36 protein-coding genes and 1 pseudogene are annotated in these 53429 nt (G+C 71.5%); 14 read left to right on the top strand and 23 right to left on the bottom strand.

Annotation, left to right across the window (positions count from 1 at the left end):
- Positions 1 to 102: 102 nt before the first annotated feature.
- Positions 103 to 1752, bottom strand: a complete 1650-nt coding sequence (locus KVT45_RS45615) for a hypothetical protein (RefSeq protein ID WP_308311063.1) — start codon at positions 1750 to 1752, stop codon at positions 103 to 105.
- 292 nt (positions 1753 to 2044) lie between these two features.
- Here KVT45_RS45615 and KVT45_RS45620 point away from each other — a divergent pair, with 292 nt between their 5' ends.
- The gene (locus tag KVT45_RS45620) at positions 2045 to 3715 is read left to right on the top strand and encodes a phospholipid carrier-dependent glycosyltransferase (protein WP_308311064.1); all 1671 of its coding nucleotides are present in this window, start codon (positions 2045 to 2047) and stop codon (positions 3713 to 3715) included.
- Between the two features lie 25 nt (positions 3716 to 3740).
- Here the strand turns inward: KVT45_RS45620 and KVT45_RS45625 are convergent, their stop codons facing one another.
- Both KVT45_RS45625 and KVT45_RS45630 read right to left on the bottom strand, forming a co-directional pair.
- Positions 3741 to 4352 (bottom strand): DJ-1/PfpI family protein, encoded by a 612-nt coding sequence (locus KVT45_RS45625; protein ID WP_217555732.1) that lies wholly within the window; start codon positions 4350 to 4352, stop codon positions 3741 to 3743.
- Positions 4353 to 4418: 66 nt separating this feature from the next.
- Positions 4419 to 5744, bottom strand: coding sequence for an esterase family protein (locus tag KVT45_RS45630; protein WP_217555734.1), 1326 nt, complete (start codon positions 5742 to 5744; stop codon positions 4419 to 4421).
- A gap of 195 nt (positions 5745 to 5939) precedes the next feature.
- Between KVT45_RS45630 and KVT45_RS45635 the strand changes: the two genes are divergently transcribed.
- Both KVT45_RS45635 and KVT45_RS45640 read left to right on the top strand, forming a co-directional pair.
- Entirely contained in the window at positions 5940 to 8915 is a 2976-nt protein-coding gene (locus KVT45_RS45635; protein ID WP_217555736.1) for a LuxR family transcriptional regulator, read from the top strand.
- A gap of 139 nt (positions 8916 to 9054) precedes the next feature.
- On the top strand, positions 9055 to 10680 hold the full coding sequence (locus KVT45_RS45640) for a protease pro-enzyme activation domain-containing protein (protein WP_217555738.1): 1626 nt from the start codon (positions 9055 to 9057) through the stop codon (positions 10678 to 10680).
- Positions 10681 to 10816: 136 nt separating this feature from the next.
- Here KVT45_RS45640 and KVT45_RS45645 read toward each other — a convergent pair whose 3' ends face one another.
- The gene (locus KVT45_RS45645; protein ID WP_217555740.1) at positions 10817 to 11617 is read right to left on the bottom strand and encodes a hypothetical protein; all 801 of its coding nucleotides are present in this window, start codon (positions 11615 to 11617) and stop codon (positions 10817 to 10819) included.
- A gap of 154 nt (positions 11618 to 11771) precedes the next feature.
- Positions 11772 to 13658: a hypothetical protein gene (locus tag KVT45_RS45650; RefSeq protein WP_217555741.1), complete on the bottom strand. Its 1887-nt coding sequence runs from the start codon at positions 13656 to 13658 to the stop codon at positions 11772 to 11774.
- 380 nt (positions 13659 to 14038) lie between these two features.
- Between KVT45_RS45650 and KVT45_RS45655 the strand changes: the two genes are divergently transcribed.
- The 6 genes from KVT45_RS45655 to KVT45_RS57880 all read left to right on the top strand — a co-directional run bounded on the left by KVT45_RS45655 (position 14039) and on the right by KVT45_RS57880 (position 20531).
- Positions 14039 to 14518 (top strand): hypothetical protein, encoded by a 480-nt coding sequence (locus tag KVT45_RS45655; protein ID WP_217555743.1) that lies wholly within the window; start codon positions 14039 to 14041, stop codon positions 14516 to 14518.
- A complete protein-coding gene (locus KVT45_RS45660; protein WP_217555745.1) occupies positions 14505 to 17306 on the top strand; it encodes a tetratricopeptide repeat protein in 2802 nt (933 codons plus the stop codon). Before KVT45_RS45655 ends, KVT45_RS45660 begins: the two co-directional genes overlap by 14 nt.
- Before the next feature lie 213 nt (positions 17307 to 17519).
- Positions 17520 to 18866 (top strand): GH25 family lysozyme, encoded by a 1347-nt coding sequence (locus KVT45_RS45665; protein WP_217555747.1) that lies wholly within the window; start codon positions 17520 to 17522, stop codon positions 18864 to 18866.
- Positions 18867 to 18903: 37 nt separating this feature from the next.
- Positions 18904 to 19290 carry a hypothetical protein gene (locus tag KVT45_RS45670; protein ID WP_217555749.1) on the top strand — a complete coding sequence of 129 codons (387 nt, stop codon included), beginning with the start codon at positions 18904 to 18906 and terminating at the stop codon, positions 19288 to 19290.
- 26 nt (positions 19291 to 19316) lie between these two features.
- Entirely contained in the window at positions 19317 to 19736 is a 420-nt protein-coding gene (locus tag KVT45_RS45675; RefSeq protein WP_217555751.1) for a hypothetical protein, read from the top strand.
- Positions 19737 to 19781: 45 nt separating this feature from the next.
- Positions 19782 to 20531, top strand: coding sequence for a D-Ala-D-Ala carboxypeptidase family metallohydrolase (locus tag KVT45_RS57880; protein ID WP_217555753.1), 750 nt, complete (start codon positions 19782 to 19784; stop codon positions 20529 to 20531).
- A gap of 66 nt (positions 20532 to 20597) precedes the next feature.
- Here KVT45_RS57880 and KVT45_RS45685 read toward each other — a convergent pair whose 3' ends face one another.
- The 4 genes from KVT45_RS45685 to KVT45_RS45700 all read right to left on the bottom strand — a co-directional run bounded on the left by KVT45_RS45685 (position 20598) and on the right by KVT45_RS45700 (position 30848).
- A complete protein-coding gene (locus tag KVT45_RS45685; protein WP_217555754.1) occupies positions 20598 to 21638 on the bottom strand; it encodes a helix-turn-helix domain-containing protein in 1041 nt (346 codons plus the stop codon).
- Between the two features lie 156 nt (positions 21639 to 21794).
- Positions 21795 to 22766, bottom strand: coding sequence for a chlorophyllase (locus tag KVT45_RS45690; protein ID WP_217555756.1), 972 nt, complete (start codon positions 22764 to 22766; stop codon positions 21795 to 21797).
- A 146-nt stretch (positions 22767 to 22912) separates the two neighbouring features.
- A complete protein-coding gene (locus tag KVT45_RS45695) occupies positions 22913 to 23635 on the bottom strand; it encodes a hypothetical protein (protein ID WP_217555758.1) in 723 nt (240 codons plus the stop codon).
- 28 nt (positions 23636 to 23663) lie between these two features.
- A complete protein-coding gene (locus tag KVT45_RS45700; RefSeq protein ID WP_254648328.1) occupies positions 23664 to 30848 on the bottom strand; it encodes a ricin-type beta-trefoil lectin domain protein in 7185 nt (2394 codons plus the stop codon).
- A gap of 305 nt (positions 30849 to 31153) precedes the next feature.
- On the opposite strand from KVT45_RS45700, the gene KVT45_RS45705 reads away from it, so the two are divergent.
- Positions 31154 to 34621, top strand: a complete 3468-nt coding sequence (locus tag KVT45_RS45705) for a DNRLRE domain-containing protein (protein WP_217555761.1) — start codon at positions 31154 to 31156, stop codon at positions 34619 to 34621.
- Positions 34622 to 34775: 154 nt separating this feature from the next.
- Here KVT45_RS45705 and KVT45_RS45710 read toward each other — a convergent pair whose 3' ends face one another.
- Positions 34776 to 35678, bottom strand: a complete 903-nt coding sequence (locus KVT45_RS45710; protein ID WP_217555763.1) for a helix-turn-helix transcriptional regulator — start codon at positions 35676 to 35678, stop codon at positions 34776 to 34778.
- 21 nt (positions 35679 to 35699) lie between these two features.
- Here KVT45_RS45710 and KVT45_RS45715 point away from each other — a divergent pair, with 21 nt between their 5' ends.
- Together KVT45_RS45715 and KVT45_RS45720 are read left to right on the top strand one after the other, a co-directional pair.
- A complete protein-coding gene (locus KVT45_RS45715) occupies positions 35700 to 35963 on the top strand; it encodes a hypothetical protein (protein ID WP_217555765.1) in 264 nt (87 codons plus the stop codon).
- Between the two features lie 152 nt (positions 35964 to 36115).
- Entirely contained in the window at positions 36116 to 37150 is a 1035-nt protein-coding gene (locus KVT45_RS45720) for an alcohol dehydrogenase catalytic domain-containing protein (protein WP_217555767.1), read from the top strand.
- A gap of 10 nt (positions 37151 to 37160) precedes the next feature.
- On the opposite strand, the gene KVT45_RS45725 is transcribed toward KVT45_RS45720, so the two are convergent.
- The 13 genes and pseudogenes from KVT45_RS45725 to KVT45_RS45785 all read right to left on the bottom strand — a co-directional run bounded on the left by KVT45_RS45725 (position 37161) and on the right by KVT45_RS45785 (position 50869).
- Complete coding sequence (locus KVT45_RS45725; RefSeq protein ID WP_217555769.1) at positions 37161 to 38057, bottom strand: helix-turn-helix transcriptional regulator; 897 nt, start codon at positions 38055 to 38057, stop codon at positions 37161 to 37163.
- Between the two features lie 130 nt (positions 38058 to 38187).
- Positions 38188 to 38706 carry an adenylate kinase gene (locus tag KVT45_RS45730; protein ID WP_217555771.1) on the bottom strand — a complete coding sequence of 173 codons (519 nt, stop codon included), beginning with the start codon at positions 38704 to 38706 and terminating at the stop codon, positions 38188 to 38190.
- Between the two features lie 549 nt (positions 38707 to 39255).
- The gene (locus KVT45_RS45735) at positions 39256 to 40146 is read right to left on the bottom strand and encodes a hypothetical protein (RefSeq protein WP_217555772.1); all 891 of its coding nucleotides are present in this window, start codon (positions 40144 to 40146) and stop codon (positions 39256 to 39258) included.
- A 193-nt stretch (positions 40147 to 40339) separates the two neighbouring features.
- A complete protein-coding gene (locus tag KVT45_RS45740) occupies positions 40340 to 41431 on the bottom strand; it encodes a HAMP domain-containing sensor histidine kinase (protein ID WP_308311062.1) in 1092 nt (363 codons plus the stop codon).
- Entirely contained in the window at positions 41428 to 42156 is a 729-nt protein-coding gene (locus KVT45_RS45745) for a response regulator transcription factor (protein ID WP_217555774.1), read from the bottom strand. The genes KVT45_RS45740 and KVT45_RS45745 overlap by 4 nt, the downstream gene beginning before the upstream one ends.
- Entirely contained in the window at positions 42153 to 43184 is a 1032-nt protein-coding gene (locus KVT45_RS45750) for a DMT family transporter (protein ID WP_217555776.1), read from the bottom strand. The genes KVT45_RS45745 and KVT45_RS45750 overlap by 4 nt, the downstream gene beginning before the upstream one ends.
- A gap of 505 nt (positions 43185 to 43689) precedes the next feature.
- On the bottom strand, positions 43690 to 44382 hold the full coding sequence (locus KVT45_RS45755; protein WP_217555778.1) for a hypothetical protein: 693 nt from the start codon (positions 44380 to 44382) through the stop codon (positions 43690 to 43692).
- Positions 44379 to 45866, bottom strand: a complete 1488-nt coding sequence (locus KVT45_RS45760; protein WP_217555780.1) for a xylulokinase — start codon at positions 45864 to 45866, stop codon at positions 44379 to 44381. The genes KVT45_RS45755 and KVT45_RS45760 overlap by 4 nt, the downstream gene beginning before the upstream one ends.
- A gap of 498 nt (positions 45867 to 46364) precedes the next feature.
- Positions 46365 to 47402 (bottom strand): ATP-binding cassette domain-containing protein, encoded by a 1038-nt coding sequence (locus KVT45_RS58255; RefSeq protein WP_308311065.1) that lies wholly within the window; start codon positions 47400 to 47402, stop codon positions 46365 to 46367.
- Between the two features lie 78 nt (positions 47403 to 47480).
- Positions 47481 to 47987: pseudogene (locus KVT45_RS57050) on the bottom strand (ATP-binding cassette domain-containing protein); the annotation flags it as partial.
- Positions 47988 to 48030: 43 nt separating this feature from the next.
- On the bottom strand, positions 48031 to 49026 hold the full coding sequence (locus KVT45_RS45775; RefSeq protein ID WP_217555785.1) for a substrate-binding domain-containing protein: 996 nt from the start codon (positions 49024 to 49026) through the stop codon (positions 48031 to 48033).
- 115 nt (positions 49027 to 49141) lie between these two features.
- Entirely contained in the window at positions 49142 to 50146 is a 1005-nt protein-coding gene (locus tag KVT45_RS45780; RefSeq protein WP_217555787.1) for an ABC transporter permease, read from the bottom strand.
- A gap of 69 nt (positions 50147 to 50215) precedes the next feature.
- Positions 50216 to 50869, bottom strand: a complete 654-nt coding sequence (locus KVT45_RS45785) for an SIS domain-containing protein (RefSeq protein ID WP_217555789.1) — start codon at positions 50867 to 50869, stop codon at positions 50216 to 50218.
- 246 nt (positions 50870 to 51115) lie between these two features.
- Between KVT45_RS45785 and KVT45_RS45790 the strand changes: the two genes are divergently transcribed.
- Complete coding sequence (locus tag KVT45_RS45790) at positions 51116 to 52060, top strand: sugar-binding transcriptional regulator (RefSeq protein ID WP_217555791.1); 945 nt, start codon at positions 51116 to 51118, stop codon at positions 52058 to 52060.
- Positions 52061 to 52383: 323 nt separating this feature from the next.
- The coding region (locus KVT45_RS45795) for an alkaline phosphatase family protein (protein ID WP_254648322.1) at positions 52384 to 53429 on the top strand (1046 nt) is incomplete at its 3' end.

Raw genomic sequence — 53429 nt, forward strand, 5'->3', positions numbered from 1 at the left:
GGCGGATGTCGGGCAGCGGCTGCCCGGTGCCGCGGTAGATCCACCAACTGCGGCTGACCGGACCGCCGTTGCGGCTGCCGTCCACCGGATGCTGGGCGCGGCTCATGAGGTCCCCTCGTCGTTGTGTCCGCCGCGCACGCTCCCGGGATCCGACGCCGGGTGCTCGGACCAGTCCACCATCCGGTTCGGGTTGTCGAGGAGCACCGCGAGGTGACGTCCTGAGTGCGCATCGCGTTGCGCCGCGGCGGCGGTGGCCGCTTCGGTCCGCAACTGCCGGACGCGCTCAGGCAGTTCGGCGGCCGTTCCCTTCAGCAGCTTGTCGACCCGTTTCCTGAAGTCCCCCGCGGGTGTGAGCCGACGGTCCCAGACGGCCAGCGGCACACCGGCCCGCAGCGCGGCTTCGAGCGTTTCCTGGCGGCCCTCGGGTCCGGTCAGCGGAGGCGCGTTGAGCGCGACCGACACCAGCCGCTCGTCGGCGGCGAGGGTGCTGTTCCACCGCACGGGGTCGTGGCCGCGCTCGCCCGTCGTGTCCCAGTGGCACAGGATCCGGGGGCCGGCCGTCATCTGCTGCCAGCGGTTGCGCCAGCGCCGGTGGTACCGCCGGGCCCGCATCCGCTCCAGGCTGCGCAGCGCCACCGGGAAGTCCAGGCACAGCGCGGTGGCGGAGGACGAGTGCGAGGCCATCGGCAGCCATTCCACGGGGTGGTTCAGCAGTTGCAGCGGCAGCACGAACTCGAGTACCGGCCTGCCGGGGTGCTCGCCCCAGTCCTCCTCGACGCTCTCGACCAACTGCTCCACCGCGGCCTCGACTTCGCCCAAGGCCACGATCCGGTCCTCTCCTCGCTCCGGCCGCCACGAGCCCGGACGCCGCTGCCGCCAGTGGGACAGCAGATACTCGTCCGGGCTCATCCCGTGCTTGCTCAACTGGACAACGAGACAGGCGGGAGCCGGTTCCGCCGCCGCGCCCCGAGTGATCTGCGAGCGGAGGGTCTCGAGAGGTTCCACCAGGCCAAGTCGCGTGCCCTGCTCGTCGTTCCAGCTGCGCAGGCCGTCGACGACCTGCCGGTCGACGCCGGACGCCGCGCCCGCCGCGATCGCGTGCTCCACAAGGACCAGCACGGGAAGCAGGCCGTCGGGGCGGGCGTTGGCGTCGGCCAGGAAGTCGAAGGCCTCCTGGAGGGTGGAGACCGGGCGGGCCGGGAGCGGCAGGTCACCGGCCGCCGCGTACAGCAGGCCCTGTGCGTCGGGATGCGGGAAGCGGCCCAGCAGCGAGCGGGCTCTGCGGAATTCGGCCTCTGGCAGGACCGCCAGAACCGGCGAGGCGGAGACGAGCTCGACGATCCTCAGGACCGGAATCGAGCCGGGGTCGTACTCCTGGAGGGTGTCCACCAGTACGGAAAGTCCGGAGGGCTTCCGCCAGCAGGCTTGGAAGATCTCCAGTATGTCGTGCCGCTTCCGGCTGTGTCGCCGGACGTTGGCCAACTCGGGTAACCGGCCCGCCAGCATGTCGATCAAGAGATCGCGCCCTCCCGGTGCATCGAGTCCCGACACCGCGCACATCTGCTCTATCAGCTCATGCTCGAATCCCGCCGCATGGCCGCCGTTTCTCCCACTCAACAAGCTTCCCCCCGTCACGGCTCCGGCGCCCCTCAACTCCCTCCCGTTACAGGGCAGTCCGGGTGCCGCAGCCCTGTGTCCAGGGTATGGCCCAGGCCTTACACGTGGCCACCCCGGAGCGGCAATCACCGGCATCCGCCAGGCGGTCACACGGGCGTGCACCAAGGGCGCGGCCAGCACGCTCCCGTCGACGGTCAGCAGGGCCGATCCGGCCGTGCCGTCCCGCTTTGGGAGGTCCGCGCAGAGGCCGTGTCCCTCGGTTCCGAATCCTCCAGGGCGGCCGGGAACTCCTCGAGGCCTGCCGGGTCCCGGCCGGCACCGTAGGACTGCCGCTTCGCGGTCGGGCGGGGGCACCGCCTAAGGTCGTCCGGTGACGAACAGCAGCGCGACGCGTTCCCACGACCTCGACGGCATACGTCCGGCGCCGGTGTCCCCCGGGTGGCCGGGCAGGCTGCGCCGGTCCGGTTACGCCGGGGCCCCGCCGCACACCGGCGTCCGGGAACGCCTGGTCCCGCCCTTCCCCGAGCCCGCCACCCGCCTCTGGCGACTGCTGGGCCTCGGCCCGGCCCGGGCACAGCGCCTCGCGAAGGCGACGGAGTGGCTGGGCCCGCTGCTCGTCACCGCGCTGGCCGGTGCGCTCCGCTTCTGGCGCCTCGGCCGGCCGCGCGACCTCATCTTCGACGAGACGTACTACGCCAAGGACGCCTGGGCGCTGCTGCACCTCGGGTACGAGGGCACCTGGCCGGACCGCAAGATCGCCGACCCGGAGATCCTGGCGCACCCCCAGGTGATCCCGCTCTCCGACACCGGCTCCTTCGTCGCGCACCCGCCGACGGGCAAGTGGGTGATCTCCGCCGGCGAGTGGCTGTTCGGCCTCGACCCCGTCGGCTGGCGCTTCATGACGGCGTTGCTGGGCACCCTGTCGGTGTTCATGCTGTGCCGCATCGGCCGCCGCCTGTTCCGTTCGACGTTCCTGGGGTGTCTGGCCGGGGCGCTGATGGCGGTGGACGGCCTGCACCTGGTGATGAGCCGCACCGCGCTGCTCGACCTCGTCGTCATGTTCTTCGTGCTGGCGGCGTTCGGCTGCCTGCTGATCGACCGGGACCGGTCCCGGGCCCGGCTCGCGGCGGCCCTGCCGACCGACTCGGAGGGCCGGGTGCGGCCGGACGCCGACACCGGTGACCGGGCCGGAACGGGCCCGCGGCCCTGGCGCCTCGCGGCCGGCGTCCTCCTCGGCCTGGCCGCCTCGACCAAGTGGAACGGCCTGTACGTGCTGGTCTTCTTCGTGGTCCTGACGCTGCTGTGGGACGTCGGCGCCCGCCGCGTCGCCGGGGCCCGCCATCCGTACCGGGCGGTGCTGCGCCGGGATCTCGCCGGGTCGGTCCTCGCCCTCGTGCCGACCGCCGTGGCGACCTACCTGGTGACCTGGACCGGCTGGTTCCTGTCCGACGACGGCTGGGGCCGGCACTGGGCGGACGGCCGCGGCGGCACCTGGTCGTGGATACCGGCCCCGCTGCGCAGCTTCTGGCACTACGAGTACCTGGTGTACCAGTTCAACGTGGGCCTGCACACGCCGCACAAGTACCAGTCGAACCCCTGGAGCTGGCTGGTCCTCGGCCGTCCCGTGCTGTTCGCCTACGATTCCCCGGAGCCCGGCCAGGACGGCTGCTCCACGGCGTCCGCCTGCACCCGCACGGTCCTCGCCCTGGGCACACCGCTGCTGTGGTGGTCGGCCTGCCTCGCCCTCGGCTACCTCCTCTACCGCTGGGCCCTGCGCCGCGACTGGCGGGCCGGCGCGATCCTCTGCGCGGTGGCGGCCGGTTACCTGCCCTGGTTCCTCTACCAGGACCGCACGGTCTTCTCCTTCTACGCCGTGGTCTTCGTGCCCTACCTGTGCCTGGCCGTCGCGATGATGCTGGGTGCCGTGCTGGGCCCGACGGGCGCGGACCGCCGGCGCCGCACCCGGGGCGCGGTGGCCGCGGGCGTGCTGGTGCTCCTCATCGCCTGGAACTTCGTCTACTTCTACCCGATCTACACCGGGCAGACGATTCCCTACAGCGGCTGGCAGTCCAGGATGTGGCTCGACACCTGGATCTGAGTTCCGGCGCGGTACGGCGCCCGGCTCAGCGCAGTGCGGCGGCCTCGCCCGTGCGGACGGCGCGCAGGACGCGGTCGACGGTCTCCCGCTGCTCGCCCACGGGTGCCGTGTAGCCGATGACATCGCGCACGGCGTCGTCGCCGAGCGTCCGGGAGATCACCCAGGCGCCGAGGTACTGCGAGGCCATGCAGCCGCCGGCCGTGGCGATGTTCCCCTCGCTGTGGAACGGCGCGTCCAGCACGGTGACACCGCGGGCCTCGACGAAGGGCCGGCTGACCGGGTCCGTGCACGCGGGCCGGCCGTCCAGCAGGCCGAGCCGGGCCAGCACGAGGGCACCGGAGCACTGCGAGCCGATCAGCTGGCGCCCGGGGTCGAGCGGCAGCCGGGAGACCAGGTGGTCGTCGGCGACGACGTCCCGGGTCCGCACCCCGCTGCCGATCAGCACGGCGCCGGCCTCGGCCACGAACTCCAGCGGCCGCTGCCCGGTCACCTCGACGCCGTTCATGGACGTGACGACCGGCGTGGGCGTCGTGATGAACGCCTCAAGGCCGTCCTTGCGGCACCGGTTGACCAGCGCGGCGGCGATGAAGGAGTCGAGCTCGTTGAACCCGTCGAAGGTGACCACGGCTACCTGCATCGCAACTCCCCGGTCGGGCGGTGGACGTCCACTCTACGGTCACCGCACGGTGCGACGGCCGGCGCCTCAGCGGTGTGCCGTGGCCGTGGGGCTGGGCACCGGGCCCTCCGCGCGTACCGAGCCGTGGCCGTGGCGGGGGTGGGGGGTGGGGCTGGGGCTGGGCCTGCCCGCCGCCTCGGTCGTCGTCTTCTTGGCGTGGTGCCGGGGCACGACGTCCTGGGGGAAGGTCAGCTGGTCGTTCATCCACTTCAGGGCGGCGGGCATCTCCCGTACCCAGGTGGGGAAGTTGTGGCTGCCGTTCTCGGGGAGGATGGAGACGACCCGCATGGGCGCCCTGACGGCCTTGATGAAGGCCTCGGTCTCCGCATACCCCTTCTCACCGTGCTTGCTGTTGGCGACCAGCACCGAGACCTGGGGCACGGGCAGGTGCTTCAGCCGCCACATCAGGTCGTGAGCGTCGATCCGGGCCTGGCGGCCGGGACCGCTGCCGAAGAGGTTGCCGGTGGTGGGGTCGTCCTTGACCCGGTAGTCGGGCGACAGGGCGGCGGCCGTGGTGTAGACGCCGGGGTCGCGCATCGTGAGCTGGAGGGCGCAGCTGCCGCCCGAGGAGTACCCCATGACGCCCCAGGAGTTCGCGTCGTGGCCGGCCCGGTAGACGGACTTGATCGCCTCCGGGAGGTCCTTGGCCAGGAACGTCTCGGTCTGCGGTCCGCCGGGGACGTCCACGCACTCGGTGTCGCGCGGCGGGGCGATGGTGGGCCGGATCATCACCATGATCGTCGGCTGCATCTGGCCCTTGCTCTGGAGCTCGCCGGCGGTCTGCGAGACCCGCAGGTGCTGGGCGAGGTTGAAGATGCTGCCCGGGTAGCCGCTGAGCGCGACGATCACCGGGAAGCGCATGCGGTGGTACGCCTTCTGGAAGTACTGCGGCGGCAGATAGACGAAGGCCGGGTCGACCACGCCGGTGCGCCGGCCGATGATCTTCACCGACTCCACCCGGCCGACGGCCGCGGCGGGCCCGCTCGGCAGCCCGCTGACCCGGCTCAACTGCTGGTCACCCGCGGGCTGCACGAGCGACGCCCCGCGGACGCTGCTTATGCCGTTCACCGAGCCGCCGCCGTTCCCGCCGGCCGCCTGCGTCACACCGACCGGAGCGGTGTCGACGTTGCCGAACAGCTCGTTCCAGGAGCCGAAGAACTGGTACGACGAGTTCACCGCGCACGCGAACGCCGCGACGATCGTCACCTGTGTCACCACGATGGCCCCGAGCCGCCCCAGCACGTGCAACGGTCCCGGCTTGGCGAACCGCGGCCACAGCCAGACCAGCAGCGCCACACACAGGGCGGCCAGCGCCGCCAGCGCGTATACGGTCGTTCGACTGGTCAAACCCATGTCACTCAGTCCCTGTTTTCCCTGCCCGTGCCTCGTTGCTTCCGCACAGGAGGAGGGCGGAAGAGCCTTCCGCGTTCCGTAACGAGGGATTCAGGAGGAAGACATGACCTGTTACGCCATGTCGGGCTGGGGGCCGCCGTCGAGAGGTGACGGACGTCATTGACACACCGGATCACCGGAGGTTGTCATGAACACATGCAACTGACCGGGCGCCGAGCGCTTCTCGACGCCGCCCGGGTCCAGGCGGCGGCCCGCCCCGGACTGCTCCTCCACGGTCCCGCCGGCATCGGCAAGTCCACGCTCGTGACAGCCCTCGCGGCGGACCCGGGCGCCGGCACCGTACTGCACTGCTCGCCCGCCGAGGAGGACGCCCGGCTGCCCTTCGCGGGGCTCGTCGACCTGTTCGCACGGGTCCCGGAGAACTGCCTGGAGACCCTGCCGCCGCAGCCCCGGGCGGCACTGCGGACAGCCCTGTTGCGCGGCGGCGGACCGGCGGACGGCCGCGGCCTGCTCGCCGTACGCGTCGCCGTCCTCGACGCGCTGCGCGCCCTGGCCGCCGGCGGTCCCGTCCTGCTGGTCGTCGACGGCCTGCAGTGGCTCGACGAACCGACCGCCGAGGTCCTCGCCTTCGCCGTACGCAGGCTCGACGGCCCCGGCATACGGATGCTCGCCGCCGAGCGGGTGGCGGACGGCGGCCAGCCCGAGCGGCTGCGCTGCTGCCCGCCGGGCACCGTCGAACTCCCCGTGCCGCCCCTGACGGACGGCGAGACGGCCCACCTGGTCCGCGCCGACCTCGGCGCCGACCTGCCCCCGGCCGTGCTGCGGGCGATCCAGCGGACCGCCGCCGGAAATCCGTACTACGCAAGGGAGTTGGGCCGCGCCGCACTGCGCGCCCCGGTGCCCGCCGGGTCCGGCACGCTGCCGCCGGTGCCCCCGGGACTGCGCACCCTCCTGCTGGAGCAGGCCCGTTCACTGCCGGAGCCGGTGCGGCGCACCCTCCTCGTGGCGAGCGCCGCCGACCGGCCCAGCCTCACCCTGCTGCGCGCCGCCGGGCTCCCGGACCCGGCCGCGGCCCTCGCGGAGGCGGAACGGCTCGGCATCGCGGCGGCCGACGCCGACGGGGTCGTACGCTTCCGGCACCCCGTGCTCCGGGCCGCCGTGCACGCCGACGCCTCCGAGCACGGCCGGCGGCAGGCGCACGCGCTGCTGGCCCGCGCGGTGACCGAACCCGTGGAGCGGGCCCGTCATCTCGCGCTCTCCCACCCGTACGAGGACGAGGCCACGGCCCGCACCCTGATGTCGGCGGCCGGGTCCGCGCGCCTCGACGGCGACCCCGGCACCGCCTTCGAACTGGCCGTGCTCGCCGCCCGCCGCACCCCGGCAGGCCATCCGGGGGACCGCGCCGAACGGCTTCTGGCCGCCGCCGAGTACGCCTGCGACGCCGGACGCACCGAGGAGGCGGGCGAGGCCGCCGGGGCCGTGCTCGCCCGGTCGGGCTCGGCGGCGCAGCGGGTGCGGGCCCGCCTGGTCCTGCTGCGCGGCGCCGGACAGGCGCTGGAAGGCGCCGAGGACCTGATCGCGGACGGTCTGCGGGACGCGGACGGCGATCCGCGCTCCGAGGCCCGGCTGCACCACTGGGCCGCCGTACGGGGCCTGCTGTGCGGGGAGTTGACCGAGGCGGCCGGGCACGCCCGGCGGGCCGCACGGCAGGCGGGCGCGGCCGGCGACACCGGGACCAGGATCGACGCGCTCGCCACCCTGGCCCGGGTGCGGTCCCTGGCCGGGGACCCGGTCGCCGCCGACGCCGCACTGGCGGAGGCACTGACCCTGGCAGCGCCCCATAGGGGCGCGAGGAACTGCGCGACCAGCCACAACGGCGCCGCACTCGACACACGGCATCTCGCGGCACCCCCAGATATCGCGGCACCCCCAGCGGAGCGCCCCGGCGGCCCGGAGAGCCGGCGGCTGATCCGGATGCGGGCGATCCTCGCCCTGGACTCCGACCGGGTGACCGAGGCCCGCGACCAGGTCGTCCCGCTGCTCGCGGCGACCGGTGAGCCCGCGGGGGCCGAGGAGACCGTCGCGACCCTGGTGGCGCTGACCCGCATCCAGGTACGCGCCGGGCACTGCCGGGAGGCGCTGCGCACCGCGGCCCGTTGCTCCCGCGCCCTGGCCCAGGCGGCTCCGGCCCTGTACGCGGCGGCACTCGCCGCGACCGCCGGCGCCACCGCCGACGAGGCCCGGCGGCTGGCCGCACAGGCGGTCCGCGCCTCGGAGGCGGACGGCGACCGGCTGTTCCTGCTGCGCGCGCTCGCGGTCCTCGGGCAGGCCGAACTGCTCGGCGGCGATCCGCGCGGGGCGGCCGCCGCCGTCGAGGCGCTGCAACGCGTCAGGGAACTCGGCGAGGCCATGTGCGCCGCCGACCCGCCGCTGCTGCACTGGTACGGCGACCTGGCCGAGGCCCTGGTCGCGCTGGGCGAGACGGACGCGGCCGGGGCGGTGCTCCGCGACGCCCGGGCGCGCGTGCCGCACGGCGCGCCCGGCAGCGTACTGGCGGCGCTGGAACGGGCCGAGGGGCTGTGCGAGGCGGGCCTCGGCCGGGCGCGGGAAGGAGCGGTACGGCTGCGCACCGCCGTCGAGCGGCTGCGCCGGCTGCCGCTCCCCGTCGACCTCGTACGGACCCTGATCGCACTCGGCGCGGTCGAGCGCCGCGCCCGCCGCCGGAACGCCGCCCGGGAGGCGCTCGCCGAGGCCCTGGAGACGGCGACCCGGATCGGCGCGGCCCCGCTCGCGGCCCGGGCCAGGGACGAACTGGCCCGGCTGGCGGCCGGGGAGCGCGGCGGCGAGACGGGCCCGGGCGGACCCGAACTCACGCCCACGGAGGCGCGGATCGCCGAGCTGGTCGGCGGCGGGGCGACCAACAGGGAGGTCGCCGCGGAGCTGTTCATCAGCGTCAAGACGGTGGAGGGGGCGCTGTCCCGGGTCTACCGCAAGTTCGGCGTCCGCTCGCGCACCGCGCTCGCGCACGCGATGGCGGTCGCCGTCATCGCCGCCGGCGCGGCGGTGGTGGACACCGGCGACGACGACCGGCCCGGGCCCGCCGCCCAGACGGTGGCGGTGAGTCAGGCGGCGCGTGCCCGTCTCCCCCGCCCGCTCGACACACGCCGTTGACGTGACATCCGCAGTTAACACGTAACGCAAGGGTTCCCCCGCTTACGGGGGTGGGGCCGGAGTTCCTACGGTGATCACGTTCCGTTTCCGGGACGGCTCAACTCCCCACCCCCCACTCTCCACTCCTCGGAGGACCCCAGTGAAGTCACGCCTGAAGCTGCTCGGCCTGGTCGCCGCGCCGGCCCTGGTCACGGCGGTCGTCCCCGCCGCCTTCGCGGCCGACGCCCCGCAGACCGCCCGGGCCGCCGTCGCCGGCGACGTCCTGCCCGGCCTGAAGCACGACGCCGCCCGCACCGGCAAGGTGGCGTCCGGCAAGCGGATATCCGTGGCGATCAGCCTGGCTCCCCGGGGCGGTACGGCGCTCGACACCTTCGTGGCGAAGGTCAGCGACCCCCACTCGGCCTCCTACGGGCACTACCTGACGAAGAGCCAGTTCGCGGCCCGCTTCGGCCGGACCGACGCCGAGGTCAAGAAGCTGAAGGACTACCTGCGTTCGCAGGGCGTCACCGTCGGCAAGGTGCACTCCGGCAACCTGCTGGTCGACGCCAGCGGCACCGCCGCCCAGCTCCAGAAGGCCTTCGGCACCCAGCTGTCGACCTGGAAGGACGCCGCCTCGGGCCGCTCCTTCTACGCCAACGACAGCGCGCCGACGCTCCCGTCCTCCCTCGCCTCCATCGTCAGCGACGTGGCGGGCCTCAACAACCGCGTCCAGCTGCACCACCAGGCGACCCCGCACACCGTCTCCCCGCACGACGGCCCCGGCGGCGGCTACACCCCGGCCCAGCTCAAGGGCGGCTACAGCGTCTCCAGCACGTACACCGGCAGCGGCCAGAAGATCGCGCTCCTCGAGTTCGACGGCTTCCAGCAGTCCAACATCACCAAGTACGACACCAACTACAGCCTGGGTTCGCCCACCCCGACCGTGTCCAAGGTGGACGGCGGCTCCGGCTCGCTCGGTGACGGCCAGGTCGAGGTCGAGCTGGACATCGAGGTCCTGCACGCGATCGCCCCGAAGGCGAACGTGACGGTCTTCGAGGGCCCCAACTCCGACGCCGGCGAGGTCGACACGTACCAGGCCATCGTCGACAGCGGCATCCCGACCACCTCGATCAGCTGGGGCGCCGCGGAGTCGGCCCGCACCACCTCCAACATCAACGCCGTGGACGCGGTCTTCAAGACGGGCGCCGCCGAGGGCCTCGGCTTCTACGCGGCCTCCGGTGACGACGGCTCCGACGACGCGGGCGACGGCGGCACCTCCGTCGACTACCCGGCCAGCGACCCGTACGTCACGGGCGTCGGCGGCACCAAGCTGACCGTCACCTCGGCCAACGCCTTCAGCAAGGAGGTGGCCTGGTCCGGCGGCGGTGGCGGCAAGTCCACCGTCTTCAAGATCCCGAGCTGGCAGACGGCCGTCCAGAAGAGCGCGGGCGGCGGCTACCGCCAGGTCCCGGACGTCTCGGCGCACGCCAACCCGAGCCCCGGTGTCTCCATCTACTCGCAGGGCTCCTGGTCCTCGGTCGGCGGCACCAGCGCGGCGGCCCCCGAGTGGGCGGCGTTCGCGGCCCTCTACAACCAGCAGGCCGCGGCGAAGGGCAAGGCCAACCTCGGCTTCGCCAACCCCGCCCTCTACGCGGCGAGCGGCACCGGCTTCCACGACATCACCAGCGGCAGCAACGGCGCCTACTCCGCGGCCACCGGCTGGGACTTCACCACCGGCTGGGGCTCCTACAACGCCACGACCCTGGCGACGAAGCTCCTCGGCTGACCCCGCCCCCTGAACCACCCGCCCCCGCGCGTACCGGGAACCGTCCCGGCCCGCGCGGGGGCGGTCTCGTTCTCACCTGACGTCGTTCTCACCTGACCTCGTTCTCACCTGACCTCGTTCTCACCTGACGTCGCTCTCACCTGACGTCGACGAAGTCGCCGGCCGCCGTGGCCGGGCCGGTGGTGGCGGTGCCGGCGAAGACGAAGCGGAAGTAGCCGTCGGCCTTGGCCTTGGTGGTGGTCCGCAGCGTGCCGCTGTCGCCGCTGGTGACGGTCTTCAGGGTGGTGTAGGTGCTGCTGCCCTTCTTGCGGAACTGCAGCCTGACCGCCTGTCCCTGGTAGCCGGTGTAGCTGCCGCTCGACCAGTTGGCGCGGGTCAGCCTGCCGGTGACCGTGACGGTCCTGCCCTTCTTCACCGGCTCCGGCGAGGCGTTCACCGTGACCTTGGCCAGCCGCTTGACCGAGGCGGTGCCCGCGACGTCGATCTCCGTCCAGTCGTCGGTGCGGTCCTGGGCCCCGGCGAGCACGTTCCAGGTACCGGCGAGGCCGTTGTGGTCGAGGTCCCGGGCGGCGTCGACGGCGATGCTCACCTTGCAGTCGGCGGTGGTGGGGTTGGCGATGGCCGGCACCTCGCACGTACCCGCCGGGTACGCCCCCAGGGTGCCGTCCTCGTCGTCGGTGTTCGGGCCGTGCCACAGGTAGGCCCAGGACGCGACGACGCCGTCCGGGTCCGTGGCCGTCCAGGTGATCGTGACGGTCTTCTTCGTGGTCAGGCCGAGCACGATGTCCTTGCCGCCGTTGACGACGACGTGCGAGAACACCGTGTCGGCGGCCGCGGCCCGGTCCGCCGCCTGGGCGGCTGTCGGAAGCACCGACGCGGACAGGGCGGAAAGGCCGGTGGCAAGGGATACGGCGGCGACGGCCGGGCGGATGCGCATGGAGTCCCCTTTCGGGATCGACGGCCCGCCGCCTCCGTACGGCGAGTCCTGATGCTGCGTCACACCGCCTAGACATGTGGGGGACCGTCACGGTTGCCCCATTGTTCCGACTGTATTCACCGGGACCGGCCGGGTCCCGCCGCTCAGCCCCGGATCAGGATCTGCGCAGCACCCGGTTGGCTCCCGCCACGATCGTGGTCGCGAGGACCCAGCCCACGCTGACCAGGGCGACCACCACCCACTGCATGTCGCCATGGGAGCTGTACGAGCGCTCCTGCCCGAAGTCGACCACCGGCAGCAGCAGGTCGAGGGTGTACACGGCCGGCTGGAAGTCCGGCGGCGTGCCGTCGCCGTAGGGCACCGGCGGCCAGGTCGCGAACAGCACGGTGCCGACGGTGAAGAAGACCGCGAGCAGCAGCACCGCGCGCAGCGGCCGGTACCCGTAGCCGACGGTGAGGTCCTGCAGGAGGCTCCAGATCCGGGCGGGCCAGGCCAGGGTGGCCCGCCTGCGGCGCTGTTTGGCGAGCAGGACGCGGCGTGCGTCGGCGTCGCGGCCGTGGCGCCGGTAGTTGGCGGCCAGTTGCTCGTAGGGCTGCGGTGCGAAGCCGGCCGGGTCGCGGTCGAGCCAGGTCAGCCGCTGCCGGCCGGGCAGCGCGGGCTGGGCGCTGTCGTAGGCGAGGCCCTCCAGGACCAGCGAGCCGGGCCAGCCGGCCGGGTCGTCGCGCAGCACGCCCACCCGTGTGTGGCTGAGGTCGACGATGCCGCGCGGCGCCTCGCGGGGCTTCAGCGTCAGGTCGGCGGCCGCGGACCGCCGGCAGATCAGGGCGCGCTCCCCCGCGGGGACGTCGAGTACGGCGTTCTCGAAACAGAGCTTGGCCCGTACGGTGATGCTGCTGAGGGAGATCCGGCCGTGCGCGGTCAGCCCGTCGCAGCAGTTGAACTCCGCCCCCACCTCTATGCCGTTGGCCCGCAGCGCGGCGGCTCCGGCGCGGCCGGTCAGCTCGGCGCCCTCGAAGAGGGCCGAGCCGCCGACCCGGGCGTCGCAGAGGTCCACCGTGCCCTGCGAGACGAAGCCGGCCCGGCAGTCGAGGTCGCCGCCGACATGCAGGCGGTGGGCCCTGAGCGCGGTGCCGTCCGGATGGTGCAGCCGGGCCCTCCGCAGCACGACGCTGCCCCGCACCGAGGTGTCCCGCATGTCGACGCTCCCCCGCACGGTGAGCCCCGAGCCGGCCTGTATGTCGCCGCCGACCGAGGCGCAGAGCAGCTGCAGAGCGGGGTCACCGCCTGGTGCGTCCGGGCCGGTCAGGGTGGCGTCCTCCAGGTACAGCGAACCGCCTATCGAGGCGCCGTAGAGGTTGATCGCCCCGTCGCTGGAGAACCCCCGGTCGAGGTAGAGGCCGCCGCCCACGGTCAGTTCGGGAGCCTGGAGGCAGGCCCGGTCCCCCTGGAGCCGGGCACCGCGGAAGCCGAGCGTGTCCTGCACCCGGGAGCTCATGAGCCGGATCGGCCCGGTGCACACCAGTCCGGTCGCCGAGAGGTGCTCCTCGACGGCGAGCGACTGCGCGTCGACGGCCACCGTGCCGTCGGGCGCGTGCACCGTCGAGCGGTCGAGCAGCAGATGCGTACCGACGGTCAGGGAGCGGAGGTTCAGGGTGCCGTCGAGGGTGCACCCCACGATCTCGCACTCCTGGCCCACCCGCGCCCCGACCGCGCTCAGCCCCGGCAGGGCACAGTCCTTCAGCTGGAGCACACCGAACTGCCCGCCGTCGAAGCACGGCACCTCGTCGAAGCGACAGGAATCGAGGCGTATCGCGCCCTGGACGGCCGCCTCGGCCAGATCGAGAGCGCCGGTGATCCGGGCACCGCGCAGCCGGAGCCGGGCCAGCCGCCCCCGCACGGGGCGCGGCGCGGCGACGAGCAGCCACCGCAGGGCCTCGGCCCGCACCTCCGGCACGTCCTCGCACCACTCGCCGTGCCGGTACGCCTCCCACAGCCGGCGCTCGTGCACCTCCCAGCCGTCCGGCGGGCCGTCGTCCGACACCCTGCGATCCCCCTTCACACACGTTCCCGCAAGCGGCGGCGAAGCAGGACGTTGCTACCCGACGGATACGGAGATCACGCCTGTGAACCACTTCGACGGTGCGGGCCCTTGGGACTGCCGTGGCCGTCGCGGTCGTCTGCGGGTCCGTGGGGGCTGGTCGCGCAGTTCCCCGCGCCCCTTCCGGGGCGCTGATGTGCCGCGCCCCGCAGGGGCGCGGGGAACTGCGCGCTCAGCCACAGCGACGCCGCAGACGACCACGGCGGCCCCACCGAGCGAGTTACCCCAAGACGGCGGCTCTGTCCGGGCTTTCCATGTTTTGACCCCGGAGGGTCGTTGGTCGCTGTACCTCTGGCAGCACGCGTCGAGGCAAGGGGGGACGCATGCAACGCGCAGGGCGTTGGGCAGTCGCGGTGTGCGTGGGGGCCGGTTCGTTCGTGGTCTGTCTGTGGGCGGCGCGGGCCGCGCCGTTCGGCTTCCTGCCCCGTGCGGAGGCCGACCGGTGGGTGGTGGCCACGGCGTTCGCGACGACGGTGGCCGCGCTGGTCGGGACGGCGGTCGGCTGGTGGGCCGGGACGGGGGCGGGGCCCGAGGAACCCCCGGACGGCCGCCCGCCGGGAGCCGCGGACGGGGCAGGGGCAGGGACGGGTCGGCGGCCTGCGGTGCGGCAGAGCGCCACGGCGTCGGACGACGCCCAGGTCACGCAGGTCGCGGGAGACCGGCGCCCCGGACCCGGCGGCTCCGCGAAACGCCCCGGCAGGCTGGCCCAGCGAGCCAGGGGAACGGGCCGGGCCCGGATCACCCAGGTCGGCGGGAACGACGGGAACGACGGTACGGCAGGTCCCGGGCATGGTGACCGGTAGGAGCAGGGCCGGGCGCGGGCAGGCCGCCGCGGCATCCGGGCACGGCCACGTCATCCAGATCACCGGCACCGGCAACCACGTCTGCGCGTCGGGCGTCGGGGACCCGTCGCCGGTGCTGCAGCTCCCGGCGGAGCCGGTGCATCTGGCCGGCCGGGAGAAGGAGGCCGAGGCCGTACTGGCGCTGCTCGCCCCCGCGTCCCGCGGCCGGCCCGACGCCGTCGTCTCGTTGCTCTCCGGGCTCCCCGGCATCGGCAAGACCGCCCTGGCCCTCCATGTCGCCCACCGGGCCGTGGCCCGGGGCTGGTTTCCCGGCGGCGCGGTCTTCCTGCACCTGCGGGGCTACGACCCGGCCGGGCCGGTCGGCGCGGACGAGGCGGTCGGCGCGCTGGCGCGGGCGCTGTGCGTGGACGACGCGAGGACACCGGACGAGCAGACGGGGCTCTGCCAGGCCGCGCTGAACCGGCTCGCGGACGAGGGCAGGGCGGTCCTGCTGATCGCCGACGACGCGGCCGACGCCGCACAGATCGAACGCCTCGTCCCGGCCCGCTCCGCACACCGGCTGCTGGTGACCTCCCGTCACCTGCTCACCAGCCCCGCCTTCCGGCCCCGGCTGATCGGCCTGGACGAGCTGACGCCGCAGGGCGCCGCCGACCTGGTCGCCGAGGCGCTGCGGCACGCCCGGCCCGACGATCCGCGTCCGGTGCGGGAGGCCGGCGCGCTCGCCGAACTCGCCGGCCTCTGCGGGCACCATCCGCTCGCCCTGCAGATCGCCGCGTGCCTGCTCACCACCGACGCCGGCCGGTCCATCGCCGCGCTCGCCGCCGACCTGGCCGACGCCCGGACCCGCCTCGACGTGCTGTGCTTCGAGGACGGCGGGCACACGACGGCGGTCCAGGCGGCGTTCCACCTCTCGTACCAGCGGTTGCCGCCGCACCACCGCCAGCTGTTCCGGCAACTCGCCCTCAGTCCGGGCCCGGACATCGGCACGGACGCCGCGGCGGCACTCGCGGGAAAACCCCGGGGCCGGACCCGGGACTCGCTGGCCGCGCTCGCCCGGGCCGGACTGCTGGCGGAGCAACCGCAGTCCTCGGGACGCTGGCGGATGCACGACCTGCTCCGTGTCTACGCGGCCGCGCTGGTCGAGAGGGACAGCCCGAAATGGCGGAACGCGGCCTTCACGCGGCTGCTGACGCACTGTGGGCGGCTCGCGCGCGCGGCGGACGCGCATCGGCACGCCCACGACGACGAACCGTTGCCAAGAGACTTCCCGGACCGGGCGCACGCCGTGCACTGGCTGGAGGCGGAACGGGCGAACCTGGTGGCGCTCATCGTCCGGGCCGCGGCCACCGGACATGCGCGCGCGGTGCTGGAACTGGAGGAGCACATACGTCTGTTCCTGCTGGAGCGGGGCCGGCACGCCGCCGACGCCGTGACCGCCGCACAGCTGGCCGTCGCCTGCGCCCGCGCGATCGGCCACACCTGCTGCGAGGCCAACGCCCTGGGGCACCTCAGCCAGGCTCTCGGCGACTGCGGACGGCTCCCCGAGGCGGTGGAGGCCGCCACCGGCAGCCTGGACGTCGCCCGGGCACGCGGCGACCGGGAGCGGCAGATCGCGGCACTGCTCATCCTCGGCAGCGTGCTCCGCCAGGCCGAGCGGTTCGAGGAGGCCGCCAAGGCCCATACGGAGAACCTGGCCCTCTGCCAGGAACTCGGTGACCGGGGCCGGATCGGCACGGCGCTGGTGGGCCTTGCCGACACGCTGTGCGACCGCCACGAGTACGAGCAGGCCGCCGACCTGTTCACCGAGGCCGTACGGCACTTCGCCGCGACCGGCGACTGGCATGCCGAGGGCCTCCACCTCATACGTCTCGGGGAAACGCTGTTCGCGATGAAGAGGACCGACGACGCCGTCGACGCGCACCGCCGTGCCCTCGCCGTCTACCAGGAACGCGGCGACGAACACCACCAGGCCATCGCCATGCAGCACCTGTGGGCGGTGAGCGAGATGAGCCCGGAGGAGGCGGTGGACAACTACGAGAAGGTCGTGGCCATCTGCCACAAGGTGTGCGACCGCCCGCTGGAGGCCCTGGCCCTGAAGGCCCTGGCCGGCAGGCTCCAGCGGCTCGGCCGGTACGACGAGGCCGTCACGGCCCACCGCAGGGCGGCGGCCATCCACGAGGAGCGCGACGAGGAGAGCCTGCTGATCCGCGTGCTGCACGACCTGGGCACCGCCCTGTGCGCGGCCGGCCGTCTCACCGAGGCCGTCGAGGTGCACGAACAGGAGATCGCACTGTTCCGGACCCGCGGTGACCGGCACAAGGAGGCCGAGGCGCTGGAACGCCTCGCCACGGCGCTGCGGCGCGGGCGCCGGCGATCGCAGGCGGCGGAAGCCTCCGCGGCGGCGATCGGCCGCTACCGCGAACTGGAGGACACGTGGTGCGAGCGGAGGACGCTGGGCGACCTGGGCCTGCCGGTCCGGGACACGCCACGGGCCGACCGGGTCATGGCCGGGTACCACTGGGTCCTGGCCAGCCTGCCGGAGAACGACGCGCCCGGCCGGGAGGGCAGGATCCTGTTCGCCCTCGCCTTCGCGCAACGGCGGGCGAGGCATATCACCGGCATGTTCTGGTCGTTGACGAGCCTGGCCAGGATCGCGCGCCGGGACGACCGGGCCGCGGAGCAGTTCGCCGTGGACTCCCGCCATCTGGCGAAGGCCTGGCTCCGCCTCGTCCGCCCCGGCGCCGCCCTCGCCGCCCTGCGCAACCGGCACCGCCGGCCGACCGCCTGAGCCCCGCACGCTCGCCCTTCCGCCGGCCCCTCCTTCTCCGGCCTCCGCCGTCCGTGTCCCACGCCCGTCCCAGCGGCACTCCGTCCCCGCAGGTCACCGGCGCGTGACCGTCCCGCTGTCCCGATCCGGTCGAGCGGCGTCGGACTTCGGGACGGCCGCTGCCAGCATGTCCCCCGCCGGGAGCTCCCGGCCACTCACAGAGGGGGAACACAGATGGGACGGAGGACGCTTCTGCGGGGTCTGACCCTCGCCGTGGCAGCGGTCCTGCCCCTGTACGGGCCGGCCGCGGTGCACGCGGCCCAGTCCGCGGCCACCGCGGTCGCGGTCTGCGGGCACACGAGCGAACAGCCCACGCTGCAGCGGGGATCGACGGGGGACCCGACGGTCGAGGCGCAGTGCGAACTCGATCTCGCGACGAAGCCGAGCCGGTACACGCCGATCGCGGCGGACGGCTCGTTCGGACCCGCGACGGAGACGCGGGTCAAGGAGTTCCAGGCGTGTGCCGGGCTGAGCGTGGACGGTGTGCTCGGCCCGCAGACCTGGGCGGCGCTCAACACCTGGGCCGCACAACCGCACACCTGCGCCACCCAGGGCACGTCGGCCACGGCGCAGACGGCCGTGTGCGGCCACACCGACACGCGCCCGACGCTGCGCAAGGGCGCGAACGGCGTCGAGGTCAAGGAAGTGCAGTGCCGACTGAACCTGGCCATGGAGCCGTTCCACTACCCGCCGCTGACGATCGACGGCGACTTCGGCGGCGGCACCGAGGCCCGGGTCGTCGAACTCCAGCACTGCACGGGCCTCAGCGCCGACGGCGTCGTGGGCCCCAACACCTGGGCGAAGCTGGTGGACTGGTCCAGTCGTAACACGTACTGCACGCCACCGCGCCCCGCCGGCTACCCGGTCGACGGCCTGGACACGGCCAAGTACCAGCACCCCGGCGGCGCGCCGATCGACTGGAAGGCCGTACGGGCCTCGGGTGTCGAGTTCGCGACGGTCAAGGCCACCCGCGGCCTGAACGTCACCGACGAGTACCTCGCCACCGACCTGCCGGCGGCCAGGGCGGCGGGACTTGCCGTCGCGCCCTATCACTTCTACACGGGCACCGCGCCCGACACGGGCGCCGCGCAGGCCGACCGGTTCATCGCCGCGGTGCGGGCGACCGGCTACACCGGGCAGCGCGCGGGCGACCTGCCGCCGGTGTTCGACCTGGAGCGCATGGACGACGGCACCGGACGCTGTCCCACCTACGGCACGGTGGCCGACGCCAAGGCGTGGCTCGACAAGGTGGAGGCGGCCTTCGGCCGTACGCCGGTCATCTACACCCAGAAGTCCTTCCTGGACGACTGCCTGGGTTCGACCACCGCCTTCGCCCGGTATCCGCTGCAACTCGCCGACTACCGGCAGTCGATCACCCAGCCGCCGCTGCCGACCGGTTCGGCGACCTGGGCGATGTGGCAGTACACCGACGCCGCACTGTTCCCGGGCATCAAGGCCCCGGCGACCGCGGACGTGTTCAACGGCACCCAGGCCGACCTGGACCGGCTGGCCAACCGGTGATCCTGGCCGCCCCCGTCGTCGTACCGAGGAGAATCCCATGACCGCCCGGTTCGCCCGCGCGTCCCTCGTCGCCCTGCTCGTCACCCTGGGCTTCACCGTCCCGGCGCCCGCCTCGGCCGCCACCGCCACCGCCACGAGCTGTTACGGCGGAGCAGTCACGGTGCACTACGGGGACGTGCTCGACTTCGGCCCGTACTGGACCACGAGCCGCTGCAACGACATCAACATGCGCGTCATCGGCGGCGACGCGGAGTACGTCGTCGCCTGCGTGAAGTTCGCGAAGACCGGCGTCTGCAACCGCTGGACCAGGGTCGGCTGGAGCTGGACGACCATCGCCACCGACGTCCTGGACGGGACCAAGTTCACCGTGCCCAACGGCGTTGATCTGGAAGGCAGTTCCGCCACCATCCAGATCGCCTTCTGACCCCCCGCACCCGAACGGAGACCACCATGACCAGAAACAGGGCGTTCGCCTCGGCTCTGTTCACCGCGACCGCGCTGCTGGGCGTGGGCGTCGCACCCGCCTCGGCGCAGTCCTCGGCCACCGCGACCAGCTGCTACGGCGGCGCCAAGACCCTGACGTACCACTACTCCACGTCGCCCGTGTCCTACGGCACCTATACGACGTCCTCGCGGTGCAACGACATCAACATGAGGCTCCTCACGGACAGCCCGGCGGGGGTGTTCCTGTACGCCTGCGTGGTGTTCGTCGACCACACGAGCAAGTGCAACAACGACGACACCTACTCCCTCCACGGTACCGAATGGGCGACCGTCGCCACCGACGTCAAGGACGGCACCCACTTCGTCCTGCGCGTTGGCCCCTACGACACCGACGCGCAGAACGTGACGTTCCAGATCGCGTACTGACCTCTGCCCGCGCCACCGCTACCGAACGTTCCCGAAAGGACGACCATGACCTCCTCCTTCCGTCCCATAGACCGCCGCACCATGCTGCGCGGCACGCTGGCCGCCGGCGCCGGCATCGCCTTCGGCCAGCTGCTGTTCTCGGGCACCGCGCAGGCCTATTCCTGGTCTCGCACCCTGGAGCAGGGCGCCACCGGCGCCGACGTGACCGAACTGCAGATCCGGGTCGCGGGCTGGGCGGCGGACAGCGCCAGCCACAGCCGGGTGGGCATCGACGGGGACTTCGGCCCCGGTACGGCGGCGGCCGTACGCCGGTTCCAGACCGCGTACGGCCTCACGGCCGACGCCAGTGTCGGCCCCAACACCCAGGCGAAGCTCAACGCCCTGGAGCAGTCGGACGGCTCCACGCTCCACTTCAACTGGACCGAGTTCTACAACCAGACGGACGGCACCTTCAACGGCGGCAAGCTCAGCGCGTCGCAGGTGAAGGAGAACGTCCGCCGCTGCATGTACAAGCTGGAGGCGCTGCGCAAGAAGCTGGGCGACAAGCCGATCACGGTCAACTCCGGCTTCCGCAGCATCGCGCACAACGCCGAGATCGGCGGGGCCAGCGACAGCATGCACCTGTACGGCACCGCGGCCGACCTCGACGTGCCCGGGGTGGCCACCAAGACCGTCTACCAGAAGGCGGAGACCTGCGGGTTCTCCGGACTGGAGACGTACACCGTCGACCACCAGCACGTCGACAGCAGGGCCGACCTCGGCCGTGACTGGTGGTGGGAGAACGGCACGGTCTGACGCCGCCCCCCCGGGGGGGGAGCGGAGCTCCGGGTACCGCCGCTTCGGTACCCGGAGCTCCGGGCTTCATTTCTTCGGTGTGCTCTTCGGTGTGCTCTTCAGCGCCGCCTCGCAGGAGGGCCAGTCGTGGAAGTCGTGCCGGACGCTCCACAGCCGGTGGGCCGCCCTGATGTTCCAGTCCGGGTCGAACGCCCGCAGCGGTGTGCCGTCGAGGTCCTGCAGACGGGCGTCGGAGATCTGGAACACGCCCCAGTTGCGGCTGCCGTTGGTGTTCGGCAGCACGTACAGCGGGTCGAGGAACGACGCGCAGCGGGCGACGGCCACGGCGGTGCCGGGATCCTCGACGAACACCTCACGGATCCGCTTCGCCACCCTGGCCGGCGGCCAGGTCGTCATGCTCACCTGTTGCTCGTAGAGCGCCTTCTTGGTGGCGTCGTCGACCACGTTGGTGGCCGGCAGACCCGCCAGCACCTGGAACGCGGTCACCCTGCGCAGGGTCTCCGGCCCGAAGTCCCCGTCGACGGCGAGCTTGCCCTTCGCCCGCGCCAGCAGGGTCTGGACCTCGCGCACGCAGGCGTCGTGCTGCCCCATGCTCACGGTCCTGCACGCCGTGGAGTCCAGCAGTCTGTCGCCGGCCGCCGGTGCGGCACCGTCGGAGCTGCTGCCGGGCAGCCAGACAAAGCCGGCCACCAGCACCACCGCGACCACGGCGGCCAGGACCGCGACACGGGGGGACAGTTTCTCGGGCACCCGGAACCGCCGCGGCCGCCCGGTCTCCGGCGGGGTGACGTCATCCGGTGCGGCGCTCGCCTGCCCGCTCGCCGGCACGCTCTCCTCGGCAGCCGCGGCCGGCGCATCCCGGTCGGTGTCCGCCAGCGCCCACAGCCGGTGGAGTTCGCGGAGTTCCTCCGCGTCGGCGCCGCACACCTTGGCGAAGGCGTGCACCACGCGGTAGTCCACCGGGACGCTGAGGCCGGAGCAGTACCGATGCAGACTGGAACCGCTGACGCCCGCCTCCTTGCCGAGGCGGTCGTATCCCCGGCCACTGCGGTCCTTCAGCATCCGAAGGTGGGCGGCGAACTTCTCGGTATGCGGAGAGGCAACCACACGTCCCCCGTTGCTCAAGCCTCTACTGACGGGTAGAAGCTACACCGCCGGAAAGGAGCGCGTATGCCCTTCCGTTGCCAAGATGCGACCACCAACGCCCTTTTTAGCGACCTAATTTGACAAGTCGTCATACAAACCTGCCATGCCCCGTGCGGTCTACTTGCACTCGACGCGTCCGGCCGGGGCGGTCCCGGTCGTCAGCGCCTCGCACGCCGCCTGCCAGGCGTGGCGGTCGGGCCGCAACTGAGTGCGCAGGTAGGCCGCGGTGAGGTGGCCGAGGGCGGCGACGCGCCCGGGGTTCTCGTCGGTGGTCTCGTCGGCGTCGTATCCGGAGATGCCCCCGAGCAGGTGCTCGGCGTCGAACAGGGTGAGCAGGGTCTTGGGGGTGGGGGCGAGGCGGTAGGGGTCGGCGTGCCAGTCGGGGCCGATGTCGGTGAAGTGCCGGGAGTCGTCCTTGTCGCCGACGACGACCAGGGTGGGTGTGGTCATCGCGGAGAAGTCGGTGGTGTGGAAGAACGGCACCTTGTCGGCCATCGGTCCGTTGAGGATGTCGCCGCCTCTGCCGGGCGCCGCCAGCAGTACACCCGCCTTGATCCGGGGCTCGCTCAGGTCCGCCTCCGTCCCGGTGTCGGGGTCGGTGATCCGGGCGCCCAGCAGCAGGCTCGCGGTGTGTCCGCCGAGGGAGTGCCCGGCGACCGCGATCCTGTCGTGGTCGAGGCGTCCGGCGAGCCCCGGCACGGTGTTCTCGATCTCGTCGAGCCGGTCGATGACATGGCTCATGTCCTCGGCGCGCGAGCGCCAGAAGAAGGGGGCTCCGGGGGCACCGGCGAGTCGCCGGCCCAGGGTCCGGGAGCTGAGGTGGGTGGGCTGGACGACGGTGAATCCGGCTGCCGCCCAGAGGTTGGCGAGGGGTGCGTACCCGTTCAGCGAGGAGAGGTTGTTGGAGCCGCCGTGGCCGTGTGAGAACAGGACGACGGGCAGGCCGGTCCCGGTCGCGGGCGCGGAGACCCGGACCTGGAGCTCCACGGGCCGCCCGGGCACGGAGAGCGTCACCGGGCTGTACGACAGCACGGGAGCGGGCGGACCGAAGGTGTCAGTGATGTCGGTGGTGTCGGTGGATGCACTCATGGCGAGCGGTTCCCTCCTGCGTCCTGCGCCTCGGCGGTCAGGCGCGCCCGGCCGCAGCCGAACGAAACGGAACACTGTCCCGATTACTATCCGGAACAGCGTCCCGCTTTGTCAAGCGACGCCGGAAGGAAGCCAGGAGGCGGACCTCATCCGTGGTACAGGACGCGAACGGCGTACGCGTCGGCCGGAAGTACGTCGAGGTAGTCGTTGAAGTAGCGGCGCCGCTCGTCGTTCGCGACGTCCAGCCAGCGTCCGTCCAGGGTCAGCAGGGCATGCGAGGGCAGGACGGCGTCCATGGCGTGGCGCACCAGGGTGTCGAGGTCGCCGCCCAGGCGGGCGATCGGGTTGCCGCCCACGACGTCCTTCAGTTCCGGGTTGTCCAGGAGCGCCGCGACGACCGGCTGCGCGCGGTAGTCCTCCACTGCCTGTGCCTGCGAATAGCTCTCGGGGTCGGCGAGGTGCCGGGCCCGGAAGTCACCGAAGGCGCGGGCGGGCGGGTAGGCGGAGGCGAACTCCTGCCATGCCTCGAAGGTCCTGAGCGCCTCGGCGGCCGCCCGCGCACGCGGCGTTTCGAGATCCAGCAGTGCTCGCGGGCCGCCGTCGCACAGTGAAGGCGGGACATTGCGCGGCTCTCCGGACAGGGTTTCGGCACCCCGGATGAGGCGCGGGTCGTCCTCGTACCCCGGGACGACCAGGAACTCGAAGCCCCCGCCGTCGATCCGCCAGTAGTCCCACCACGTCTCGACATCCGGATCGCCGACTCCGACGTCACGGTTGTAGTCGTACGGCGCCATCGCCGCGCTGATCGCCCGGACGACGTCCCCCGGGTCGCACGGGGGGACGCACACCGTCACTCGCTCTTTCGCCATGGCCCTTTTCCTCGGTCTCTCTGCGCACTCATGCCATCGGCGGCGGGTCACAGGAAACGAGCCATCCGTCGCAGCCCCGCTGCCACGAGCGCGTCGCGTCCCAGATCATGTACAGATCACCGACGACGCCGAGACCGCCCATGAGCTTACCCACTCTGCTTCCCCCGCCCGACCTGGGCTCCGACGGCACATCGGGCACGCTGGGAGCCTTCCCGGTGACCTCGCCGGGGGTGATCCGGACGGTCCCACCGGGGACCTTGCGGACCAGTGGCTGCACGCGTTGCGTGTCGAAAGCGCCGTCCGGCCAGATCACGCGCACGTGCTTGTTGCCGACGAACTTGTCCCGGATCGCCTCCGCCTCGGCCTGGCTCTTCGCGACGTAGACGGTGTTCTGGGTCTGGGCCTTGCCGGTGCTGGTGGTGTTCATCTTGTTGGAAACCGTTTTGGCGACGTCGTCCGCGTTGAACACCTTGGCGTTGCTCTCGTTGGCGTCCCAGACATCGACGGCCACGATCTTGCCGTTCTTCCAGGTGACCTTGATGAAGTCCGCCGTGGCACCGGCCGCGACATGGTCGCCGTTGGCGCCGTGCATCAATCCCTTCCTGGGGATGACGCCCTTGTCGTCCTGCCACAGGTACCGGGAGCCACTGCCGTTCTTGGAACCGTCGTAGTACTTGCCGCCGAAGCTCAGGTCCTCGTTCATGTAGTCGAACGCGACCTGCTCCGAGACGTTGTTCGTCCGCGCGCCCAGTGTGTGCGGGACGCCGCGCTCGTCGTAGATGACCCGGCGGCCGTTTACCGTGCCTTGAGTAAGCGCGTGATCCGAATCGATCTCCTTCGGGGGTTGCGCCGCGACCGGCACTCCCCCGCGGCACACCGCCGTGCCCTCCCAGCACTCGATGGCCTGCAGGCCGTCCGGGTCGCTCTTGGTGACCGGGTTGTTGTCGGCGTAGGCGTAGCCGTTGATCTGCAGCGGGTCGGACGGGTCGATGACCGGGTCGGCGGAGAGGAAGCGGCCGGTGGACTGGTCGTACTCGCGGGCGCCGAGGTGGGTGAGGCCGGTCGCCGTGTCGTCGACACCTGTGCGCAGGTAGGAACGCCGGTCGGGCCAGCTGGACGGCTGGCTGCCGCGCGTCTCGCCGAAGGGCTTCGAGAAGCGGCGGGTGACGGGCTGTCCACTGGCTTCGTCCACCGCGGTGGTGGAGGTGCCGAGCTGGTCGGTGAGCAGGATGCTCAGCCGGTGGCCCGTCGTGCTGCCGTACTTGGTGGAACGGACCACGGTGGGCGCCCCGGAGTGGGAGTAACCGCGCGAGGCCGCGACGATGTTGCCCTTGATGTCCGCGCTCACCTCGGTCTCGCCGAGGTAGAGCACGCTGCCCGCGGCGGTGTGCTCCAGCAGGCGGTTGCCCGCGGCGTCGTACACGTACGTCGTCCGGTCGGCCGGCGTCCACTGCTGGGCCGCGCTGCCGTTGCACGTGTAGAGCTGCAGGTCGGTACCGTCCGCGTCGTTGGAGCTCGGCACGTCGACGCACTTGCCGGACGCGGGGTTGTAGAGGCTCTTGTCGGAGGTGCGGACGGTGAACTTCTGCGCGCTGCCTCCGTCGCAGGAGGCCAGCAGGATCTTGGTGCCGTTCGCGGTCCCGGAGGCGCTCGCGCACTTGCCGAGGATCCGCAGGGTGTCGCCGGTCGTCCGCCACTGCTGGGCGCGGGAGTTGTTGCACCGGTAGAGCTGGACGGGGTTGCCGTCGGTGGTCAGGGCGCCGGCGTCGTCCAGGCACTTGCCGGACAGGCCGACGACCGCTCCGGCGCCGTCACCGAAGCCCTTGGCCTCGGTGACCTTGTCCTCGGCGTTCCAGACGAGGTTCTGCGTGCCGCCGGGCAGCGTCCTGGTCTCGGCGTTGCCGACCGCGGTGTAGGTGTAGCTCGACGCGGTGCCCGTGGCCGGTGTGACCTTGGTCAGGGTGTGCGGCTGCGCGAGCGTGCCGCCGGTTCCCTGGGTGCCGTAGCCGTAGACGCTCCTGACGTCCTTCGTGGTGTCGGCGGGGTCGTGCTCGGTGAGGCTCGACCGGTTGCCGATCGCGTCGAAGGTGAAGGACTGCCAGTAGGCGGTGGTGTCGCCGGACACCGTGCCGGTGGCGGGTGCGGCGGCGTTCAGCGAGGCCGCCATGTCGGTGTCGGGCGCGGTGGCGTCCGTGGCGGAGTCCGGTGCCTCGGCGATGGGGCCGGCCGAGGACTGGCCGTCCTGCCGGTAGCCCCAGGCGGTGCCGCTCGTGGACTTGCAGCCGGTGCCCGCGGTGCCCACGGCCACCGAGGAGGTCCAGGCCTGGACCATCTCGCCGAGGTAGTCGTAGGTGAAGCACTGGGTGTCCCAGGTGCTCGTCGACCCGGTGGTCTGCTTGCGGGCGCTGGAGGTGACGTTGCCCGCCCGGTCGTAGGAGTAGTAGGAGTCCGAGATCCGGTGGGAGTCGTCGGTCTCGCGGTCCCACACGGTGCGCTGGACGCGGCCGGTGTGCTCGTCGACGAAGTTCGTCGTCCACACCCGGTAGGGCTGCGCGCCGCTGACCGTGCGCAGCGGCTCGCCGTAGGGCGAGTAGGTGACGTCGGAGGTGTACCAGGTCAGGCCCGAGGTGGACTGGGGCAGGCCGTCACTGTCGTAGCGGGTGACGACCTTCTCCTTGGCGAGGCCGCCGACGGCCGGCAGGGTGACGCTGAGCGGCTTGCCGGTCGGCGTGTAGGCGTACTCGTATCGGTAGGTGCCCGCCAGACCGGTGGTGTCGGCCTGCGCGGGTACGACGATCTCGCGCCCGGTCGGCCGGTACTCGCTGTCGTAGCCGGTGACCGAGTCGACGTAGTCGCCGGTGGCGTCGTGCCGGATGGAGGAGGCGGGCTTGCCGGCCGCTCCGGGCAGGTCGTAGGTGAACTCCTTGACCGGCGCCGCGGTGGGCGAGCCCTCCCGCACGTAGGTGACGCGGCCGATGGCGTCGTAGTTGGTGTAGGTCGTCTTCTGGTTCGCGTCGGACGCCTTGGTCTGCCGGTCGAGGTCGTCGTACTCGAAGGACGAGGTGCCGAGGTCCGGGTCGGTGGAGGTGGTGAGCCTTCCGCGCGCGTCGTAGGTGTAGGTCCAGAGGTTGCCCAGGTGGTCCTTGACGGAGGTGCGGTTGCCCCGGGCGTCGTAGCCGTACCAGGTGCTGCGCCAGTCGCTGAGGTCCTTGTTGGTGAAGTGCTGGACGCGGGTGGCCCGGCCGAGGGCGTCGGTGGTCGTCTTCGTCGCGGGGGTGGCGCCGCCGGCGGGCTTGGCGAGCGTCCAGTTGTCGCCGTAGCTGGTGGTGTCGGAGTAGACGGCCGTGCCGCTGTGCAGCGCGGTCGTCTTCACCGGGCGCTCCAGGCCGTCGTACGTGGTCCGGGTCATGCTCGGTACCAGGCTGAGGCTCTTGGGCTTGAACTGTGCCGCCTCGGGCTCGCCCTTGGCGAGGTAGTCGCCGGTCTGGTCGCGGACGAGGCCGTGGTCGTCGTAGCGGGTGTCGACGATGACGCGGCCGGGGCCGTGCGCCTCGCTCTGGACCTGGAACTGGCGGCCCAGGCCGTCGTAGAGGGTGACCTGCTTGGCGTAGGTGCCGTCGTCCTTGACGGTCTGCACGGTGACCGCGGTGGGCTTGGTCGCGCTGGAGGTGACGGCGGCCATCTGGTAACCGATGATCACGTCCGGGGACCTGTCGCCCGAGGAGCGGGACGCCGACCAGCCCTTGGTCAGCCGGCCCAGGGCGTCGTACTCACTGCGGGAGACGTGTCCGTTGGTGTCGGTGACCGTCAGGGCCAGGCCGCGGCCCGGGTCGTAGGTGGTGGTGCTGGCGTGCCCCTTGGGGTTGATCGTCTTGATCGCGGTGACCGGTCCGCCGATGTCGGCGGGCGTGTACTGGGTCTCCGTGACGCCCTTGAGCGGGTCGGTGATCTTGCGCGGCCTGCCGAGCGGGTCGTAGCTGCGGCCGGTCACCACCGAGTAGCCGACGCCGGTGCCGTCGGGGTTGGCGGTGCTGGTGGGCAGGCCCTTGGTGGGGGTCGCGCCCCAGGCGCCGTTGTCGTAACTGGTGCGGGTGGCGTTCATCAGCTGCGTCGCCGGGTCGGCGGTCGCCCAGCCGTCGCAGGAGGTCGCCGTCATACGGACCTGCTTGGGCAGGCCGATGAGGTTGGCGTCCTCGTTGTTGACGTAGTCGGTACGGGCGCAGGTGTAGTCGCTGAGCTTCTCGCCGCTGCCGTCGGGCTTGACGACGGCGGTCTGCACCTGCCACGGCAGCCCGTGGCCGGTCTCGAACTCGGTCTCGGTGCGCACCGCCTGCCAGCTGGAGTCGACCGTCTGGATCGCGTCCGTGCGCCGGACGTCGACCTGGTGGGCGAGGAGCGGGTCGAGTCCGCCGTCCCGGGTGCGGGAGGCCGTCTGGTTCGACCAGGGGTAGTTCAGGGTGCGCTTGAGGAGCCGGCCGCCGGTGCCGTCGTAGGTGAGGGTCTCGGCCGCCATACCGGCGTACTGCGGCGCGTCGTCGGCGGCCAGCGTGACGGCGCCGGTGGAGTCCTTCACCGCGCCGCCGGTGCCGCGGAAGTAGCGGGTGACACCGTACGACTGGGTCTGCGGGACGCCCACGGTGGTGCCGCCGTTCTTCGCGCCGCGGTACGTGGCCACCTTCTGGTAGCCGCGCCAGACGCTGTAGGTGCGCAGGCTCGGCTTGGTGAGCTCGTCGTCGTCCTGGCCCCAGGCCGCGTCGCTGTAGGCGTACTTGGTGGTGACGCGGTCCGAGACACCGGAGATCTTGTCGATCTCGGTGACCGAGTCGACGACGTACTTGTTGAACCAGGCGAGCGGGGGCTTGGCCTGTTCCGCGTCCGGTGACCAGCGCACGGGGTAGCAGGTGCCGTGGTTGTCGGCGGGGTCGACGGACGGCTCGGTGCGGCAGCCGCCGCGGTAGACGACCTCGACGTCGCCGCCGTTCTCGGTGGACACCGTGCCGATGCGGGGCCGGGTGAACCCGGGCCGCGGGTCGCCCTTGTAGCGGGGGACCAGGTTGGGCAGCTGCTGGTCCTTGAGGTAGCCGCCGAGCGGGTCGTCCTTGCTGACGACGTACGGCCCGAAGCTGACACCGGACGTGGTCAGCAGGGTGCCGGTGGTGTCGCCGGGCGCGTAGCCGGTGCGGGTGACGGAGTCCAGCCACAGCCCGGGCGAGGTGTTGTACCAGTCGCGCGGGAAGGAGTGGTGGAGCGTGTAGGTGTCGACGCGCGCCAGGCCGCTGCCGCCGGGGCGGGCGGCGTAGGTGGTCACGGTGCCCAGCCGCATCCGGATCCAGAACGACGGGAAGGCCGGGCACAGCTTGGAGTCGGACTTGCAGTTGAGGTTGCCGGGACTGTCCCACCAGGGGCGGTAGGAGGCGGGGTTCTTGGTGTCGTCGAACTTGTCGGCGGCGCAGGAGCCGTCGGTCTCCACGCAGCGCTGCACGGCGTCGAAGACTATTTTCGCGGCGGGGCTGGTGAGGTTGTCGGGGCGCATCCCGTACTCGATGGTGTCCGGGTAGCCGCCGCGGACGTACTTCTCGGGCGTCGTGAACTTCTTGTTGACGGCGTAGTAGTTGGTCGACTTGTGCCAGGTGACGACCATGGTGTTGCCGTGCACGTCGACGACCTTGTCCAGGCCCCAGCTCCAGGCCTGCTGCTGCTTGGTGCCGTCGCCCGCGGTGCAGCGGGAGTCGGCGAAGGCGTCCTTGTGGCAGGGCTCGCCCGGGTGGTTGCCGAAGACGGGGACGGTGAAGACGGAGTCGGTGTCGGCGTGGCCGCCGCCCACCTTGTTCAGGCCGTAGTAGTACTGCGTGCCGTCGGCGGTGGTGACGACCCAGTACTCGCCGTCGTTGTCGCCGTTGTCGCCGCCGGTCTTCAGCTCGACCCTGGTGCCGTCGTCCTTCTCCAGCCGGTAGCTGCTGGTCTCACCGACCCGCACCAGTTGGGTGGTCCGGCCGCCGAGCGACAGCACGGCGTTGTACGACACCCAGCACAGGTCGGACGTCTTGTACTTCTTGTCCTTGTTGTTGGGCGCACCGGCGGCGATGTCCTCGCGGTCGTCCTTGCAGGTGCGGTAGCGGCGCTCGATGTGCCCGGGGTCGTAGTTCCAGCCCTCGCCGATCCAGGACGACTGGGGCGAGGAAGTGGCCGTTCTGCCGTCCACCGTCTGCGAGTTGTAGTCGAAGGAGATCTCCGGCCGGGGGCCGGCGGGCGCCGGCGGCACCTGGAGCGGATAGGACCAGGTGAAGGCGCCGGAGGAGTCGCCCGAGGCCCACTTGCCGTCGGTGGTCAGCGGCGTGGCCTTGAAGGTGCCGGCCGGGCCGGACCCGGAGTCGACGGCCCCGACGACGGCGCTGTCACCGCTCGCGGCGGCCGGCTGCACGTAGGAGGCCTGCGCGACACCGGAGCCGGAGGAGCCGGAACCGCTCGCGGCGGCCTGGCCGACCGTGCCGTCGGCCGCGGTGTCGACGGTGGCCGTCACGGTCTTGGCCTGCGGGTCGTTGACCGTGTCCAGCTCGGTGTACTGCTGGCACGCCTCGGCGTCCGGGGTGGTCAGGTAGCACTCGGGGAACTGGACGAACTGCAGCCGGGAGGCCCAGTCGGCGCCGTAGAGGTTCTCGTACGTCTTGTAACTCAGCTGGAGCGAGACCGGCACCGAGCCCGTCGTCGGTGCGGTCACCTTGACGAGGGTGCCGTCCACGCCCTGGGCCTCGGGGGCGGCGCGGTCGAAGACGCCGACCTGCCAGGTGCCGCTGGGGGCGGGGGCGTCGGGGGCCTGGCCCAGCTTGACCGGGAGGGGGCCGGCGGGAAGGTAGTCGGTCTGTGTGGCGGTGGCTGAGCCGCCGGTGCGCAGGGCGGTCTGCTGGGTGGTGGTGCCGGTGCCGAAGCTGACCGGGGCGGTGCCGGACGGGGCCGGGGTGGTGGTGCCGGACGGCGCCTCGGTCTGGTCGGTGGGCTGGTCCGTGCGGATGCTGTCGAGGCCGGGGTCCCGGGTGGTGCCGGCGATCGCCTCGTCGTCGGTGAGTTTCACCAGGTCGACGTCCTCGCGCGGGGCGTCGGCGGTGGTGGGGTCCGGCGGCGAGGCGAACGCCTGGGTGGGCAGCAGGGCGAGCGCCACTGCCACGGCCACCGGCGCGAACACGGCGGAACGGCGTCTGCGCCGGTGCGCGGACATGAAGAAGGGCACGGCGAAAATCCCCCGGTCGACCCGAAACAAGGTGGAGTGGCGCCTGGGTTGACCGCAGGTGAAGCCACTTCAAGATCGGCCAGATTCTGTGGTCACGCCATGAAGAAATCCAGAGTTCCCTGTGATCATGTGGCAATGATCACGTCATGTAACAGTCAAAGGAGCGTCAATCGGGATGCTCCGACGCCCCCGGAGCCCTATCGCGGCCATCGGTTCAAGACACAGGCGTGACGGGCGCCTTCCCGTAGGTCATGATCTGCAGCCGTTGTCCGAGGGGGAAGGAAGACTCGTTCATGACCAGCAAGTGGCGGCGCCTGCGCGCCCGCCGGGCCGCGGCCGCGGCTGTCGTGGCCCTGGCCACGGTCGGCGGCCTGACGTACGCGGGGCTGACCGGCACCGGCGGGGACCGGCACCGCGGCAGCGACCACCCGGCCCGCGCGGCCGCACCGGTCACCGAGGCCGAGGCCGCCTCGCGTGCGGCGAGGTCCGGCAGGCCGGTCGAGGTGACGGCGCTGCGCACGGCGTACGAGACGACCTGGGCGCGGCCCGACGGGCTGCTGCAGCGGCGCGTGCACGCCACGCCGGTCCGTGCCAGGGCCCACGGCCGCTGGCAGCCGATCGACACCACGCTGGTCCGCACCGGACATGGCTGGTCGCCACGCGCCACCAACGTCGGGCTCACGTTCTCGGCGGGCTCCCGCGCCGCCTCCGCGCGTGCCGACCGGGCGGCCGGGGTGCGCAGGGTCTCGCTGCTCGCCGCGGCCGCCGACACCGGCAGCCCTCTGGTGACCCTCACGACCGGGGCGCACACCGTCCAGCTGACCTGGCCGGGCACCATCCCGGCACCGGTGATCGACGGCTCGCGCGCGCTGTACCCGGAGATCATCCCCGGCGCCGACCTGGTGCTGACGGCGGACGACGGGGGCTTCGCCCAGCTGCTGGTGGTCAAGACCCGGCAGGCGGCGGCCGATCCCCGGGTGGCGCGGCTGGCCTACGGGCTGACCTCCCCCGACCTGACCTTCAGTCTGGACCCCACCACCGGCATCGTCAGCGGCCGGGACGCCGACGGCGAGGAGGCGGCGATCTCACCGACGCCGCTGATGTGGGACAGCTCCGGAACTCCTGCCCTGACCGACGGTCAGGCGGGCACGAGCGCGGCACCGACCGCCGCCGAGAGCCTGTCCGGCGACGCCACCGCCGCTCCGGACGACTCGGAGTCACCCACCGCCTCCCCCGAGCCCAGCGACTCCGTCGACGACAGCGACGACGGTGACGTCGACGACGAGGTGCTGCCCGACGCCACCGACGAGGCTCCCGACGCCTCCGCCGGGGAGAGCGAGAGCGCCGCACCGTCCGTTCCCGCCGAGCCCTCGCCCGAGCCGACCCACACGGGAGCGGGCGCCACCCTGGACCTGCCCTCGCTGGCCGGCCCGCAGCCCGACTCCCGCGGCACCCTGGTGACGGCCGACCTCGACGGCTCCACCTGGTCCCTGACGCCGGACCAGGATTTCCTGACCGACCCCGACACGGTCTACCCGGTCTTCATCGACCCGTCGGTCAGCAAGCACACCAACGACTGGACCACCGCCTACAGCCGCCACCCCAACGCGAACTTCTACAACGGACGCAACTTCAACAAGGGCACGCACGAAGCGCGCGTGGGCTTCGAGTCGGACACCTGGGGGACCTCGCGGTCGTTCTTCAGCATCGACTGGAACCCGGACCTGAAGGGCGCCACCGTCATCAGCGCCAAGCTGCACGCGCTGGAGACCTACTCGTGGTCGTGCAGTGCCCGCACCATGAACGTGTATCTGACCGGGGCGATCAGCAACAAGACGACCTGGCGCAACGCCCCGAGAATGACGGCGGGCAACAAGCTCGCGAGCAAGAGCTTCGCGCACGGCTACCGGTCCTCGAGCTGCCCCGACGACTACGAGGCGTTCGACGTCAAGCCGGCCGCGCAGAAGGCGATCGCGCACGGCTGGGACACCCTCACCATCGGCCTCCGGGCCGGTGACGAGGACTCGGCGTACTCGTGGAAGAAGTTCCAGGCGGACGGCGGCAACGACCCGTACGTCGAGCTGGTCTACAACCGCCCGCCGGCCGCCCCTTCGCACCTGGACCTCGACCCGGACCTGTCCTGCGACACCACCTCGCCCTACGTCAACGTCGGCGCGTCCTCGATCACCTTCTGGGCGAACAGCAGCGACAAGGACGCCAACCTGGACTCGCTGCGCTTCGAACTGTGGCCGACCGGCGGCAGCGGAAACCTGCTGGGCGCCAAGTCCAAGGTCACGGTCGGCAGTCAGACCGACTCGGCCCGCGTGCACACCGACCCGTTCTCCACCAGCGGCCTGAAGAACGGCGTCAAGTACTCCTGGCGGGTCAAGGCGGTGGACAAGCGCGGAGCGACCTCCGCCTACGCGCCGTCGAAGACGCCGTGCCGGTTCGTCTTCGACAGCTCCCGGCCCACCCCGCCCGTGGTCACCTCCACGACGTTCCCCGACGCCGACGCGAAGGACGACGGCTTCGGCAACGCGGACGAGGACTCCACCTGGTCCACCGTCAAGTTCGGCACGACGGGCTCCTTCACCTTCAAGGCCTCGCAGACCGACGTGGTCAAGTACGAGTACGGCTACAACTCCGCCTCGTACACCGGTTCCGTGTCGCGGACGAACGGCGCCGCCACCTCCACCCTGACCGCCTACTCCGGCGCGAAGCCGCCGCTCGCCGGGCCGAACGTGCTCTACGTACGGGCCGTGGACGACGCCGGGAACGTGTCGGACCCACGGAAGTACTTCTTCTACGTCACCCCGCGCGACACGGCCGACGCGCCGGGAGACTTCACCGGCGACGGCTTCCCCGACCTCATGGTCGTGGACGCCAACGGCAACCTGCGCATGTACCCGGACAAGGGCACCGTCGACGGCTCCAAGGGCACCGGCGCCCTCGGCTACTCCATGTCCGGCGCCTACCAGGAGAACAGCGACAAGGACCCGAACGGCGACGACCTGCCCCTGTACTCCCGTCCCTCTTCCGGCTACTGGAAGAACACCCTCATCGCCCACCTCGGCGACGTCTACGGCGGTGACGGCCTGCAGGACCTCATCGCGGTGCGCGAGGGCAGGCTGTGGGTGTACCCGGGCGACGGCTACGGCGCCGTCGACATCGGCAGGCGGCACGAGATCCTGCTGCCGGCCGGTGCACCGGATCCCTCGACGATCACCCAGATCGTCTCGGCCGGCGATGCCACGGGCGACGGCAGGCCCGACTTCTTCCTCACGGTCGGCGACGCGCTGTGGGCGCTGATCGGGTACAACGGCGCCACCGTGGACGAGGCCCGGCGACTGTCCGCGTCGGCCTGGACCGAGCGTGACCTCGTCACCGCCCAGGACATCTCCGGCGACGGCGTCACCGACTTCGTCTACCGCTCGGACGCCAGCGGACGGCTGCTGTTGCGCAAGGGCATCAAGGACACCGCGACCGGCGGGGTCGACACCGGTTCGCTCGCCTCGGCGGCCGCCTCCTCCGGAGGCGTGGACACCGAGTACGGTGCCTCCGGCTGGGGCAGCTCCAGCATCAGGCTGCTCTTCGGCACCCCGGACGCCAACGGGGACGGCATCCCCGACATCTGGACGCTCAGAGTGGACGGCACCGTGCGCTTCTACTCCGGCAGCCGCACGGCACTCAGCGGCTCCGGTACGGAGATCGTCGGCAACGGCGACGGCATCGGCTGGAAGAACAAACTGACGGTCGGCTGACGCACCGCCGGACACCGCATACGACGCCGACGCGCACGGAACCTCCGGTGCGCGTCGGCGTCGTGCGCACGGCATCGGAATCGAGAACATACCGGCGCCAGGCCGACAGGCACGGCGTGGTGACCCTCACTCCACCGTCAGGTCGCCGCCATGCTCACCGAGGGGGTGGCCGGGTGTCGTGCGCGGCCGGCTTGTGCGCGGTCAGGTCCAGGAGGACGAGCGCGTCATGGGCCGGGGTGCCGGGCTCGGCGTGGTAGGTGACCAGGCGATGACCGGGGGTGCCCTCCAGCTGCATCCCCTGGTAGCCGAGGGTGAAGGTTCCGACGTCGGGGTGGTGGTAGGTCTTGCGTCCGAACGCATGCGCCTTGACGTCGTAACGCTCCCACAGCCGGGCGAAGTCCGGGCTCTTGAGCAGGAGTTCGCCGACGAGCACGGCCAGGTCGGGTGCGTCGGGGTCGGTGCCGGCCAGGGCGCGAAGGCGGGCGACGCAGCCGCGCAGGGTGTGCTCCCGGTCGGCGAAGAGTTCGCGGGCGGCGGGGTGGAGGAAGGCGTAGCGGGCGAGGTTGCGCTGTATGACCGGCCAGTCCTCGATGCCCGCGAACAACGCCAGCCCGGCGGGGTTCCAGGCCAGCAGGTCGTTGGTGCGACCGGCGACATACGCGGGGCCCGGGCGAAGGCTCTCCAGCAGCAGCGTGACAGCGGGCCGCACGGTCCTGCTGGGGGCGACGGGAGGTTCGGGTGCTGTCCGGGCGGCACGGACGGCGAGGCTGCGCAGGTGCTCGTGTTCGTCCTCCGTCAGCAGGAGGACGCGGGCGAGTGCGTCGATGACGGACGGGCCGGGGCGGGTCTCCGTGCCGCGCTCCAGCCGGGCGTAGTAGTCGATGCTGACCCCGGCCAGGGTGGCCAGCTCCTCGCGGCGCAGCCCCGGGGTGCGGCGCAGTCCGGCGCCGGGAGACAGTCCCGCCTCGGCGGGGGTCACCTGGGCCCGGCGAGCCCGCAGGTAACGCCCCAGCTCGGTGCCACCACCGGCAGGCTGCTGCTGCCGCTCACGTGTCATACCGTCCAGTCTGCCGGGCCTGTGACCTGCGCGGCCGGCGCGTGGGGTGCCCTGTCACAGCACGGAACGCCACTGCCCGGCACGACACGGCCTGCCACGCGGCGCTGCGGGCGGGCAGGCTGGGCCAGGTCGCGGATCCCCTCTTCGTCGACCCTCCGGCGTCCGACCAACCCGCGCTTCACCGAGGAGAACCTCCGGCGCAACCTGGCCCTCGTCGCCGAGGTCGAGGCGGTGGCCGCGGGCGACCGCCTCGAAGCGGAGACGAGCCGACTGATCAACCTCTGACCCACCCCTCTTCCAAGAGCCGGAAGGCACTCGGCGCCTCTGCACCGGAGCCGGCCGGGCCGGATGCGCTGCCCGCACCGGAGGGCGGCCGCTGCTGATCGGCCGGTGCTCCGTCAACTCCCCTTCAGTTCAAGCAAGATCGGAAGACTCTTATGCGAGCGACAGTGATGTACGGCGCCCGCGACGTCCGCGTGGAGGACGTCCCGGACCCGAAGATCCAGAACCCCACCGACGCGATCGTCCGGGTGGTACTCGCCTGTGTCTGCGGCAGCGACCTGTGGCCGTACACCTCCATGCCGGCCACGGAAGAGGGCCGGCGCATGGGACACGAGTTCCTCGGCATCGTCGAGGAGACCGGCTCCGAAGTGTCCGGGGTGAAGGCCGGTGACCTGGTGGTCGCGCCCTTCCTGTGGGCGGACAACACCTGCGTCTTCTGCCGGGAAGGCCTGCACGTGGTCTGTCCGCACGGCGGCCAGTGGGGCCCGAACGGGGTCGACGGCGGCCAGGGCGAGGCGGTCCGCGTCCCACAGGCCCAGGGCACCCTGGTCAAGCTGCCGGTGGCCGAGGACTCCGCCCTCCTGCCCTCCCTGCTGAGCCTCTCCGACGTCCTGTGCACCGGCCACCACAGCGCGGTCAAGGCCGGAGTCGACGAGCGCACCACCGTCACCGTGATCGGCGACGGCGCGGTCGGCCTGTCCGCCGTACTGGCCGCCAGGCGGCTCGGAGCCGAGCGGATCATCCTGATGGGCCGGCACAAGGACCGCACCGACCTGGGTGTCGAGTTCGGGGCCACCGAGGTCGTTCCCGAACGCGGCGAGGAAGGCATCGCCCGCGTGCGGGAACTGACCGGCGGCATGGGCACCCACGCCGTGCTCGAATGCGTCGGCGCGCTGTCGGCGCTTGAGACGGGCCTCGGCGTGGTCCGGCCCGGCGGCGCGATCAGCCGGGTCGGCGTGCCGCAGTACGGCGAGATCCCCTTCGGCTTCATGGACTTCGCGAAGAACGTCACCCTCACCGGCGGCGTGGCCCCGGCCCGCGCCTACATGGAGGAACTGCTGCCCGACATCCTGGAGGGGAAGATCGAGCCGGGCCGCGTCTTCGACCGCACCATGGACCTGGACGACACCCCCGACGCGTACCGCGCGATGGCCGGCCGCGAGGCACTGAAGGTCCTGATCAAGCCCTGACGGACGGGGGTCAGCCCTGCTTCTCCTCGGCGGACCGTGCGGCGGCCCCGGCGCCGGCCCCGTCGAGGAGGAGGATCTTGTCGTGGTCGGGGGTGCCGGGTGCGGCGAAGAACACGACGAGGCGGTCGCCGGGGGTGCCGTCGAGCTGCATGGACTGGTAGCCGAGGGTGAGGTCGCCGACCTCCGGGTGGTGGAAGGTCTTGTCGCCGCGCGGGTGCGGCTGCACGTCGTAGTCCCTCCAACGGCGCACGAACTCCGGGCTTTCCAGCATGAGTTCGTCGATGAGCGGGGCCAGGCCGGGCGTGTCCGGTTCGGTGCCGGCCAGGGCGCGGATGCGGCCGACGCAGGTGCGGACCTGCTCGTCCCAGTCGGCGAACAGCTTCGGCGCATGCGGGTCCAGGAAGAGGTAGCGCAGGGCGTTGCGCCGCTCTGCCGGCCAGTCCTCGGTCCCCGCGAACAGGCGGACCGAGCCGGGGTTGCCGGCGAGGATGTCCATCGTGCGGCTGATCACGTACGCGGGGTTGGGCCGCAGGCTCTCCAGCATCAGCTCGATGTCGGGCCGCACGGTCCGTTCGGATGCGGCCGGCAGTTCCGGCGCGGACCTCCTGTCGGCCCGCTCGGCGAGATCGCGCAGATGCCGATGCTCGTGGGCGCCCAGCCGGAGGGCACGAGCGAGGGCATCGACGACGGCAGGACTGGGGTTGGTCTCCTGGCCGCGCTCCAGGCGCGCGTAGTAGTCGATGCTGATCCCGGCCAGCGTGGCCAGCTCCTCCCGGCGCAGCCCCGGCGTACGCCGCAGCCCGGCGCCCGTCGCCAGGCCGACGTCCTGCGGCGTCACCTGGCTCCGGCGGGTGCGGAGGAAGATCCCCAGCCCGCTGCCGTCGGCGTTCCGCTGCTCACGCGCCATGTGGTCCAGTATGCAGCCGGAGTCATCGCCCGATCTGCCCCCGCGTACGCCTGTCCCACCCGGGGCACCGCGATGCGGTGCCGGCCGACCGGTTGCCCGCGGGCCCGGCCCAGCCGGCCGGCCTGCCGGATCAGAGGGATGCCAGCCAGGCCGCCATGTCATCGGGGTGGCCGAAGCGGAGGGCGTCGAGAGGGGCGAAGCGGGGATCGCGGATACGGCGCTCGACTTCGCGGCGGCGGGCCCCGTGTTGCGACCAGGACCACCAGGCCGGGTGTTCCCGGCTCAGCCAGCCCGTCCAGGTCTCCCTGTTGCCGCCGAAGAGGACCTCGCGTGTGACGGTGCGCCGGAAGGACCGGCGCAGCACGCGCGGCATGATGACGCGCCTGGGATAGTCCAGCCAGATCACGGTGTCGGCCCGGTCCCACAGCAGGTCACGGACTTCCGGATAGCCGAGAGAGTCGATGATCCAGCGAGACCCGGCAGCGATCCTCGACACGTCTTCGGTCAACTTGTCATTGACGGCCCAGTCGGGGCCGTTGAAATAGACCGCGTCCATCTCGTGGTACGGCAGGCCCAGACGGCTGCTCAAGGTCTGGGCGAGTGTGGACTTGCCCGCACCGGTGACACCCACCACCAAGATCCGTTCCACGGGTGCACCCTATCCCGGCACCTTGGCATGAACGCTCCCGCGCTGCCCCCGTGGGCAGGTCAGCTTGCCGGCGGCCGCAGTCGGGGTGGATGCCGCGGATCAGGTGGCGATGTTCATGCGCGCGGAGCCGAAGCACCCCCTGCCCGTGCTTCTCCTCGCCGGCACAAGCGACCCGACGGCACCTCGGTGATCGAGACCCGCTACACCCAGCCCGGCAAGGCCTTCGTCGTGGCGTTCACGGTCTCCGGGCGGCGGCCACACGATCCCCAATCCCGACTACCGCTTCCCCACCCGCGGTGAGGAAGCCGGGACCGGCGCGCCACGGTTCGGGACCGTCCCCAAGCCGGCAGCGGATTCCCCTTCGACCGCACGACGGCTCCGCCCCGGTCTCAGGGGCAGAGTCGCTGTGGCCGTTGTCGCAGGCCAGACGTCTGCGAGCAGCGTATCGGCCGCTGACGGACGACACCGCGGCGAGCCGCGTGGCCCGGACGGTGCACGCGGGCCTGGCCTGGGCGCTCGGCCTGCTCGCGCGCTGACGGGGATGCGTCGTCAGGAAGCCTGCCGGCTGTCCTGGTCCAACTCGGTGACGTTCCGGCGAAAGTCGGTCTTCTTCCGCTCCTCCAGATGGGCGTATCCCATCAGGCCGACCAGGATCGCCAGAAGCACGGCCGAGGAGCCGGCCGTTCCGAGATCGAGTCCTCCCTTGGCGACGGGCTTGGTGAGGAAGTCACCGGCCGTGGCCCCGAGCGGCCGGGTGAGGACGAAGGCGACCCAGAACAGTACGACGTTGGGCACCGCGGGCACCCGCATCAGGACCAGCAGCACGGCGAGCAGCCCGGAGATCAGGAGGGCGCCGCCCGCGTATCCGAGTCCGGAGCTGTCGGACAGGAAGTCGCCCATCGAGGTGCCCAGGGTGTTGGAGACCAGGATCGCCGACCAGAACAGCGCCTCCCCGCGGAAGCTGACGATGTCGCGGATGACGAAGGTCATCCCGGTGTACTTCCAGACGGCGAAGATGGCGATCAGGATCGAGATCAGGATCGCGGCGCCGACGGGGTATCCCAGTCCGAGGCCCTGTGGCCCCCAACCGAGCGACGTGGCTCCGCCGGAGAGGTAGCTCGTGTCACGGTTCATGAAGTCGGACATGGTGGTCCCGGCCATGCTGGTGGACAGGATGACCGTCCAGTAGAAGAAGGGGTTGTAGCGCAGGGACCTGAGCTGGACGACCAGTGTGACCACGAAGATGAGGAAGAGCAGGACCGTGGTGATGAAGTAGCCGAGCTTGAGCGTCTGGGCGAACAGGTCACCGGCAGTCTCGCCGAGGGTCGTGGCGGCGGTCTTCATGACCCAGAAGGCCAGGGTCACCTCCGGCAGTTTCTTCATCACGGACTTGCCGGTGCCGGCGCCGTCCAGCTCGGTGAGGACTTCGGTTTTGTTCAAGGTCGGACTCCTTGTCGTCATGGCGCCGGGTCACGTGCCTGGACCCACCTTTGCCACGGCTCACGGGTTGTCGCCCGCCAGACAACCGGCGCGGGATAAGTCATGTGCCGCTCGCGGGGTGAAGCTTCCGTGAAGCAGCCCTGTCAGCGTGCTGTGCCGCCATGCGGGTGACGGTGGGGGACGGGCCGCGCGCTCACATCGGCGCCATGGGTATGCGCAGGGTGAACGTGGCGCCGTTGCCCGGTCCGAACGATGACGCGGTGACGTCTCCGCCGTGGGCGCGGGCGATGCCCCGGGCGATGGTCAGGCCGATGCCGCTGCCACCGGCCGGAGCGGGCCGGCCAGGGTGCTCAAGGCGTTCGAAGCGGCTGAAGATCCGGTTCAGGTCGCCGGCGGTGATGCCGACGCCGTCGTCCGTGACGAGGACGAGGACCTGGGGTGGCGCGTCCGGGCCGGTGCCCGCGTCGCTGCGGACGGAGATCGATACGTGCCCGTCGTGGTCGCACGCGGCCAGGGCGTTACCGAGCAGATTCACCAGCACCTGGGCGATGCGGTCGGGGTCGCAGGAGGTGATGGCCGGGGTGTCCGCCGCGACGGTGAGGGCGACCCGCTGATCGTCGTACTGGGGGCGCAGTCGTTCGGCGGTGGCCCGGGCCAGTGCGGCGACGTCAAAGCGCTTGCGGTGGAGGACGAAGGCTCCCTCCTCCACCCGGGACAGGCTGGACAGGTCGGAGGCCAGCCGGCGCAGCCGGTCCAGATCGTCGGTGAGCGAGGCGAACATCGCGTCGTCCGGCGCGAAGATGCCGTCGGCCAGGCCCTCGATCTGGCCGCGCAGGATGGTGATGGGGGTCTTCATCTCGTGGGCGACCTCGGAGACCAGCCGGGCGCGGCGCCGCTCGGTGTCCGCGAGTGCGGCCGCCAGCGTGTTCACGTCCGCGACCAGCGCGGCCAGGCCCGGCTCGCTGGGCAGGTCCAGGACGTGGTCGTAGCGTCCTTCGGCGAGCCGGTGGGTGGCGGCTCGCACGGTGTCCAGGGGGCGCACCAGGAACCGGGACATCACGACCGCCGCGACGACGGCCGCGGCCGCCCCGCTCCACAGGCCCATCGCGTCGGGGTCCAGGTAATCGTGTGCGGGACCGTTCATCAGTTCCCTGGTTCCCGACATCGCCCCGACCGCCACCAGTACGACCATGACATGGGAGAGCGCCAAGCGGGTGCGCAGCGACAGGCGGGCGTGGAACCTGCGCCACCGGGTCCGCCACCGGGCCGGCCGCACGTGGTTCACGTCCTTCCGCCCTGCGGGTGGACACGGCCGACGAACCGGTAGCCGACGTTGCGCACGGTACCCACGAACCGGGGCGCGTTGGCGTCGTCGCAGAGCGCGCGGCGCAGCGTCCGGATGTGCACGTCCACGACTCGTTCGTCGCCGAAGAAGTCCTCGCCCCACACCTGGGCCAGCAGACCGCGCCGGGTGAACACCCGGCCGGGGGCGCGGGCCATGGCGATCAGCAGGTCGAAGTCGAGGGCGGACAGCTCCGCCGTCCGATCGCCGTCGACCAGGACGGTCCGGGTACTCGGGTCGATGGTCAGACCCTCGAAGTTCAGGGTGCCGTCGGCCGCGTCCTGTTCCGCTCCGGGCCCGCTCTCGGCGCGCCGCAGGATGGCCCGGACGCGCAGCGCCAGCTCGCGCGGGCTGAACGGCTTGGTGACGTAGTCGTCGCTGCCGGTGGTGAAGCCGATGAGCCGGTCCACCTCTTCGTCCCTGGCGGTGAGCATGATCACGGGGACCTGGCTGGACTGCCGGATCCGGCGCAGTACCTGGAAGCCGTCCAGTCCGGGCAGCATCACGTCCAGCACGACCAGATCAGGCCGGTCGCGGGTGACCGCCTGCAGGCCGGAGGGCCCGTCCGGGGCCTCCAGGACCTCGAACCCGTCCGCCTCCAGATAACCGCGTACGGTCATGCGGATCTTGGGCTCGTCATCGACGACCAGAACCCGTTGCGTACTCATCGTGCTCGCTTTCGCTTTCGGTCTCGGCTTTCGGTCTCAGGTGCGGGGTCCGGTGCGGATGCGGGGCGGCCGGCGGTCTGGAGGCAGAGGTCGTCGAATCGGTCCAGCGTACGGCGGACGTCGTGACGCGGCCGGGTGAGCGGGCCGTCTGTCACAGCCCGCTCCTGCGGAGGTGAGGGTGCTCGCAGGTGGGGGAAGGGCGTGGAACGGGTGATCTGGAGTACGCCTGCGAAGGCGATCGCCCAGCAGGCCAGCCCGGCGAGTCCGGTGACCGGGGTGAGCCCGGGGGCCTCGCCGAGCAGGCCGATCCCGATCGCGACGGCGACGAACGGGTCGACCAGGGTCAGGCAGCCGACCGTGACCTCCGGTGGTCCTGATGCCTGGGCTTTCTGGACGAGCCAGAAGCCTGCGAGAACGGTGAGGGCCAGAGCCGCGAGCGTGCCGCACAGCACGGGGCTCACGCCGGAGGTCGTGAACTCCTCGCCCGCCGCCCGGATCAGTACCGACATGCAGCCGTACGAGCTCCCCGCGCCGATGGCCGCCGCCAGGCACCGCCGTCGGCCGCGCGATACCCCGGCGAGTCCGGTACAGCCGGCCACCATCGCCAGGACCAGCAGACCCGCCCGCAACTGGGCGGTCGCCGAGACGGAGGTGGCAACGGTGATCCGCGCGGCCAGTGTCGCGAAAGCCCCCGTCCCGAGGACCACCGCCAGCAGCGCGATCCCCGTGGCCGCGCCGAGCCGGGCGCGGCGCGCCCGCAGCCCCCAGAGCACGCTCACCACGACCCCGCTCACGCCCAGCGGTTGCACGACCGTCACCGGAGCCAGCCGCAGAGCGGTCACGTGCAAGCCCGCACCGGACGCCATCAGGACCAGCCCGGCAAGCCAGCGCGGCCGCCGGAACACGGACTTTCGCGGGCCGACGGCGGCACCGCGCGGCGGCTGGTGCAGAGCCTGGTGCTGGAGCCGCGCGCCCGCCGCGTAACCGCACGCGTCCAGAACCGCCAGAACCATGGCGAGCACGGTCACGGCCGGCTCCGTCCGTCGTGCCGCACCTCGGCCGTCGCGAAAGCCGTGAGAGCAGCCGTCGTCGGACGCCCCGGATCACGGTGACCGGCAGCGGCCGGCAGCGAAAGGAGACTCTGCATGCCCGCCAGACAACGCCGACCCGATAAGGCGGATACCACCCGCCGTGTGAAGCTTCCATGAAGCCGCTCGGCTCCGGAGCGGGCATCTCGGCAAGAGACAGGCACGGCGCTCGCGCAGGCCGGTGCCACAGCGGTCACGGTCGGCCACGCGGAGACGGCCTTGCCTGCCTCTTCCGGTTGTCACGCGATCCCCTGCGGTGTCTTTTCCTGCTGACATCGCTCAGCTCGGTCCTCTGCCGCTCGACGCCTCTCGCGATCTTCTTGCCGCTCCGGACGGAGAACGTGTGCGGCAGCTCGCTCGCGCCAGGCTGTTCCATGAGTCCTGAACAGCTCCTTGACCTCCAGGCGCGTTCGGCCCGACCGCCGCCGCGGCATCGCGCGGTGGATCACGGCTTCGGCACGGTGTGGGTGGGTGGTGTGGGCGCGGCCGGGGCGGTGGAGAACAGGGCGCGGCCGGAGACGACGTAGTCCGCCCCGGCCTGGAGACATACGCCGAGATTGGCGGCGTCGACACCGCCGTCGACGCCTGCCGGGAGTGCGGGGCGGGTCTGTCCGGCCTTGGCCGCCAGCGCCGGGTCGGCGGCGCCGGTGCTGCCGGGTTCGATCAGCATGACCAGAAGTCCGTCGACCATCTCGAAGCACGGCCGGACCGCGCTGAGTTCCGTTGCCGGTGCGACCGCGAGCCAGGCGGCGGCACCCGAGGCGCGGATCCGTTCGGCGGTGTCGGCCACGGCGTCGTGGTCCGCGCAGGACTCGAAGGGGAAGGTGACGCGATCGACCTTCCGGGCACAGATCTCGTCGATCAGACCGTCGAGTTCCGGTGCGATGACATGGATGTCGAGCGGCCCGGTCCGGCGCTCGGCGAGCGTGCGCACCAGGGAGAGGTCGACGCCTCGATGCCTACGGTCGTCCATGATGACGTCGGCGTGAATCCACAGGCCGGCGCGTTCCAGCCGCTGGGCGGCGGCGAACCGGTCCGCCTCGGCGACGGCGTAGATGCTGCCGGCGAGGGTGACCCCGGGGTGGCGGGCGATCTCGGTGAGGATCTCCGGATTCAGCTCCCGGTCCTGCGGGGTCATGCCGACGTGCCGGCGGACCCGGCGTTGTCGGTGTCGAGCGCGTCCCAACCGGCCAGCACCGTGTAGACCGCTTCCCGCGCGCCTCGTGAGCCGGGGCGGGGAGTGGCGACCGGCCGGGTCGCCGGTGCCCACTCGCGCAGGACGTCGCGCACCGCCCGGCCGGACGCGATGGCCGCCGCCTGCACGCAGGCGCCGCGTGCCGATGCCTCGGGGGCGTCGGCGACGAGTACCTCACGGCCGGTGAGGTCGGCCAGGAGCTGGGTATAGGCGGCGGAGCGCGCACCGCCGCCGGTGGCGATGAGGCGCCCGCCGGTGGCGATCCCGGCTGCGTTGAGGTGCCGCTCGCCGGAGACCAGGCCGAGGATGACCCCTTCGAAGGCGGCCCGTGCGATGTCCTCGCGGCTCGTCGCGGAGGTCAGTCCGGCGAGGATGCCCTGGGCGCCGGGGCGGTTGGGCTTGCGTTCGCCGTCGAGGTAGGCGGCGAGGACCGGTCCTGCGGTGCCGGTGGCGGCGAGTGCCAGTTCGGCCAGGCCCTGGTGGTCGACGCCGAGGATGCGGGCGAAGGTGTCGGTGACGCGTGCGGCGTTCAGGGTCGAGACGAGGGGGAGGTAGCCGTCGGTCATGTCGGCGACCCCGTCGACGATGCCGTCGAGATCGAACACGGGGGTCTCGCTGGTGGTGAAGACGACGCCCGAAGTGCCGAACGTGTACACCACGTCGCCGGGGGCGATCCCGAGGCCGAGGGCGGCCGCGTGCTGGTCTCCGCCGCCGGGGCCCACCAGAGTGCCCGCCGGCAGGCCGAGTGCCGCACGGGCTGTGTCCGAGACCGTTCCGACGGCCGTCGAGGCGTCCATGACCTCGGGCAGGGCGTCCGCCCAGTCGCGTTCGGCGTCGATGTGGGCCAGGAGTTCGGGGAGGTATCGGGATTGCGCGGCGCTGTAGTAGCCGGTCCCCGACGCCTCGGAGCGGTCGGTGGCGTACCGTCCCGAGAGTTTCCAGGTCAGCCAGTCGTGCGGCACGAGGGCGCGGTGCAGTTCCCGGTGGTGGGCCTCTTCCTTCTCGCCGGGGCAGGCGATCTTGCTGAGGGTGAAGGCGGCGGTCGGCAGGGATCCGACGGCGCGGATCCATTCCGGCGCTCCGATCAGCCGCTTGAGCCGTTCGAGCTGTGGTGCGGAGGTGGTGTCGTTCCACAGCTTCGCCGGCCGGACGACCTGGTCGGCGGCGTCCAGGGCGACCAGGCCATGGCACTGGCCGTCGACCGCGAGCGCGGCGATGTCACCCGTGGACACACCCGCGTCGTTCCTGGCGGCCGCGAACGCGGTTTTGAGCGCTGTCCACCAGGCGGCGGGGTCCTGCTCGCTGCTGGGCGGGAACGCGGGTGGGTGCGGTGCGCTTCCCGAGCCGAGCAGCGAGCCGTCGTGCAGGTCGCGGATCTCGACCTTGCAGGACTGGGCCGAGGAGTCGACGCCGGCGACGACGGGCATGGTGGTTCTCCTGGGCGAAGTGCGATCGCGGTCCGCTTGGGTCGGGCACGCGGTGCTGTCCGGTCGAGTCGGGCGGATCTCGGTCTTGTCCGCGGTCCCGCCCTGCCGAGGGCAACGGCATCCTGCGCACACAGGACACCGAGGCCGTACAAGTTCTGCGAGGTGATCGCGTCGATGGTCTCCCCGGCAGGCAGAGCCCGTACCTGGAGGGGCCGGGCGTCGAAGGCGACGGCCTTCACATTGCGAGCATTGCGAGCACTGCGAGCCGTCGTCGCGTGCACCGGCCCGGTCTCGGCCGGCACCGTCCTGACACGTCGCACGTCGCGGAAGCTCTTCCCGTTGCGGGCCGCGACCTGCTGCCCGGCGCAGCCCGGGTGCCCGGAGCCACCGCAGCGGCCCGGTGTCCCGGTCGGTTCGCGGATCAGCCGAACGTCCGCGGCCACCACCACGACAGCCTCGCGGCTCGATTCCCTGCTCACAGCCGGCGACCGGGCGATGTCAGTCGACCGGCGCCTTCTCGTGGGGCGTAGCACTGTTCACCACGCTCTCCCCCGCGTCCGAAGGCCGTCGGCTGCTGGGCCACGCGAGCCGGCGCAGGTCTCCCGGTGTCACGGTATCCCTGAGGTACTTGATGCCGTCGCACGAGCCGTCCTTGAAGACGCACACGGCGTCCGCGAGCCCGATCAGCTCCTCCTCCTCGGTGGACACCACGATCACGGCCACATCCCCGTCGGCGGCCATCGCACGGATCAGCGCATGGATCTCGGCCTTCGCACCGACGTCGACACCCTTGGTCGGCTCATCGAGCAGAAGCAGCCTGGGCTGCTGCAGGGCAGCCCGGGCGAACAGCACCTTCTGCTGGTTTCCACCGGACAGACGGGTGATCGGCTGCTCGGTGTCACCTCGGACGGCGACCTCCTTGAGAGCGTCGCGCGTCGCCTGGGCGATCCGCCGGCGCTGGAGCCGCCCGGCACGGCTGAACCTGTGCAGCACGGGCAGCGAGACGTTCTCCTTCGCACTCATCCCCGGAATGAAGCCGTCGGCTTTGCGTTCCTCCGAGAGAAAGGCGATCCCGGATCTGATCGCCCTGGCCGGGCTCTTCGGCCGGTACGGAGAGCCCGTCAGGGTCAGCGAACCGCCCGGCGGGCGCTCGGCTCCGTAGAGAGTACGCAGGAAGCGTGACCGCCCCGAGCCGACCAGGCCGTACAGGCCCAGCACTTCACCGGCCCGGACCTGGAGTGTCACGTCCTTGAGCCGGTCGGTGGACACGTGTACGGCGTTCAGCACGACATCGGATCCCTGCCCCTCACGGTGTGTCCGGTCCTCGGACGGACCGGCCTCCGGCCCGCTCGCCGGTGCCACGTACCCGGACGACAGTGAGGACGCGGACTCGCCGACGATGGCATGGACCACGTCGTCGTGATTCACCGTGTTCGCCGAACCGCTCAGCACGACGCGGCCGTTGGCCAGCCCGATGATGTGGTCGGCGACCGAGAAGACTTCGTCGAGCTTGTGGTCGACCAGCAGAATCCCCATGTTCCGCTCACGCGAGACGCGCTTGACGGTGGCCAGCAGATGATCGATCTGCTGTGCTTCGAGGGCCGTCGTCGGTTCGTCGAGGAGGAGGTACCGCGCGTTGCGGTTGAGCGCGGCGACCACCTCGACCATCTGGCGCTGGGCGACGGACAGTTCGCCCGCGCGATCGGTGGGAGAGGCGGTGACACCGTATTCCCTGCACAGTTCGGCGGTGCGCCGGTTCATCTCCCCCTGTGCGAGACGGCCGTGCCGGCTGGTCTCGTGGCCGAGGAAGACGTTCTGCGCGACGGTGAGCTGGTCCACCAGCCGAAGTTCCTGGTACACGCAGGCCACACCGGCGGCGAGTGAGTCCGCAGGAGTGGAGAAGTGCTGCGGCACACCGTCGAGGAGTACGGAGCCCTCGTCCGGGGTCTCGGCGCCCGCGAGCATTTACAGCAGGGTGGATTTGCCCGCGCCGTTGTGACCGACGAGTGCCAGTACCTGACCGGGGACGAGCGTGACCGTCACTCCGTCGAGGGCGCGCGTCTGTCCGTAACGCTTGCTGATCGAGCTGACAGCCAAGTGCTCCGCAGCGGTTTCAGTCACTCCTGTACACCTCTCTCCGTGTCTGCTGTCGCGATCGTCCGGGTCAGCCGACTTCGCCCGGGCCAGGGGTGCCGCTCGTGAAGATCTTCAACGGCTGGAGGACCTGCGCCGGCACCTTGGCCCCGCCGACGTACTTCTTGACGTTCTCCACGACGATCCGCGCGTAGTCGGCCGGCTCCTGGGCGGCGCACGCCTTGTAGGTGGCGTTCAACGCCGTGTCGGCGGCGCAGAATCCGTAGAGCGTGACCTTGCCGGTCTTGCCGAGCTGGCTGATCGCCTGGAGCGCGCCGACCGTTCCGGGGCCGGTGTCCGCGAAGATCACGTTGATGCCGGGGTTGCCCTGCAGCATGTCGGTGGTGACCTGCAGGCTGACGTTGGGGTCGACCTTGCTGTTGACGGTCGGACCGGTCTTCGCGTTGGTGTTCGGCTTGAGCGCGGTCTTGAAGCCGGCGTCACGCTGGTTGGTGGGGATCTGGTCGGGGTCTCCCACGATCCCGGCGCTGATCTTGGCCTTCGCTCCTCTGTCCTTGAGCAGTTGGGCGCCCATGGCCTTGCCGCCCTCGGTCTGGTCGGCGCCGACGTACTGGACGATGCTGGCGTTCTGGGTCTTCAGGTCGTCGGGCGAGATGATGACGTTGACCGAGAACACCGGTATCTTCGCCTGGTTCAGCGCCGCGACGCTGGCGGCGCCGGGCCCGGAGTTCACCGCGTTGAGGGCGACCGCGCAGACCCCCTGCTGGACGAAGCTGTTGATCTGCGAAAGCTGGGTCGAGTCGCTGTCGTTGGCGATGGCGATCTTGACGTCGAAACCGTTCTTGGCGCCGTTGTCGAGGAAGCTCTGGCGCATGGCGACGTAGTACGGGTTCACCGTGTTCGGCAGGGCGACGCCGAGTACGGGCCTGCCCTTCGTGCAACTGCTGGGAAGGGCGTTGCCGGCGTCCGCCGCGCTACCGCTCGTGGCCTGGTTGCTGCAGGCGGCTGTCAGGAGGGCGAGGGAGAAAGCCGCCGCCGCGGTCAGCCCTCTGGTTCTGTTCGACATACTTCTCTCTCCTTGATCGGCACGTTCGGCGCGGCTCGCCTGACGTGGATTGAGAACTGTTTCGGCCGCCGGTGACGGGGCAGGGACCGGGCCGAGGCCGGAGCTGAGGTGGGCGCTAGACCGCCGTGGGCTCTTTCTGGCGCTCCTGCCGGGAGTCGCCGGCGAGCGCGCCGAGGAGCGATCGGCCGCTCAGGCCGCGCCGGTAGGTGTCGAACGAGACGCCCAGCAGGATGATCAGGCCGATCACCAGGGACTGCCAGTAGCTGCTGACGTTCAGCACGTTCATGCCGTTGCTGACCGAGGCGATCAGGACGGCGCCGATCATGGCGCCGGCCACCGTGCCCGTTCCGCCGAACAGGCTCACTCCGCCGACCACCGCCGCGGCGATGGAGAAGAAGAGCTCGTTGCCCAGTCCGGTGGCCGGGAACCCGACCATCAGTCGCGAGGTGGCGATGAGACCCGCGATCCCCCCGCACGCGCCGCTCACGGCGTAGGCCAGGATGGTGACCACCCGGATGTCCACGCCGGCCAGCCGCGCCGCCGCCTTGTTTCCGCCGGAGGCGTAGACGTGCACGCCCAGCCGCGTCCGGGTCAGGAACCAGCCGGCCGCGACGGCCGCGACCAGCAGCATGATCACGGGTAGCGGGATGCCCGCGACCCGGCCCTGGCCGATCCAGGAGAAGCCCGCCTGGCGCACGGAGATGGAGTTGGCGCCGGTGATGATGAGGGGGACAGCCGTCGCGACGCCTTGGGTGGAGAACGTGACGATGAAGGGTGGCACCTTCACGTAGTGGATCACCAGGCCGTTGACCACGCCGAGCGCGAGCCCCGCGCCGACCGCCAGCACGGAGGCCACCGGCCAGGGAAGGCCGTCCCGCATCAGGACCGCGGCCAGCACGCCCGTCATGGCCACGTTGGCACCGGTCGACAGGTCGATACCGCCGGTCAGCAGTACGAACGTCTGGCCAAGAGCGAGAAACGCGATCACCGCGCCGTTCAGGAGCAGCGTCAGACCGTTGTGCACGGTGCCGAACGACGGCGACAGGATGCTCAGCACGCCGAGCACGACCAGCAGGACCAGGAAGATCCCCGTCTCGTCGGGCAGTCGGAACTTGCTCATGGGCGTCTCCACGGTTCTTCGGTTCATCGGCTCGGTCGCGAAGTCGGCTCCCGGTACGGATGGCATCGGTCAGTCCCTGCCACTCAGCCCGGCGGCGTCCAGGGGTGCCAGTTCTTCGGGGGTCTCGGTGAGCTGCCCCACGGTGCCGGCCGGGTGCGCGGACAGCACCTGCGACCAGGAGTAACCGCTCAGCCGCATCAGGGTGACCGCCAACGCGTCGCCCCAGGCCGATACGGCGAGGGTGCTGCCCATGGCGATCACGCCCCCCGGGTCCGCCTGACCGGCAGGAGCTATCTGCACACTCACGTCCGCGAGCCGGCCGAGCGTCGAATCCGCGCGAGCGGTCAGCGACAGGACACGAGCACCGCGCTCCTGCGCCCGGCGGGCGAAGTCGTTGAGCTCTCCCGAGCCGCCGCCCTTCGAGATGGCGATCACCACGTCCGCCCCGGACACCGCGCCCAGGGATCCGTGCAGTGCGTCCATGGGGTGGAGGAAGACAGCCGGCGTGCCGCAGACGGACAGGAGGTGCGCCATTCGGCGCGCCACTGTTCCCGACGTCCCCGAGCCGGCCACGACCACCTTGCCCTGGCATCCGAGCAGCAGTGAGACAGCGGACAGGAAGGACTCGTCAAGCTGTTCGGCGATGCCCGCGGTGGCGGCACCCTCCCGGCGGATCACCTCTCGGGCGCCCTCAAGGATCTGGTCCTCAGCAGGGGAACTCACGACGACATACCTCCGGGGACGGCGCGGGATCGGGCACACGGCGCGCGTGCTCGGTCGGGGAACTCCATCGGCCCGCTCCGGCCGTCACCGGCACTTACATGTGCACGCCGTAAATGCCGCGTTACGGACCTGTGGCGCGGGGTGGAGATATCAGACCTCCAGGCCGCCCATGCGTCAAGTAAGGTGCCCATATGGGCGGACGTCGACGGAGTGCGCGCCGCGGAATCATTCGCGAAGGAGAATCCGATGGGTCCAGCCGAACTCCAGCGAGCCACCACGGTCGCCCGCAGATACTTCGTGGAGGGCAAGGCGAAGACCGAGATCGCCGACGAGCTCGGCATCTCGCGCTACAAGGTGGCCCGCATCCTCGACGAGTGCCGCGAGCAGGGCATCGTGCGGATCGAGATCGGCGTGCCCACCGCCGTGGACAGCGAGCTGTCGGAACAGTTGCGTGTCGCGTTCGGGCTCCAGCACGCGCTGGTGGTCAAGGTGACCTCACCGGACGTCGTCACCCTGCGCCGCGAGCTGGGTACCGCCGCCGCGGAACTGCTCACCGAGATCGTGACCGAGGACGACGTCCTCGGGGTGAGCTGGGGGCGAACGCTCGACGCGATGGCGCGCGCACTGACCGCCCTGGCGCCGTGCAGCATCGTGCAGATGACGGGCGTGACCGGTGCGGTCGGCGCCAACAGCGCGGATCTGGTACGCCAGTTGGCAGCCGTCTCACGCGGGCCCGCCTATCCGATCTACGCACCTCTCGTGGTCTCCGACGAGAGAACGGCGAACGCGCTGTACTCCCAGCCGGGCATCGCCGCCGCCACCTCACGGTTCCCCTCCATCACCAAGGCCGCCGTGGCGATCGGCAGTTGGGACCCCGAAGGTTCGCAGTTCCATGCGGCGCTGACCCCCGCGATGCTGGCCTCACTGCGCCACGAGGACATCGCCGCGGAGGTCTGTTCGATGCTGCTCACGGAAGACGGCACTCCGCTGGACGGGGACATCAGCAGACTGACGATCAGCATCGGCGCCGATCAGCTACGGCGGATCCCGGAGGTCATCGCGGTGGCCGGAGGGGCGTCGAAGGCGCGGGCCATCCACAGCGTGCTCCGTGGCGGACTGGCTCGTTCCGTGGTGACCGACGAGAGCGCGGCACGGCTCCTGCTTGATTCGCATGCACAAATCACGGAATGACGGCTGTACTGCGCGCACCTGGGCTCGGACGGCATATCAGGCACGCTGGGGGTCTCCCCGGGAACCTCCCCGGGAACCTCGCCGGGAAGCCCCGCCGCCGGGGCCGAAGTGAGCTGTGCGCCCGCCGGCGACCTGCCGGCCCCGTCTGTCCGGCTCGCCCGAGGCCGCAAACGCCCTCCTCCTTGGGGAAAACCAGACCTGCTTGGTGAAGACCCGACCGGTCATTCCGGGTGTGTTCACAGATGCGCCGGTTCCGGTACACAAGACGCGACTCTGATGAGCCCGGCACCCGCAGCAAGCCCCGAACACCCGGGAGAGACCAGATGTCCAGACGTTACGTCAGACCCGCAGCCGTCATCGCCGCCACCGGAGTCCTGGCCGGGGTGACCGCCGCCCAGCCCTCCGCGTTCGCCGCCTCCCCCCGCCCGGCGGCCGCCGCCAAGCACGTTCTGCTGGTCTCTGTCGACGGGCTGCACCAGTCGGACCTGGCCTGGTACATCGCCAGGCACCCGAAGTCCGCGCTGGCCCGGCTGGTCGGCGGCGGCGTGGAGTACACCCACGCCAGCACCACCACGCCGTCCGACTCCTTCCCCGGCATGGTCGCCCAGGCGACCGGCGGCAGCCCCGGCACCACGGGCATCTACTACGACGACACCTACAACGCCGCGCTTCTCCCGGCGGGAACCACCAGCTGCAAGGGCGTCAAGCCCGGGGTCGAGGTGGACCTCACCGAGGACCTGGACAAGAACCAGGCCTCCATCGACGCCGGTCAGGGCCTCACGGGCCTGCCGGACAGCATCCTGTCGATGACCGGCCACCCGGCGAGCCTGATCAACGCGTCGAAGCTGCCGGTCGACCCGAAGACCTGCAAGCCGGTGTACCCGCACTCGTACCTCAAGGTGAACACGATCTTCGAGGTGGCCCGCAAGGCGGGTCTGCGCACCGCCTGGTCGGACAAGCACGCCGCCTACGAGATCCTCAACGGCCCCTCGGGCACCGGCGTCCAGGACCTGTTCACCCCGGAGATCAACAGCGACGCCCTCGGCTACCCGGCCGGTGACGACTGGACCAAGGACAACAAGGCCACCGAGCAGTACGACGGCTACAAGGTGAAGGCCGTCCTCAACGAGATCGACGGCTACGACCACAGCCGCACCCACAAGGTCGGCACCCCGGCGATCTTCGGCCTCAACTTCCAGTCGGTCTCGACCGCGCAGAAGCTGCCCGCCTCCGACGGCCTCACCGGCGGCTACACCGCCAAGAACGTCCCGGGCCCGCTGCTGGTGAAGAACCTGGACTTCGTCAACACGGAGATCGGCGCCCTGACCGCCGAGATCCGCAAGCGGCACCTCTCCGGCAGCACCGCCGT

The sequence above is a fragment of the Streptomyces sp. GbtcB6 genome (genome assembly GCF_019091475.1).
Lineage (GTDB): Bacteria > Actinomycetota > Actinomycetes > Streptomycetales > Streptomycetaceae > Streptomyces > Streptomyces hyaluromycini.

What these genes read in the sequence shown, in the direction of transcription:
- KVT45_RS45615 (WP_308311063.1), bottom strand. Translation starts at nt 1,752, where the DNA reads ATGCCGGTGATTGCCGCTCCGGGGTGGCCACGTGTAAGGCCTGGGCCA.
- KVT45_RS45625 (WP_217555732.1), bottom strand. Translation starts at nt 4,352, where the DNA reads ATGCAGGTAGCCGTGGTCACCTTCGACGGGTTCAACGAGCTCGACTCC.
- KVT45_RS45630 (WP_217555734.1), bottom strand. Translation starts at nt 5,744, where the DNA reads ATGGGTTTGACCAGTCGAACGACCGTATACGCGCTGGCGGCGCTGGCC.
- KVT45_RS45635 (WP_217555736.1), top strand. Translation starts at nt 5,940, where the DNA reads ATGCAACTGACCGGGCGCCGAGCGCTTCTCGACGCCGCCCGGGTCCAG.
- KVT45_RS45645 (WP_217555740.1), bottom strand. Translation starts at nt 11,617, where the DNA reads ATGCGCATCCGCCCGGCCGTCGCCGCCGTATCCCTTGCCACCGGCCTT.
- KVT45_RS45655 (WP_217555743.1), top strand. Translation starts at nt 14,039, where the DNA reads ATGCAACGCGCAGGGCGTTGGGCAGTCGCGGTGTGCGTGGGGGCCGGT.
- KVT45_RS45660 (WP_217555745.1), top strand. Translation starts at nt 14,505, where the DNA reads ATGGTGACCGGTAGGAGCAGGGCCGGGCGCGGGCAGGCCGCCGCGGCA.
- KVT45_RS45665 (WP_217555747.1), top strand. Translation starts at nt 17,520, where the DNA reads ATGGGACGGAGGACGCTTCTGCGGGGTCTGACCCTCGCCGTGGCAGCG.
- KVT45_RS45670 (WP_217555749.1), top strand. Translation starts at nt 18,904, where the DNA reads ATGACCGCCCGGTTCGCCCGCGCGTCCCTCGTCGCCCTGCTCGTCACC.
- KVT45_RS45675 (WP_217555751.1), top strand. Translation starts at nt 19,317, where the DNA reads ATGACCAGAAACAGGGCGTTCGCCTCGGCTCTGTTCACCGCGACCGCG.
- KVT45_RS57880 (WP_217555753.1), top strand. Translation starts at nt 19,782, where the DNA reads ATGACCTCCTCCTTCCGTCCCATAGACCGCCGCACCATGCTGCGCGGC.
- KVT45_RS45690 (WP_217555756.1), bottom strand. Translation starts at nt 22,766, where the DNA reads ATGAGTGCATCCACCGACACCACCGACATCACTGACACCTTCGGTCCG.
- KVT45_RS45695 (WP_217555758.1), bottom strand. Translation starts at nt 23,635, where the DNA reads ATGGCGAAAGAGCGAGTGACGGTGTGCGTCCCCCCGTGCGACCCGGGG.
- KVT45_RS45700 (WP_254648328.1), bottom strand. Translation starts at nt 30,848, where the DNA reads ATGTCCGCGCACCGGCGCAGACGCCGTTCCGCCGTGTTCGCGCCGGTG.
- KVT45_RS45705 (WP_217555761.1), top strand. Translation starts at nt 31,154, where the DNA reads ATGACCAGCAAGTGGCGGCGCCTGCGCGCCCGCCGGGCCGCGGCCGCG.
- KVT45_RS45710 (WP_217555763.1), bottom strand. Translation starts at nt 35,678, where the DNA reads ATGACACGTGAGCGGCAGCAGCAGCCTGCCGGTGGTGGCACCGAGCTG.
- KVT45_RS45720 (WP_217555767.1), top strand. Translation starts at nt 36,116, where the DNA reads ATGCGAGCGACAGTGATGTACGGCGCCCGCGACGTCCGCGTGGAGGAC.
- KVT45_RS45725 (WP_217555769.1), bottom strand. Translation starts at nt 38,057, where the DNA reads ATGGCGCGTGAGCAGCGGAACGCCGACGGCAGCGGGCTGGGGATCTTC.
- KVT45_RS45745 (WP_217555774.1), bottom strand. Translation starts at nt 42,156, where the DNA reads ATGAGTACGCAACGGGTTCTGGTCGTCGATGACGAGCCCAAGATCCGC.
- KVT45_RS45755 (WP_217555778.1), bottom strand. Translation starts at nt 44,382, where the DNA reads ATGACCCCGCAGGACCGGGAGCTGAATCCGGAGATCCTCACCGAGATC.
- KVT45_RS45760 (WP_217555780.1), bottom strand. Translation starts at nt 45,866, where the DNA reads ATGCCCGTCGTCGCCGGCGTCGACTCCTCGGCCCAGTCCTGCAAGGTC.
- KVT45_RS58255 (WP_308311065.1), bottom strand. Translation starts at nt 47,402, where the DNA reads ATGGGGATTCTGCTGGTCGACCACAAGCTCGACGAAGTCTTCTCGGTC.
- KVT45_RS45775 (WP_217555785.1), bottom strand. Translation starts at nt 49,026, where the DNA reads ATGTCGAACAGAACCAGAGGGCTGACCGCGGCGGCGGCTTTCTCCCTC.
- KVT45_RS45780 (WP_217555787.1), bottom strand. Translation starts at nt 50,146, where the DNA reads ATGAGCAAGTTCCGACTGCCCGACGAGACGGGGATCTTCCTGGTCCTG.
- KVT45_RS45790 (WP_217555791.1), top strand. Translation starts at nt 51,116, where the DNA reads ATGGGTCCAGCCGAACTCCAGCGAGCCACCACGGTCGCCCGCAGATAC.